General features: G+C 37.2%; 44 protein-coding genes (2 of these 44 cut by a window edge). 31 read left to right on the top strand and 13 right to left on the bottom strand.

The window, feature by feature from the left end:
• From MKY45_RS19960 to MKY45_RS19920, 9 genes are all read left to right on the top strand, one after another.
• On the top strand, positions 1-719 hold the 3' portion of the coding sequence (locus MKY45_RS19960; protein WP_256705130.1) for a hypothetical protein. Its footprint begins 361 nt before the window's first position; 719 of the gene's 1,080 nt are visible here — the last part of the coding sequence; its start codon lies beyond the left edge, outside the window; it ends in the stop codon at positions 717-719.
• A 256-nt stretch (positions 720-975) separates the two neighbouring features.
• Positions 976-3,591, top strand: coding sequence for a phosphoenolpyruvate synthase (gene ppsA, locus MKY45_RS19955; protein ID WP_341173309.1), 2,616 nt, complete (start codon positions 976-978; stop codon positions 3,589-3,591).
• 931 nt (positions 3,592-4,522) lie between these two features.
• Positions 4,523-5,497, top strand: a complete 975-nt coding sequence (locus MKY45_RS19950; protein ID WP_256705128.1) for a LacI family DNA-binding transcriptional regulator — start codon at positions 4,523-4,525, stop codon at positions 5,495-5,497.
• Between the two features lie 13 nt (positions 5,498-5,510).
• Positions 5,511-6,398 (top strand): ribokinase, encoded by an 888-nt coding sequence (gene rbsK / locus MKY45_RS19945; protein ID WP_332094429.1) that lies wholly within the window; start codon positions 5,511-5,513, stop codon positions 6,396-6,398.
• 156 nt (positions 6,399-6,554) lie between these two features.
• Complete coding sequence (gene rihC / locus MKY45_RS19940; RefSeq protein WP_341173308.1) at positions 6,555-7,475, top strand: ribonucleoside hydrolase RihC; 921 nt, start codon at positions 6,555-6,557, stop codon at positions 7,473-7,475.
• Between the two features lie 30 nt (positions 7,476-7,505).
• On the top strand, positions 7,506-8,927 hold the full coding sequence (gene dcuC / locus MKY45_RS19935) for a C4-dicarboxylate transporter DcuC (protein ID WP_256705125.1): 1,422 nt from the start codon (positions 7,506-7,508) through the stop codon (positions 8,925-8,927).
• Between the two features lie 924 nt (positions 8,928-9,851).
• Positions 9,852-10,316: a YehR family lipoprotein gene (locus MKY45_RS19930; protein ID WP_289585038.1), complete on the top strand. Its 465-nt coding sequence runs from the start codon at positions 9,852-9,854 to the stop codon at positions 10,314-10,316.
• Positions 10,317-10,367: 51 nt separating this feature from the next.
• Positions 10,368-10,517 (top strand): hypothetical protein, encoded by a 150-nt coding sequence (locus tag MKY45_RS19925; protein ID WP_341173307.1) that lies wholly within the window; start codon positions 10,368-10,370, stop codon positions 10,515-10,517.
• 104 nt (positions 10,518-10,621) lie between these two features.
• Positions 10,622-10,822, top strand: a complete 201-nt coding sequence (locus MKY45_RS19920; protein ID WP_341173306.1) for a hypothetical protein — start codon at positions 10,622-10,624, stop codon at positions 10,820-10,822.
• A 141-nt stretch (positions 10,823-10,963) separates the two neighbouring features.
• Here the strand turns inward: MKY45_RS19920 and MKY45_RS19915 are convergent, their stop codons facing one another.
• Entirely contained in the window at positions 10,964-11,539 is a 576-nt protein-coding gene (locus MKY45_RS19915) for a DUF4352 domain-containing protein (RefSeq protein ID WP_341173305.1), read from the bottom strand.
• A gap of 1,083 nt (positions 11,540-12,622) precedes the next feature.
• Here MKY45_RS19915 and MKY45_RS19910 point away from each other — a divergent pair.
• The 4 genes from MKY45_RS19910 to MKY45_RS19895 all read left to right on the top strand — a co-directional run bounded on the left by MKY45_RS19910 (position 12,623) and on the right by MKY45_RS19895 (position 19,029).
• Positions 12,623-15,022, top strand: coding sequence for an adhesive domain-containing protein (locus tag MKY45_RS19910; RefSeq protein ID WP_341173304.1), 2,400 nt, complete (start codon positions 12,623-12,625; stop codon positions 15,020-15,022).
• Between the two features lie 87 nt (positions 15,023-15,109).
• Entirely contained in the window at positions 15,110-16,807 is a 1,698-nt protein-coding gene (locus MKY45_RS19905) for a hypothetical protein (protein ID WP_341173303.1), read from the top strand.
• Positions 16,808-16,891: 84 nt separating this feature from the next.
• Entirely contained in the window at positions 16,892-18,382 is a 1,491-nt protein-coding gene (locus MKY45_RS19900; protein WP_341173302.1) for a glycosyltransferase, read from the top strand.
• A 56-nt stretch (positions 18,383-18,438) separates the two neighbouring features.
• Positions 18,439-19,029 carry a class D sortase gene (locus MKY45_RS19895; protein ID WP_256705118.1) on the top strand — a complete coding sequence of 197 codons (591 nt, stop codon included), beginning with the start codon at positions 18,439-18,441 and terminating at the stop codon, positions 19,027-19,029.
• A gap of 511 nt (positions 19,030-19,540) precedes the next feature.
• Here the strand turns inward: MKY45_RS19895 and MKY45_RS19890 are convergent.
• The 3 genes from MKY45_RS19890 to MKY45_RS19880 form a co-directional block, all read right to left on the bottom strand.
• Entirely contained in the window at positions 19,541-21,157 is a 1,617-nt protein-coding gene (locus tag MKY45_RS19890; RefSeq protein WP_341173301.1) for an amidohydrolase, read from the bottom strand.
• A gap of 30 nt (positions 21,158-21,187) precedes the next feature.
• The gene (locus MKY45_RS19885) at positions 21,188-22,585 is read right to left on the bottom strand and encodes a sodium/glutamate symporter (RefSeq protein ID WP_341173300.1); all 1,398 of its coding nucleotides are present in this window, start codon (positions 22,583-22,585) and stop codon (positions 21,188-21,190) included.
• 133 nt (positions 22,586-22,718) lie between these two features.
• Positions 22,719-23,441, bottom strand: coding sequence for a GntR family transcriptional regulator (locus MKY45_RS19880; protein ID WP_042529714.1), 723 nt, complete (start codon positions 23,439-23,441; stop codon positions 22,719-22,721).
• Between the two features lie 209 nt (positions 23,442-23,650).
• On the opposite strand from MKY45_RS19880, the gene MKY45_RS19875 reads away from it, so the two are divergent.
• Together MKY45_RS19875 and MKY45_RS19870 are read left to right on the top strand one after the other, a co-directional pair.
• Positions 23,651-24,346 (top strand): poly-gamma-glutamate hydrolase family protein, encoded by a 696-nt coding sequence (locus tag MKY45_RS19875; RefSeq protein ID WP_341173299.1) that lies wholly within the window; start codon positions 23,651-23,653, stop codon positions 24,344-24,346.
• 158 nt (positions 24,347-24,504) lie between these two features.
• Entirely contained in the window at positions 24,505-25,359 is an 855-nt protein-coding gene (locus tag MKY45_RS19870; protein ID WP_341173298.1) for a glycerophosphodiester phosphodiesterase, read from the top strand.
• 233 nt (positions 25,360-25,592) lie between these two features.
• Here MKY45_RS19870 and MKY45_RS19865 read toward each other — a convergent pair whose 3' ends face one another.
• Positions 25,593-26,642, bottom strand: a complete 1,050-nt coding sequence (locus MKY45_RS19865) for a M14 family zinc carboxypeptidase (protein ID WP_341173297.1) — start codon at positions 26,640-26,642, stop codon at positions 25,593-25,595.
• 586 nt (positions 26,643-27,228) lie between these two features.
• Here MKY45_RS19865 and MKY45_RS19860 point away from each other — a divergent pair.
• The 6 genes from MKY45_RS19860 to MKY45_RS19835 all read left to right on the top strand — a co-directional run bounded on the left by MKY45_RS19860 (position 27,229) and on the right by MKY45_RS19835 (position 33,653).
• On the top strand, positions 27,229-28,479 hold the full coding sequence (locus MKY45_RS19860; RefSeq protein ID WP_341173296.1) for an NAD(P)/FAD-dependent oxidoreductase: 1,251 nt from the start codon (positions 27,229-27,231) through the stop codon (positions 28,477-28,479).
• A gap of 17 nt (positions 28,480-28,496) precedes the next feature.
• Complete coding sequence (locus tag MKY45_RS19855; RefSeq protein WP_341173295.1) at positions 28,497-29,945, top strand: sodium:solute symporter family protein; 1,449 nt, start codon at positions 28,497-28,499, stop codon at positions 29,943-29,945.
• 16 nt (positions 29,946-29,961) lie between these two features.
• Positions 29,962-30,087 (top strand): hypothetical protein, encoded by a 126-nt coding sequence (locus tag MKY45_RS19850; RefSeq protein ID WP_256705104.1) that lies wholly within the window; start codon positions 29,962-29,964, stop codon positions 30,085-30,087.
• Positions 30,088-30,477: 390 nt separating this feature from the next.
• Entirely contained in the window at positions 30,478-31,875 is a 1,398-nt protein-coding gene (locus tag MKY45_RS19845; protein ID WP_256705103.1) for a PTS transporter subunit EIIC, read from the top strand.
• A gap of 25 nt (positions 31,876-31,900) precedes the next feature.
• Positions 31,901-32,959, top strand: a complete 1,059-nt coding sequence (locus tag MKY45_RS19840; protein ID WP_256705102.1) for an ADP-ribosylglycohydrolase family protein — start codon at positions 31,901-31,903, stop codon at positions 32,957-32,959.
• On the top strand, positions 32,940-33,653 hold the full coding sequence (locus tag MKY45_RS19835) for a GntR family transcriptional regulator (RefSeq protein ID WP_256705101.1): 714 nt from the start codon (positions 32,940-32,942) through the stop codon (positions 33,651-33,653). The genes MKY45_RS19840 and MKY45_RS19835 overlap by 20 nt, the downstream gene beginning before the upstream one ends.
• Before the next feature lie 662 nt (positions 33,654-34,315).
• Here the strand turns inward: MKY45_RS19835 and MKY45_RS19830 are convergent.
• The 5 genes from MKY45_RS19830 to xylA all read right to left on the bottom strand — a co-directional run bounded on the left by MKY45_RS19830 (position 34,316) and on the right by xylA (position 41,820).
• Positions 34,316-35,353, bottom strand: a complete 1,038-nt coding sequence (locus tag MKY45_RS19830; protein ID WP_341173294.1) for an aldose epimerase family protein — start codon at positions 35,351-35,353, stop codon at positions 34,316-34,318.
• A gap of 86 nt (positions 35,354-35,439) precedes the next feature.
• Positions 35,440-37,362 carry a right-handed parallel beta-helix repeat-containing protein gene (locus tag MKY45_RS19825; RefSeq protein WP_341173293.1) on the bottom strand — a complete coding sequence of 641 codons (1,923 nt, stop codon included), beginning with the start codon at positions 37,360-37,362 and terminating at the stop codon, positions 35,440-35,442.
• A 22-nt stretch (positions 37,363-37,384) separates the two neighbouring features.
• Positions 37,385-38,809, bottom strand: a complete 1,425-nt coding sequence (locus MKY45_RS19820; RefSeq protein WP_341173292.1) for an MFS transporter — start codon at positions 38,807-38,809, stop codon at positions 37,385-37,387.
• A 160-nt stretch (positions 38,810-38,969) separates the two neighbouring features.
• Positions 38,970-40,469, bottom strand: coding sequence for a xylulokinase (xylB, locus tag MKY45_RS19815; protein WP_341173291.1), 1,500 nt, complete (start codon positions 40,467-40,469; stop codon positions 38,970-38,972).
• A 25-nt stretch (positions 40,470-40,494) separates the two neighbouring features.
• Positions 40,495-41,820 (bottom strand): xylose isomerase, encoded by a 1,326-nt coding sequence (gene xylA, locus MKY45_RS19810; protein WP_341173290.1) that lies wholly within the window; start codon positions 41,818-41,820, stop codon positions 40,495-40,497.
• Between the two features lie 263 nt (positions 41,821-42,083).
• On the opposite strand from xylA, the gene MKY45_RS19805 reads away from it, so the two are divergent.
• Both MKY45_RS19805 and MKY45_RS19800 read left to right on the top strand, forming a co-directional pair.
• A complete protein-coding gene (locus MKY45_RS19805; protein ID WP_341173289.1) occupies positions 42,084-43,277 on the top strand; it encodes an ROK family protein in 1,194 nt (397 codons plus the stop codon).
• 57 nt (positions 43,278-43,334) lie between these two features.
• Positions 43,335-43,949, top strand: coding sequence for a hypothetical protein (locus tag MKY45_RS19800; RefSeq protein ID WP_341173288.1), 615 nt, complete (start codon positions 43,335-43,337; stop codon positions 43,947-43,949).
• A 313-nt stretch (positions 43,950-44,262) separates the two neighbouring features.
• Here the strand turns inward: MKY45_RS19800 and MKY45_RS19795 are convergent, their stop codons facing one another.
• The 3 genes from MKY45_RS19795 to MKY45_RS19785 are packed head-to-tail and all read right to left on the bottom strand — an operon-like array spanning position 44,263 to position 47,652.
• Positions 44,263-45,468 (bottom strand): CaiB/BaiF CoA transferase family protein, encoded by a 1,206-nt coding sequence (locus tag MKY45_RS19795; protein WP_341173287.1) that lies wholly within the window; start codon positions 45,466-45,468, stop codon positions 44,263-44,265.
• 53 nt (positions 45,469-45,521) lie between these two features.
• Positions 45,522-46,322, bottom strand: a complete 801-nt coding sequence (locus tag MKY45_RS19790) for an enoyl-CoA hydratase/isomerase family protein (RefSeq protein ID WP_341173286.1) — start codon at positions 46,320-46,322, stop codon at positions 45,522-45,524.
• Between the two features lie 37 nt (positions 46,323-46,359).
• The gene (locus tag MKY45_RS19785; RefSeq protein ID WP_341173285.1) at positions 46,360-47,652 is read right to left on the bottom strand and encodes a CitMHS family transporter; all 1,293 of its coding nucleotides are present in this window, start codon (positions 47,650-47,652) and stop codon (positions 46,360-46,362) included.
• 254 nt (positions 47,653-47,906) lie between these two features.
• Here MKY45_RS19785 and MKY45_RS19780 point away from each other — a divergent pair, with 254 nt between their 5' ends.
• From MKY45_RS19780 to MKY45_RS19745, 8 genes are all read left to right on the top strand, one after another.
• Entirely contained in the window at positions 47,907-48,665 is a 759-nt protein-coding gene (locus MKY45_RS19780) for an IclR family transcriptional regulator (RefSeq protein ID WP_341173284.1), read from the top strand.
• 570 nt (positions 48,666-49,235) lie between these two features.
• Positions 49,236-49,733 carry a tripartite tricarboxylate transporter TctB family protein gene (locus MKY45_RS19775; protein WP_256705100.1) on the top strand — a complete coding sequence of 166 codons (498 nt, stop codon included), beginning with the start codon at positions 49,236-49,238 and terminating at the stop codon, positions 49,731-49,733.
• Positions 49,734-49,746: 13 nt separating this feature from the next.
• On the top strand, positions 49,747-51,240 hold the full coding sequence (locus MKY45_RS19770; protein WP_256705099.1) for a tripartite tricarboxylate transporter permease: 1,494 nt from the start codon (positions 49,747-49,749) through the stop codon (positions 51,238-51,240).
• Between the two features lie 30 nt (positions 51,241-51,270).
• The gene (locus MKY45_RS19765; protein ID WP_339180027.1) at positions 51,271-52,248 is read left to right on the top strand and encodes a tripartite tricarboxylate transporter substrate binding protein; all 978 of its coding nucleotides are present in this window, start codon (positions 51,271-51,273) and stop codon (positions 52,246-52,248) included.
• 21 nt (positions 52,249-52,269) lie between these two features.
• Positions 52,270-53,283: a mannonate dehydratase gene (locus MKY45_RS19760; RefSeq protein ID WP_341173283.1), complete on the top strand. Its 1,014-nt coding sequence runs from the start codon at positions 52,270-52,272 to the stop codon at positions 53,281-53,283.
• Positions 53,284-53,371: 88 nt separating this feature from the next.
• A complete protein-coding gene (garD, locus tag MKY45_RS19755) occupies positions 53,372-54,895 on the top strand; it encodes a galactarate dehydratase (protein WP_256705096.1) in 1,524 nt (507 codons plus the stop codon).
• A 377-nt stretch (positions 54,896-55,272) separates the two neighbouring features.
• Entirely contained in the window at positions 55,273-55,959 is a 687-nt protein-coding gene (locus MKY45_RS19750) for a FadR/GntR family transcriptional regulator (protein ID WP_256705095.1), read from the top strand.
• 313 nt (positions 55,960-56,272) lie between these two features.
• Positions 56,273-57,671, top strand: the 5' portion of a protein-coding gene (locus MKY45_RS19745) for a thiamine pyrophosphate-dependent enzyme (protein ID WP_256705094.1). It continues 269 nt past the right edge of the window; the window shows 1,399 of its 1,668 coding nt (coding positions 1-1,399); its start codon is at positions 56,273-56,275; the stop codon falls past the right edge of the window.

The following is a 57,671-nucleotide window of genomic DNA, read 5'->3' as shown; positions in this document are numbered from 1 at the left end:
CTGTAAAGGACGCCACTGCAATCAGTTTTAACACGATGAAAGAAATGCAAAAAAGTACAGTCAGCTTGGGGAATAAATTAAAGAAAGGCAGAAATTCCTTATCCCGGGAAAACCTAAATGAAATCATGGAGGATATTCCCAGGCACAGCTATACGAAATATTTAAATAAAAATACCTTAACCGATGCCTTCTTTGCGGAATGTCAGCGGAGTTTAGCTGATGAACATTTGTATATTGTCATTTCAAGTACCGGAAGTCCTGCAAGTGAACTGATCTCTGTCTTTACACAAAAAGTTTATAATCATGTTTCACTTAGCTTTGACAGAGACTTAAAAACGATTGTGAGTTATAACGGCGGAGAAAAAGTTTCCCCACCCGGCCTGAACCAAGAACAGTTAGTACAATTTCACAAAAAGGACGATGCGGAAATATTAGTCTACAGCCTGGAGGCTTCAAAGGCACAAAAAGAAATAATTATGGATAAAGTAAAGGAAATTAATGGAACAGGCAGTGCGTATAATTTTGTCGGGCTGGTTACCAAATTCTCTATCCGTCCAAATATTATGTTTTGTTCCCAGTTTGTCTATAATATGCTGAAAATAGCCGGCTTGGAGTATTTTCAGAGCCCTGCCACTAAAATAAAGCCGACCGACTTAGTGGAAAAAGATTATTATAGAAAATTGGCATTTTGTTATCGAATTAAATTTAATGAGTTGTGAAATGTTTGGTTGATTACTGAATCACAGGTTAGAAGAAAAAATGTATAACTATATGTATTGCAGATTAAAAAGGGTATGAGCTGCTGTACGTGGAGAAAATCAGGTGATTAGGTTAAGGTCTGGCTACCTTTCGAAAATGGAACGCTAGCTCTTTCTAGTTTAATTATAGCATATACAAAAAAGTAAATATAGACTGTTTATTCCCAGTTACTACTGCTAAAATCAATAGAACCATAGCGAATAGGAGAGATGTAGAATGCGTTCTTTGGTTATCGGTTTTCAGGAAATGGACAAAACACAGCTTATGAACGTTGGAGGCAAGGGGCTAAATTTAGGGGAATTATCAAAAATTCCAGGGATAAAGGTGCCGGAAGGATTTTGTATCACGACAGCTGGATATCAAAAAGCCATCCAAAAAAATGGTCGATTTAAAGAATTACTGCACCAGTTAGCAAGATTAAATGCAGCGGATCGAGACCAAATTGGTGAACTCTGCAAAAAGATACGGCAAACCATTATAGAAGCAGAAATCCCTTCTGATATGGTGCAGGAGGTTACCAGCAAACTCTCTAAATTTGGTGATAGACATGCTTATGCTGTTCGTTCCAGTGCCACTGCTGAGGATTTGCCTTATGCTTCCTTTGCCGGTCAGCAAGACACGTATTTAAATATCATCGGAAAAGAAGCTATCTTACAGCATATCCGAAAATGCTGGGCTTCCTTATTTACGGATCGTGCAGTGATCTACCGGATACAAAATGGATTTGCTCACAATCAAGTTTATTTATCTGTTATCATTCAAAGAATGGTGTTCCCGCAGGCTTCAGGTATTTTATTTACGGCAGATCCCATCTCCTCCAACCGAAAACTGCTATCGATTGATGCTGGTTTTGGGCTAGGAGAAGCGCTGGTTTCCGGCTTGACATCAGCTGATTGCTATAAAGTAGAAGAAGGGAAAATTATAGATAAGATGATAGCCGATAAAAAATTAGCTATCTATAGACGAAAAGATGGAGGGACAAATACACATCAGCTGAATCCGGAACAACAAAAGGCTCAAACACTTACAGATCAACAAATTTTACAGCTGGCCAGTATCGGACGTGAAATTGAAGCTTCCTTTGGAATGCCGCAAGATATTGAATGGTGTTTGGTTGATGATACATTTTATATTGTCCAGAGTCGTCCTATTACGACGTTATATCCCGTCCCTGAAGTGCATGATGCAGAAAAACATGTTTATGTATCTGTCGGCCATCAACAAATGATGACGGATCCTATGAAGCCATTAGGAATTTCCTTCTGGCTGTCAACAACTCCAGCACCAATGCATCAAGCTGGCGGGAGATTATTTGTTGATATTGCACCGCGACTAGCTACACCTGACAGCAGACAAACGCTGATAGAAACCCTTGGAGAGTCTGATCCGCTGATAAAAGATGCCTTAATGACTATTATTGATCGGGGAGATTTTAGCAAACCTTTGCCAAATGGCGATCATGAACCAACATTCACCAATCGTGATAAAGCGATGGATTCGATTGGTTTTCAATCACAAATTGAAAATGACTCCACGATTGTCTCTGACTTAATCAAAAGCAATCAAGCATCTGTAGATGAATTAAAACAGAATATCCAAGCCTATTCAGGAGCGGATTTGTTTGATTTTATTCTGGAAGACCTTCAGCGATTAAAGGAAATCTTATTTGATCCGCAAAGCTCGAAAGTAATCATGACTGCTTTAGAGGCTCCTGTATGGATTAATAAAAAAATGGAGAAATGGCTGGGAGAAAAGAACGTGGCAGATATACTGTCGCAATCTGCACCAAACAATATTACTTCAGAGATGGGACTGGAATTATTAGATGTGGCAGATGTCATTCGCCCTTACCCGGGAGTAATTGCGTATTTACAAGGCGTTAAAGAGGATGATTTTCTAGATAAATTGACCGAATTTGAAGGTGGCCCAGAGGCTCAACATGCCATTTATGCTTATCTGAACAAATATGGTATGCGCTGTGCCGGGGAAATCGATATTACAAAAACGCGTTGGAGTGAAAAACCGTCTATACTTGTCCCAATGATTCTCAATAATATTAAAAACTTTGAAGCTGGTGCCAGCAAAACAAAATTTGAGCAAGGACGGCAAAATGCTTTCAAAAAAGAACAAAAGCTTCTTGGACGCTTGGAGCAATTACCCGATGGGAGGCAAAAAGCGAAAGAAATGAAGCGGGTAATTCGTTTAATGCGGAATGTTATTGGTTATCGGGAATATCCGAAATATGGCTTTATTAGTCGTTATTTCATTTATAAACAAGCTTTGCTAAAAGAAGCTGAACGGCTCGTACAAGCGGATATTATTTATGAAAAAGAAGATATATACTACCTCACTTTGGAAGAACTTCATGAAGCTGTACGAACAAACAACTTGGATTATCAGATTATCAGTGAACGGAAAAAAGCATATAAATCATACGAAAAAATGACTCCGCCACGTGTGATGACATCAGATGGTGAGATCATTACAGGTGATTATAAAAGAAAAAATCTCCCTGCCGAGGCAATAGTAGGTTTGCCTGTTTCTTCAGGAGTTGTAGAAGGAAAAGCACGTGTTATTTTAAATATGGAAGAAGCCAACTTGGAAGAAGGAGATATTTTAGTTACGCCCTTTACCGATCCCAGCTGGACACCATTGTTTGTTTCCATTAAAGGACTCGTTACAGAAGTTGGCGGGCTGATGACACATGGAGCCGTTATTGCAAGAGAATACGGTCTTCCAGGAGTGGTTGGTGTAGAAAATGCAACGAAGCGGATTAAGAATGGGCAACGAATTCGTGTGCATGGAACAGAAGGGTATATTGAAATATTGTAATTGTTGAGGATGTTATAGTAGAGAGTTGTTTTAAGGATTTGTGCTCAACTTAACATTTTATGGTGGTTGGATACTGTTTGACAAAGTCGAAATTACTTTATGTAGCACTATGACGCAAAGTATAAAAGCATGAAAAGGGGTAGTAGTTATGTGAAAAAGCGGTTGATAAATGCCTTTTCTGTACAATACGAAGGGGGCAATTCTTTAATAAGGCGTATCCCATGTTTATTTTGCTAATCAGCAGTTTATTGAAAATCACTATTAATCCTATATACTAATAAAGTCTAGATTGAGCCCCTTTAGATATGATTATCTAAAAGGGGTTTTTATGTCTGTACTCTTTTGAACCTGGCAGGATTTTGAAGAATAAAATAAATCAAAAGAACAAAAAGCTAAAGCGAAAAAAAGGAAGTGTAAACTAAATTCCCCTTGCAGTTCTTTTTTGGGAGCGGGTTGGTTATTATTTGCACGAACGCTTACCGGACTTGCAACTGCAAGTTGAGTTGCCTTTACTGCCTTATATCCGATTTATTTTTCAGAGGATGAAGTCCATGTTGCAATGGGAAGCATTTCTTTTACTTTAATATTTGCTCAATTTCTTGGGATGCTCTTTAGTGGTTTGATTATAGAAGGTTGGGGATGAAGAGCTCCTTTTTGGATGGGGGGAACCTATCAATCTTTTTTCGATATTTATAATCATTTAATGAACCATCAGCAAGAGGAAACAGAATCGCTGGATAGTTTTGTTATTTGTGCGAGGCAGTAAGAAATTAGTTGTAATGGAGAGATATACCCAGTAAAATATTAAAAATAAAAATCATTGACATTGAAATGAAATCGTTTTACAATGTTATGTAACGGGTTACATAAATCCGTTTTAAATTTACATTAATATGTAACGGGTTACATATTTGATAGAAGGAGGAATGTTATGGCGACTATCCGAGAGGTTGCAAAGCTTGCCGGTGTATCTGTTGCTACTGTCTCCCGTGTTATGAATAAAAATGGATATATCAATGAAAAAACAAAAGAAAAAGTAGAAGCTGCAATTAAAGAATTAGATTATCGTCCAAATGATGTAGCCAGGACTCTTTTTAAAGGGACATCTAAAATGATTGCATTATTTGTACCGGATATTATGAACCCATTCTTTCCTGAGCTGGCGCGTGCGGTGGAGGATACTGCAAATAAGTCAGGCAATACTTTTATTCTTTGTAATACGGACAACAATCGGGAGAAGGAAATGAAATACCTGCATGCCCTGCTGCAAAAAACAATTGGCGGCGTGGTAATGGTTTCAAGCTCCATTCCTTTAGAAACGCTGAATAAAGTAAACGTTCCAATTGTTGCGTTAGACAGAGAAATTATGGATGTGATTTCTGTTACGGTTAATAACCGGACAGGTGCGGTAGAAGCAGTGCGGCATCTGCAGAAGTCAGGCTGTAAAAGGATTGCACATATAAGTGGACCGGAAGATACAACAAGTGCAGTAGAACGTAAAAAAGGGTATTTGGAAGCAGTGGAACAAGAGAATTGGTTTTCAGAAGATTTTATTACCTCGGGAGAATATACCTTCGAGGATGCCTATCATGCAGCAAAGAACTTAATAAAAAAACACCCTGAAATTGATGGTATTTTTGCTGCGAATGATTTAATGGGGGTAGGTGTTTTAAAGGCTGCTGAAGCTTTGAACCTGCGTGTTCCAGAAGATTTATCTGTTATTGGATTTGATGGGATTGAATTAGGAAAAATTACAACACCGGCACTGACAACAATGGGGCAGCCTATCTATGAAATTGGGCAGCGGGCTGCTGAAATAATTATTGACCGGATGGAAAATAAGCAGAAGGAAATTACTTCTGAACAATACACTGTTCAATTAATCAAAAGACAATCAACAAAGTAAGGGAATGAATTGTATGAAAAAAAATCCAAGTGTCTGTGTTGTTGGAAGTATCAATATGGATATGGTAACAACAACGAATAAAGTGCCTGAACAGGGAGAAACGGTTCTTGGTGAATCGTTTACAACCTATCCCGGCGGTAAGGGAGCAAATCAGGCAATTGCAGCAGCCAGGCTGGGAGCAGAGGTTGTTATGGTTGGAGCTGTTGGTGATGACTCATTCGGAAAAATTTTAAAAGAACGATTTCGTGATGAAGGCGCTAATGCGGAAGCAATTATAACAGTTCCTCATGAATCAACCGGTGCAGCAACTATTGTTCTTTCTGATGGGGATAATCGAATTATTGTTGCTCCAGGAGCAAATAAATATGTAACACCGGAACTGGTGAAAGATAAACAGGAAATTATTCTTTCCTGCGATATCATATTAATGCAATTTGAGATACCGAAGGAAACAATTGAGTACACGATAGAGCTTGCTTATAAACATGGAATTCCTGTTGTTATTAATCCAGCCCCATATAACAAGATTCTGGAGAACGTTGCAGAAAAAGCAGCGTTTATTACACCGAACGAATCAGAGCATTCGGCAATGAAGCAATCCATAGATACTTTATCTATAAAAAAGAAGATTATAGAGACAAAAGGAGAGCACGGTGTTGCCTTCACCTTCCCGGATGGGAAAGAGAAGACAATTTCTTCTTTTCAGACAAAGGTAAAGGATACTACTGGAGCAGGAGATACCTTTAACGGGGCCTTTGTAACGGAATATGCAAAAGAAAAAGATATAGAGAAAGCAATTGAATTTGCGAATGCCGCAGCCTCTTTAGCTGTAGAGAAAATTGGAGCTCAGGAAGGAATGCCGACAAGAGCAGAGGTTATCAAAAGAATGAAGAATCAATAAAGCAGCAAGGTTTTCTCTCAGGTAAGAACAGTATTTATACAGAAGAAAGATGCAGGCAGCTGTTAAGCCGAGAGAGAAGACGTCCTGCTTAATATAAAAATTTATTTATAAAATATTGAACAAAATTCAACTTAGAAAAATATTGGAGGAATTGTCATGAATAAGAAGCCAGTTATTATTGATACAGATCCAGGAATTGATGATGCAGTTGCACTAGGAATTGCTTTATACAGTGAAGAACTCGATGTCCGCTTAATTACAACGGTAAATGGAAACGTCAGCTTAGAAAAAGTTACGTATAACATGCTCCGGTTAATGAAATTCTTTAATAAGCAGATTCCTATTGCCAAAGGTGCTGCAATACCATTAATCGTTGATCCAGTTGATGCCAGTGATATTCACGGAGAGACAGGCATGGATGGTTATGATTTTGAAGAAGCAGATGAAAGCCTTCTTTTAGATGAACATGCTGTAACTGCAATGAAGAGAGAGATTCTAACAAGCGATGAACCAGTGACACTTGTACCGATTGGTCCATTAACAAATATTGCATTGTTATTTAGAACTTATCCGGAAGTGAAGCAGAACATTAAGGAAATTGTCATGATGGGAGGATCAACAGGCAGAGGGAATTCTTCGGTAATGGCAGAATTTAATATTTATGCAGATCCAGAAGCTGCTAAAATCGTTTTTGCAAGCGGTGTCCCTATTGCTATGGCTGGATTGGATGTTGGTCTAAAAGCACTTGTTTATCCGGAAGACAGCGAAGTTTTAAAAGATATGAATAAGACAGGAAATATGATTTATCATTTGTTTAAAAAATACCGGGGTGGAAGCTTCAATCATGGTTTGAAAATGTATGACAGCTGTGCAGTTGCTTATTTGCTAAAACCCGACCTGTTTGAAGTAGCACATTCTTATGTCGATGTTGAATTAGATGGTGCTTTAACAAAAGGAACAACCGTTGTCGATTTAAAAGGAAAAATGAATAAAACGCCAAATGTAAACGTTTGTGTTGATATTGATGCGAAAGAATTTAAAAAATGGTTTATGGAAAGCATTCAAAAATGTAATTAAGCATTAACCATTCTTCGGAGGGAAGACATCATGTTAGATAATCTTATTATGTACGGTTCCGCTGTTTTAGCCGTTGTCGTTATTGTCTATATGCTGATCAAGAAAATGGATATTAAAATTGCCTTATTTTTAATGGGGATTGTTCTGCTTTTGATTAGTTTAGCAATGGGAAAAGATATTGTATTTCAGGACTTTCAGTCAACCGGCTCAGCCCTGCTCGATCCATTACAGGTAATTGTTGAACAGTTCAAAGCAACACTGAGCTCAGCTGGATTAATTATTCTTATTCTTGGAGGATATACCGCTTATATGTCTTCCATTGGTGCGAATGATTTAACAGTTCAAGTATTGACAAAACCTATTAATAAAGTAAAGTCAGTTTATTTTCTAGTTCCACTTACATTTTTGCTTGGAAACGTTTTATCTTTGGTTATTCCTAGTGCGTCGACCTTAGCAATTCTGCTTCTTGCAACCTTGTATCCTGTTTTAAAACAAGCGGGGATGTCTACATTAAGTATTGGTGCTGTTATTGCCACCTCAGCAACGATTGTACCCACACCGCTGGGCAGTGATAACGTTGCTATTGCAGAGGAACTTGCTAAATATCCTATGTTTAATGATATGACAGTAACACAATATGTATTTAGCTATCACGCGCTTGTATCGATTCCTACCATTTTATTTATCGCATTGGTTCACTATTTCTGGCAAAAACGAATGGATAAAAAAATGACGGCAGCGGAGTCGGAGGAACAGGTGGAATTAAAAGATATTGAAAAGGTAGAGGGTAGTAAACTTTATAAAACAGTTTATTCAATTCTTCCAGTATTTCCGATTATTATTTTACTCGTTTCTTTTATTGTTGAAATGACAACTTCAGCTACGATAGCTGTTAATGTAGAAATTGCTGTGTTAATTTCATTTATCCTGGCAATTGTCTGTGAATTGATTCGTCATCGTAAGGCGAAAGAGGTCTTTGCAAGCACAGAGAAATTCTTTACAGGAATGGGTAATATGCTCCCAGTAGTAGCATTACTGGTTGCTGCTTCTGTCTTTGTTGCAGGTTTACAATCGATTGGTTTGATTGACACATTGCAGGAAACAATGCAAAGTACACATGGCGAAGGAAACGGATTTATTCTGCCGCTTATTTTAGTGGCTGTCACAGCGTTAATAGTCCTGTTGAGCGGAAGCGGCATTGCCTTATTCTTTGCAATGGTTCCGCTGGTTGTACCACTTGCCGAGGCAGCAGGTATCAGCCCAATTGCTATCAGTGTTCCAATGGGAATGGCAGGAAACTTATTCCGAGCCGTATCCCCTGTAGCTGCTGTTATCTTAATTGTAGCTGGAACGTTAAAATTAAATCCAATTCATATTATTAAGCGTACTTCTGTACCGATGATATCAGGTGTTATATTTATGTTTGTGCTATCTATGATTCTTTTCTTGTAAATGTATAAAATGAAGCTTGCTTCTGCTAGAGTTTTTACGGACGCTTATTTGTGATGAAATTTTAAAAGGAGCTGTTAGCAAATGCATAATATGCATTTTGCGACAGCTCCGATTTTTATGTCTGCACTCTTTTGAACTTGGTAGGCTTTTGAAGAATAAAATGTAAGTTTGTTCAGAAATTCATGCCTAAAAAGAGGGAAGAGTAAATTTATTAATGAAGAGATTTAAAAATGAGTTAATTGAACAAGTTAAAGTTCCAGTATAGTTAAGTACCTGGGGAGAACAATATGGTATTATTAAATTAAGATTCTATAAGAGGCCTCTCTACATAGACTCTTTTTATCATGTTTTCAAATCCTCCGTTATAAATAATCGCCATACAAGAATCCATAAACACGAAATCAAAACAAAAATAAATATTACAATTCCTTTACTTTCTTTTATGAAGTAGGTAAAAAGAGGTGAAAAGAGCACTTTTCAATGATAGCTAAGAAATGAATAAGATAAGGAAGTTTCTTAATTATTTTAAATATAGAACTCAAAATTAGGGAAAAGGTCATAACACAAAAAGGGGACAAGCCAGTTCGAATTAGGACTAAGTGATATTCGGCCTATTGTAAAATGATTTATAAATACATAATATTATGAAATAACATGAAAGCCTGTTATTTGAAAACTTCATAAGAAAGGAAGCGCACATATGAAAAAACGGTTATTCATCTATTTGGTTTTACTGAATTAGTATGACAAGAATTGCTTGTAATTCAGATGAAAAAAGCTCCGAACCAACTTGCCTTGTCTCTGCAGAGGAAGCTTCCCCTGAGATGCAAGTAATGCGGATCAGGGAAAAATATTGGACCGGATCTAAGTAAGGTAATGGAACCATGTAAAAAATATAAATTTGTGATGGATGGGAGAAAAAACATGATTAAACAAAAAACTTTTAGAATCATTGGAATGCTGGCTTTGCTTGTGGCATTAGCTGGACTCATGGCTTGTAACTCGGAAGAAACGGTCACACTCCAAAGTGAACAAAACGGAGTTATTATGAAAATTACATATGTAGCCGAGGGTGACGAAGTAATAGAACAATCTACCGAAAGTGAAATACCCTATTCTTCTTTAATGGTAACAACAAAAGAAGAGGCTCAAGCTATTCTCGACCCCATTGTTGCCGAAATCCAAGGAACAGAAGGACTTGAACATAATATTGATTATCAAGATGATAAAGCCATTGAAACAATGACAATCGATTACACGACAGCTGATCTTTCTGAAATATCAGCACTGCCTGGTTCTACCTTTGAAGGAGAAGAGGGTGCTGATACGGTCAGTTTGGAACAGTCTGTAGAAATGATGGAGAGCCAAGGCTTTGAAGTCGTAGAATAAAATTGCTTAATAGAGGAGGCCGTACCTGCGTTATGTGAGGGTGCGGTCGTTTTGTTTACATTACAAGAAGGTACCATTCTTAGACTTTATTTATTATGGACGATTCTGGAGTGGTTTTTTATTGCTCTTATCGCTCGTATGAGTAATAAAAGTTATGCAGGAAGAGAGAAGCTTCGGCATGATATGAATCAAGGCGCCTAAGCTGTAAACGAATTAAAGTAACAAAATTTGATGAAATATGTTGATATAACAAATTTATCAATAACCTATCAAAAATGAAATAATAAACAAAGGAGAAATCTATAATGACCAACATGATTGCCTATCTTTTTGGCAGACTTCTAGGAGCGTTTTTACTTTCTTTCATACTTACTGGGATTTGGGGTCTGCTTTACCGTATCATTAAGAAAAAATCTATGCCGAAGTTTTGGTTGAAGCTCTTTATTATTGCTGGCATTCTTACAATCATTTCGATGGTAGGGGCAATGAATCAACAGAATATGTAAGATATAGATACTCCAAATATGGACTTATTTCTGAATAGGGATCTTTCTCTATTTTTAAAAAGATGTCATTCACAAAAAATCCCTGGCACGATGCCTCACGCCAGGGTTTGGATTGATGATGGGTTTAATTGGTTATTTATCTTATTGATTAGGGTTAGGCAATTCGAAATGTGTTTCTTCATCTGACATCATTTCAAATTTTAATAAAAAGGTATCGGCATAATCTACTCTTTCTACGTACACTAACGGTCCTGTTATTTCTTCTCCCGGAGCTAATTCTTCATCTGCTTCCGGAAAAAATTCATTATAAGATATTTCCCCGCCATCTTCATCTATTGCTGATAAGTTGGCAGAATACATATCATGAGGCACATAAGCTTCATCACTTATATTTTTGAATGTAACGTCTGCCACGGCCAGCTTAAAATCATCATCAGAAGTAGACATGACATCTTCCATTGGCTTCCCATTTGCTTCTTCAGCAAAGTAAAAATCGTTTACCGTTACCTCATAATCAAATTCGTATAAATCGCTGGTAATTACTGCTGTATCACCGATGCTGTATACCTCTTTTTCTTCTTCTGAAGTATCTGTATCTTTTTCGCTCTCTGCTGTTTCGTTGTTTTCTTCTTCAGTATTTTCTCCAGTATCGCTGTCACTGGTGCATGCAGCCAATAATAAACTTAAAAATAATGCTGCCAGTAATAATTTTTTCAACGGGTTGTTCCTCCCAAATTTATTTTTTATAAAATTAATACTAGCAAAATAGTGTTCTATATTCCATTGTTATTTTTCAAATTTAGTCATTTTTTCTGTTGAAGAGGCTTTGCCACTTCCTTTCTATTTAAATGAAATAGAGAAATGAGGCAGGGGGTGCCTCTAGAAAGTTTCTATATTTTTATTTAATTTTTTTCTGAGGTTTAAGAAACAAATTGTTTGAACAAGGTAGGTAAATTTATTGTCGAAAAAACAATATAAGGGGTCGATTTAACTATTTTTCAAAGTTTAGAAACTCGAAGTTTTTAAGAGTTTTTATTTACATTGAAAAGAAGTTATCTAAACATAATAAAAATTATAGTTGCGCTATCCCTTTAAATACAAGGTTTAACAAATCAAAACAATTCAGGAGATGATTGTTCTCTGGTTAGGATACTATTTTTTAATATAAGAAAATTTAAGAATTAAATTAAGGTAATTTGAATTAATTTAAATGAATATATAATCATTATTAAGCCAATAAACTTATTTATAAAGAGATTTTTAAAAGGTAATTGAGGAAAAATTAACTATTTAAATATATTTATAAATATTTAATAAATCTATAAAAAGCTGATTTAAAGGATAAAAAGATAATTTAGAAATAAATTTTCTTCAATAAGTAAAAAAGAATTAAGAATTAAGGTCTAAAGTCCAGGGTTCACATGATTATGAGATTTAGATAGAATTGCCTTAATTAGCAGAATGTTTAGATACACTCTTCTGCTACATAGATTTTCGTTGATAGATTGGAATTTCTGAAATTATCTATTCATGGTTTTTATTTAAAAGACTAGAAAAGAAGTTACTTTTTTAGGCTAATGAAAATTTAGGTCCTTTGTTGGATTATTATCTATCAACGAGAATGTTCTGAAATTTTTAATTTTAGCTAATATACATAATTAATCGTTTGATTGACTCAGTCATCTTTAGAAATTAGCTAAAAGGCAAGGGGGAGTTTGATTAGATAAAGTACATATTAATCTTTTGTTGTTTTCGTCAAGTTAATGTTTATTAGATAAAACAGAATGGAAGGATGAGACTTTGAGTAAAAAGAATTTTGACTATAAGCGTAAGATGCAAGCAAAAAAAGTAAGTCGATCGAGTAAAATGAGAAAAGTCTTTGCTTCTTCAGCAGCAGCTTCTTTATTAGCTTTTAATACATTACCTGCTGTAGCAAGTGCGTCAACAGCCGGGGAAGCTTTGACAAACCCTAAAATCGCCAGCTCTTCTGCTATTTTAAATGTTGCTCCATTTGCTAGTTTGGCGGAAGTGCGGTTATTAGAGAATGTAAATGTTGATGCAACTTTAAATCAACCAGCAGATGGGGAAGACTATGATTTAGCATTAAATCTAAGTGGTACAGGTGTTGCTAATGTTGAAGCACTTAATCCAGACCGAGTAGTTGCTTTCAGCATTCCTGAATTAGCTGGTCAAATGTATCAAAAAGGTTCAGCTGATGTAAGTGTCGATCTTACAGCAATTACAATGGATGATATTCCTGCAGTAGGTGGGCTTGTAACTACCTTAACGGGGGAGTTAACTAGCACTGTGTCAGATGTTTTAGGCGTTGTAGATGACTTGCAAAGCAGTATTATTCCAGAACGTTTTCTTACCATCAATGGAGTAGATGAGTTAAGTGGCGCACTTGATGCACTTAATAACTTGGATAGTGCGTTAGCTGATTTACTACAGTACAATGATCAAGTTGATTATACAATAAATCCAGATGGTACAATTGTTGTCGAATTTACAGATGGTGTTGGCCAACATCTTGAAACAGCTGTTCAAGATGTTATTGTTGAAACACTGCAAAATGTTGTAGATGCTGCCAATGCTCTAGAAATTCAAATTTTACCTGGAGCTGAAAATATTCCTGGTGTTGGTCAAATTATCGGAGGATTGAATGAGGCTGTTAACGGAGTCCTAGGGGCGGTGACTGATGTAGCAGGTGAAGCAAATGGACTTATTGATCAAATCACTAATGGAACGATTGATTTATCCAATGATCTTGCCAGTGTACAAGCAATTGGTTCAATGTCCGTTAACTTAAACGTAGGTGTAGAAAACCCTGCTGGTGTATCAGGTGAAGTTCCTGTACGTGGTGCTGGTCTAACTACTACTGCTATTGACATAGACTTATTGAATGACTCAGAAGGTCAAGACACGATTGTCTTTGATGAAGAAGACGATTCCGACTCCGACAGCGACTCTGATTCCGATAGCGACTCTGATTCCGATAGCGATTCTGATTCGGACAGCGACTCTGATTCCGACAGTGACTCTGATTCCGATAGCGACTCTGATTCGGACAGCGACTCTGATTCCGATAGCGACTCTGATTCCGATAGCGACTCTGATTCCGATAGCGACTCTGATTCCGATAGCGATTCTGATTCCGATAGCGACTCTGATTCCGATAGCGACTCTGATTCGGACAGCGACTCTGATTCCGATAGCGATTCTGATTCGGACAGCGACTCCGACTCCGACAGTGACTCTGATTCGGACAGTGACTCTGATTCGGACAGTGATTCTGACTCAGATAGCGACTCTGATTCGGACAGTGACTCCGACTCAGATAGCGACTCTGATTCGGACAGTGACTCCGATTCCGATAGTGATTCCGACTCCGACAGCGACTCCGATTCGGACAGCGACTCCGATTCGGACAGCGATTCTGACTCAGACAGTGACTCCGATTCCGATAGTGACTCTGACTCAGACAGTGACTCTGATTCCGATAGTGACTCCGATTCGGACAGTGACTCTGATTCCGATAGTGACTCCGATTCGGACAGTGACTCTGATTCCGATAGTGACTCTGACTCCGACAGCGACTCTGACTCAGATAGTGACTCCGATTCAGACAGTGACTCGGATGCTGATGGAGATGCTGACACGGACGCACCAGAACTTAGCGATGTAGTAATTAGTGGAAATAGTGAAGATGGCTATGAAATTTCGTTCGTATCCGATGAAGAATTAGCTGATATAAAACTAATTGATGAAAATGGAAATGAAGTTGAAATTGAAGAAGTTATCTATGATGAAGAAACTGGCGAATACACCCTTGTTATTGCGGGAGACGAGGTTAATCAAGGAGATGTTCTGACATTAGTTGTTGCAGATGAAGCAGGCAATGTTAATGACGAGCATGAAGTAACTGTCCCTGCAGACGGCAGCTCTGGTTCAGGCGGAAATGATGGAGAAGGTGCAACTGCCACTCCTGGAAATGGATCAGGTTCTGGTTCTGGCTCTAACGGGACGCAAGGGCAATCTGGCCAAGGCTATAAAATTGAAAGTAGTCAAAACCAGCACGAAAGTCAGAAACTCCCAAGTACTGCAACATCCATGTGGACAATTGGGCTAGTTGGGTTAGTTGCTGTAGCTGCTGGAGTAGGAGTAACATTATTCTCCAGAAGAAATAAAACGAATGAATAAATAAGTAGTACCAAAACAAAAGCAAACGTCAAAAGATGTTTGCTTTTGTCTACATAAAATAATGCTGCTTTTTAAGTGTAGGAGGACATGATGATTACAGAGGAGAAAGTACCTTATCAACATTTTAAAGAACACCTTGAACCATTGAAAAATAATATAATAGAGGATGGAGAGACCTTTCAGCAAATCAACGGCCAGGCCTCGCTGACTATCTTTTTATCAATTGGATTTGCGGAAAAACGTGCTGCCGTCTTCACTGCAAATGGGAAAAGTTTTTATCAGGCATGGGAGAATATAGAGAATCAGGGTGATTCCTATTTGAAAAAAACAAAAGAATTATTTACCTCTATAAAGATTGATATTGTTACCAACGTTATTCCTGTAACTATTCCTGAATTTATCAACCGAATTACAAAAACCAAGAAAAATTATTTTCGTCAAGGTGTCAGCTTCAGTAAGGATTTCAAACATGCATTTTTAGAACAAGAACTAAATGGGAATGCTGTGATTCAAATTGATAGAGAAACAAAACGCGGCTTTATCCATGAACAAAATTTACAAAAGTATATTCAAAAACATAGACCAAATGGAAAACCAATTGATTTTAAGAAAGTAGAAAAAGTATATATTTTTGAGACACAAGGTTATTTTTATGAAAAAGGGAACTGCTATAAATTACATCAGGGCGAACGTGATAATGGACGGCGGGATACCCCATTAAATGCAGAAGAAGTTGACATATTAATAAAAGGCGGGCAAAAATATTTAGCCAGTTTAAGTAAACCCAATGGTAGGTTTGTATATGGTTTTTTCTCTTACTATGATAAAGAAATAAAGCACTATAATAGTCTTCGGCATAGCAGTACCATTTATTCCATGATTGAAGCCTATGAATTTCATCCCACAGAAGAAGCTGCAGACGCCATTGAAAGAGGGATTGATTATCTTATTCGTGAAAAACTATACGTCGATGAAGAGAAAGACATAGCTTATATCATTGATGGGGAACAAGCAGATAGGATGGAAGTGAAACTAGGCGCAATTGCTGCAGCAATATTAGCTATCACGAAATACACAGAGGTCTTTGAGAATGTAGAACATATTCCAATCGCTCAGAAATTAGCACGAGGTATTCTTCAATTGCAGCAGGAAAATGGTAAATTTGTTCATATACTAGATTATCCATCTCTTGCGTTAAAAGAGGAGTTCCGTATTGTTTATTATGATGGAGAAGCTTGTTTTGCGTTGATGCGTCTTTATAAAATTGACCGTGATGAACAGTGGTTACAAGCAGTTGAAAAAGCATTTGACTATTTTATTGAAAGCGATCACTGGAAACATCACGATCACTGGCTAAGCTACTGTACCAATGAGGTCACTCTCTATAAACCGGAACGTAAATATTATAAATTCGGCTTACAGAACGTACAAAATAGACTGGATTATATTTACAAACGAATCACCACATATCCTACCTTCCTTGAGTTGATGATTGCAGCATATCAGATGGTTAATCGTATGAAAGCAGACGGATACGGTGACTTAATTAACGAATTAGATTTTGATGAATTGAAATTAGAAGCAACGATTCACCGAAGGGCAGAGTATCAGCGTAATGGTTTTTTCTATCCGGAACTGGCCATGTATTTTAAAAATCCGAAAAGAATCACCGGCAGTTTCTTCATTCGGCATCACTCCTTCCGAACGCGAATTGATGATGTGGAACATTATTTATCTGGATATTGTGCGTACTATAATTTATTTTTAAAACAGAATAAACAGTAATAATTTACAGTCTAAGCAAAGCTCTGCTAATATGTCAAAAGGAGCTTTGCTGACATTGTTTTGGATAGGGAAAGGAGTTCGTCATTGGAGAAGAGAAAAGCTTATTTCTTACATTCAAATATTGGACAGCATCTTACTGGTATTGAAAAATCAGCAATGAAACGCGGGAATATGTTTGTGAAATATTTAGATGTGGAACCTGTATTTGTTACAGTGAATAAAAACGTAAATATACATACAAATTGGGAGCGCTATGTTGAAAATGGAATCGTTGACCCGGATATTTCCATGATTAATTTATTCGAGTTTTTTCAACGCAGTGAAGAGGGAAAGAACATGCCCCCTTTTCAAATAAAAAAAGAACAAACATATGGGTATGAAGATGAAAAATCAGCAGAAAAACGACATATTCGTATTTTTGATGCCAATAATAAACTCGTAAAGTATATGGTATTTAGATCAAATGAGCTTTTAGATTATATAAATTATTTTCATAATGGTAAAAAAATCGTCCGTGATCGATTTAACCGGTTTGGCCAATTATCCCACACCGAATATTTACACGATGATAACACGGTGTACATGACAGAATACTTCGATGTTTATGGCAAACGGGTGATTGTAAAGTACGATGACGGTCCTTATCTTATCAGTGATGGAAATGCTGTTTTTCAAACCGTGCTGCCAGATGAGCAGGCTCTTATTCTTTATTTTTTGAAAGAAATAATCGGACAGGAAGAACCTATTGTTATTATTGATCGTAATAAAAGATACAGCCCGATTTTTACGGGACAAAACCAATTAAACGTGAAAACAATATCTATGATTCATTCCACTTATTTTTCAAACACAGCATTTCGTTCCAAGATAAATAAGAATTATCTAGAAGTTTTTAATAGTCCGTATAGCTTCGATAATATAGTTGTGTTAACAAATAATCAGAAACAAGATATTGAAAAGCGATTTGGCTTTAATAATTTGGCTGTTATTCCGCACCCTTGCAAGATAACTGATAAATTAGATCAAAAGAAGCCTAAAACCAATAAGCTGGTTTCTGTCGGACGTTTAGCTCCCGAAAAAAATATCAATCACTTATTGGAAGTTCTTTCTTTAGTGAAGCAACATATTCCAGAAGTAATATTAGAAATTTACGGAAGTGGAAAAGAACTACAGAATTTAAAGAAATTAGTTCAAAAGCTTGATTTAAAAAATAATGTAACATTTAAAGGATATGTAGACAATGTAGAGGACGTATACGCCTCCAGCGACTTATTCTTATTTGCTGGACAAGCTGAAGGATTCACCATGAGTGTTTTAGAAAGCTTAGCATGCGGTTGTCCTGTTGGCAGCTACAATGTCCGCTACGGTGTTGATGAAATGGTTCAAGAAGAAAAAAATGGTTTTCTTGTTGATTTTGGAGATAAGGAAAGTTTTGCTGAGAAGATTGTTACGTATTTAAATCAAACGGACGAAGAAAAGCAATACTATCGGCAGGCAGCCATACGCACAGCTGCTCATTATACGGAAGAAAAAGTAGCAGATAAATGGCAACAATTGATCAGCAGTCTGAGTTAGTTCTATTTAGAAGGTAATGAAAATGATTAAGTTGATATGAAGAAGGGAGCATCACCATGAAACGTATCGGAATCCTCTTTATTATCATTGGCGTCGTCTGTCTAGGTGTTTTTGGTTATCAAATTATAGGACATGAGCAATCGCAAAAACAGTCTTTAGTTCAGGCGGAGGAAAGAATCGAGCAAGGAGTCAGCGAGCAGGATGACCCCGACCAGGATATAGAGAAAATCATAGAGGAGTTTAATTTAGAGACAGACGAAGCATTTGCCACCTTAGAAATCCCTAAACTGGGAAAAACATTGCCTATTGTCGAGGGAACTGACCCGGATTCATTAGAAAAAGGCGTTGGTCATCTATCCAATTCGGTGTTGCCAGGACAGGAGGAGCAAATTCTTCTATCAGGTCATCGCGATACCGTATTTCGTGATTTTGGAGAATTGGAGATAGGCGATACATTTGTCGTACAGATGCCTTATGGTGAGTATACGTACGAAATCAGGGAAACAGAAATTGTTCCTGAGGATGATACATCGGTTATCCGCGAGATGGGAGAAGAGGTATTAGTAGTAACGACCTGTTATCCATTCCACTTTGTAGGCAGTGCACCTGATCGGTTTGTTGCCTATGCTTACCCGGTTTCGGGGTAGGGTAGGAAGTTAGATAAAATAATCGATTTTATAGATGAAGGATAAAAGGAATATATTATATTGAGCGTGAGGCTGTTGCATAATTAATTATTTAATTGTGCAGCAGGTTTTTTTATGGTTTTGTCTATGTACTTTCACACCGCTAAACTATGTATTTTTATTATGTCATTCATATACAGTGATTGGCAGTGGATATTTAATTGAAAACTAAAAGCAACAGTCAGATAATAAAATCATTCTGTTGCTTTTACAATTTATAAAAAGAGATATGACTGGTGCTGTAATTGTCGTATTGAAGTAACAAACAAAACACAGCAATAGCTTAATGAAGCTATACTTGCCCCCATTTGCAATTAATCTAGATAGCAACGGCACTAATAAAGCTGTGATAAAGCTTCTTTAATCCTTAACAACTCAATAATTCATTCAATTATTTTATTTGCTTTGTTTCGTGATTTGTTTTCTGTAACAAGTTTTTAGTTATAGGGTTCGGAGCTTCTTTAAAATGCAATTACCTCACACGAACCTCACTCCGATAAATCGTCTCCCCATCCTTAATCGTCTCCAAAACTTGAATATCACGAATATCCATCGTATCCACCTTCATCGGATTCTGATCCAAAATCACCAAATCGGCAACTTTCCCATCTTCCAAGCTCCCTTTATCATCCTCTTCAAAATATTGATACGCGGCATTAATCGTGACAGCCTTCAACGCCTCATAGACACTGACACATTCCTCGGGCCCGATGCTCACACCATTTCTCGTTTGTCTATTCACCGCACACCAAATCGTATGCAGCATGTCCGGTTTGACGATAGGTGCATCCTGATGGAAGTTCACGCACAGACCGCGGTCATATGCGGATCTTGCCGGGCTAATACGACGTCCACGCCTGTCGCCAAGATTTTTTAGATGGACATCTCCCCAGTAATACGTGTGCGCGACGAAGATGGAAGGGACCATCGATAAGTCGGCCATGATGTCCAATTGGTCATTTCTTACGGTCTGGCAGTGTATCATCACAGGTCTCAGATTCTCTTTATCTGGATGATTCGATTCTTCCAGCGATGCTTGGTAGTTCCGTAACAGCTGATCAGAAGCGGCATCTCCATTACAGTGTGTTAATAGCTGCACGCCATCGTTGACTGCTGCGTCGGTATATTGTTTGACCTGCTCATCCTTGAACCATGGATATCCCAGGTAGGTTTCTTCGCCTTCATAAGGTTCTGTGAGCCAAGCTGTTTTCCCTTGAGGGGACCCGTCTAAAAACATTTTATATCCGCCGATTTTAAAGCGGTTCTGATATTTTTTGGCATAATCTTTATTTTCTTCCATCAGCTTTTTCGGCTCTGCATCAAATACGGGGTAGGCGACCACATCGATTTTCAGCTTTTGCTGCTGGGCCAAGGCTTTGAATAAGTCAATAATCTCTTTGGATGATGCGCCGTCCTGAACGGTTGCAATTCCATTTTTGATATATTCATTCTGGGCATACTCTGCCAGTTTGAACTCATCCCGTTTCACACCTTTAAAAAGGGTTTTCTGTAATCCCATCACGGCATTTTCTTCTAAATAGCCATTTGGCTCATTTGTACCTGCAACCCGGCCGATTGTACCGCCTTCCGGGTCGGAAGTGTGCTCGTTTATGCCTGCTGCCTGTAATCCCAAATCATTCGTGCAGCCTAAGTGGCCGGAAGCATGTAAAATCAAAATAGGATGCTCCGTGGATACTTGATTCAATATCTCTTTCGTTGGATGTCTGTTTTCTGCAAGAAAATTATGATCATACCCGCATCCGACGACAATATCGCCTTTTTTTAATTCTTTTTCCTGAATATATGCTTTTAGTGCTTGAATTACTTCATCAAAATTATCGCATTCACTTAAATCAGCCATCAATGAAAAATGACCAACCATCGAAACGTGACCATGCGGGTCGATAAAGGCAGGCATCAGGGTATTTCCTTGTAAATCAATGCTTTCTGCCTGAGGGCTGGCTGCTTGTTTCACTTCTGCTAGGCTGCCTTGCTTTTTGATAACCCCATTTTCTACTAACACTGCTTCGGCGCTGTCATTCTCTCCAGTCATCGTAATGATATCGCCGCCATAATATAATTTTTGCATTGCAGATTTCACTCCTTATTTCGCTGTAGATTATGCATAGGATTTTTTCTTACTTTTGATTGGTTCAGCTTCCTCTTTGAAATCGTATGTTTTTCTGCCCCATGCTTTAAATACCTTTAATAGAATCAAATAAATAGGGACAGGCGCCAGTAACCATAGAATTCCAGCTGTGACGGATAATGTCCCGGCCATAATCATCATAATCGTTGAAACGGTTATATAAGAGAACATCATCGGAATATTCATCATCCCTAATTCGATGGCTGTGGTGGAACGCAGGGAAGGCTCAATAATCCGTACAAGCGCGATTCCGCTTGGAACAGTACCCAGCGAGGTTCCCAGCAAACCGAGCGTCCGGGAAAAGTCGTTGTCGCCGCCTAAGCGCTTTCCAAAGTATAAAACGACTGCAATAGTAAGCGCAGCTATGACAACGGCTTCGATAATAATTGGAACAATCCACTGGCCGATGATACTGAATTGAACGGCCATAAAGGAACAGACAACTAAATAATCGGTGGACCAGCCGGTAATTTTCGTTTGAAAGGTATTATCCAGCAAATGGTCCAGCTGCAGCTTTTTCAATACCATTTTCACAAAATAGCCGGCAAGCATGCCGTAAATAAACAGCATTCCGCCAAGCGTCGGACCTATACCAGGAATCATGGAAATAAGAGATGCCATTCCTAAAGCCAGCACATAACAGATACCAATCATCGTAAAGTGGAACGTCATTGTATCCATATTTCCGCTGAATACCGTCTCTTGTCCGATTGATTCTCTTTTCTCATTCTTCGTGTAATAGCCTCGTTTGACATAATCTTTAATTTCGGATTCGCCATATTTCTTGGCTAACCCGCGTTTTAACCCATATTTTGCAAGTGGGACGCCAATTAAGAAGCAGGCGATAAAACCGATTGCCGCAAAGGTCAGGCCTACCATCGCTGCATTTTCTATTCCGTACTGCTGTTCAAAAATAGATCCGAATGTCGCCGCCTGCCCTGGTCCTTGTGTAAAGGCAAAGGGGATAAGCAGCCCATATAGGGCGTCCATTCCGAAATAACCGCCGACGAGTAAAATGACAACTGCGCCGACAGCAGGGGTGAGTGCATATAATAGATTCCAGAGCATGCCCATTCCGAGGGAGCCTCTGGCAATCTGCTTCCCGGCAGTATGGTCGTTATTCGCCTTGTTATTGCTTGTTAAGCCAATGGAGATGAACGTGATCGTAAATAACTGCGTAACAATTACAGTGAACATTTCGGCATTGGTTGCCTGGATAAGATTTGTATTCATGATAATCATGCCTAAAATACCAGCTATGACACTGGCAGGCACTAACATATTTCGAATAAAAGCTACTTTGGCCCGAATAATCATACCGGCACAAAGCAGGATACTTGCGATACTGAATGCAATCATAAAACTCATATGGATGACCTCCCTAAAAAAGCTGTCTAATTTTGACTGCAAAAATAGTATTTATATTTTATGCGATAGACACCAGTATTCTCAAGGAGGTCAGAATGTTCTAACCAGTTAAAAAACAATAACTATTCTATTTTTATTTGCTATTTCTCGACAAGGTTATTTTAAAGGAGTACATATCCGCACGATAATAGGCCCTCTCAAATTCCACGAAGTCTCCATGGACATCGGTAATTTTTCTTTCTGCAATAATGATGCTTGTCCCCTCAGGAATATTCAGTAACTCTGAATCATCCCGGGTGGAGATTCCGGCTCTGATTTCCTGCTCCGCCTGAAAGGTATTTACTTTTAATTCTCTTTCCAGCAGCTCATAGAATGCTTCTTCATCCAGGTTAAATTGAGACAGCTTTTTCCCTAATGCCACAGGGTAATAATGCCTTTCAATTCCCATCGGAATATCATTTGCATACCTTATTCTTTTAAAGTGATGTGCCTTATCTAAACCGGTCACTTCTTTTAATCTTCCAACTAACTCGATTTCCTGGGAGGCTACTAATCTGGCTCCCGGCGCCATCCCCATTTTCTCGATATTTTCCGAGGTGCTGTGAAGGCTGCCAAGCCAGTCATTAATCGTTCGAACGGCGATAAAGGTTCCTTTCCCCGGCTTTCTCACCAAGATTCCTTCCCGAACCAGCTGTTCGATACTTTGTCTCACCGTACTTCGGCTTACATAGTGTTCATCCATCAATTCTCTCTCGCTGGGAATCTTTTCTGCATAATCGCCGTTATATATTTTCTGTTCAATGATTTGTTTTAACTGCACATGAAGCGGGATGGAGTTTGTATAGTCTAAGGTCATGGTTGTTTTTCCTTTCGCTGCTGTTTGACTTGTTATTTCATCGGTATGCTTATTTTAGCATGTTTGACGCAGAGGAGTGGGTGGAGAAAGCAGAAAAGTTCGATAAATGACTGGTAGTATATTGATGACGTTTCAGATGTGATGCCTGATATAGTAGAATGAGAGAATGGTAAAGAGAATATGGCATACATGAAATAGAGGTAGCAGCGATGAAAAGAAATAACTTTATGATTGTGGGACTAGCACTGGCCGTTATAATGATAGCGCTGCTGCTAGTCAATGGAAGTAACGGGAACGATAAATATAAAAACTTTAACGAACTTCATCAACAGGAGGGGCAGGATGAAGATTATCGAATCAGTTCCGAAGAAAGAGATTCGGATGTTGCCAGCATAGCCATCCATGGCGGAGGGATAGAGCCTGGTACAACGGATTTAGCGGAACAATTAGCTTTCGCAGGCGACTATTCCTTCTATTCTTTTCAAGGAATCAAAGCAGCAAACAATACGGACCTGCATATTGATTCCACGAACTTCGATGAACCAGAGGCAGTAGCCCTTGTCTCAGACAGTTTCTATACCGTATCTTTCCATGGATACGAGGATGAACTGGAAAAACACACGTATTTGGGAGGATTGGATGAAGCATTAGCTCAATCTATCGAGATAGAGCTAAAAAAAGCTGGATTTTCCGTAAGTGATGCACCGAAGGAAATCAATGGGGAAGAAAAGGACAATATTGTTAATCAAAATAGGCAGAGCAAAGGAGTTCAATTAGAGATTAGCACTGCGCAGCGAAAGGCTTTTTTTGAGGAGGGGGATTTTTCGTCTGGGAATCGGGATAATCGGACGGAGGAATTTTATGATTATGTTGAGGCTGTTGGAAGGGGATTGAGTGGGGGTTAGGGTTTGGTAGTAAAGATGGAAGCCTCAATGTTGCAAACTTTTTGAACTATTAAGAATTTCTTAGTTTATCTTACATCTCTTTATCTTACAGTTTACATTTACTTAATAGATTACCTCTATAATAAAAAGTAAGACAGAAAAAGGGAGAGATTAAGATTATGATACGAAAGATTACTATTTTATCGTTAACAGTAATGATCTTCGCGTCTGTGTTCACAGTTCCTGTATTCGCATCCAAAGGTGGAGGCACTCAGACAGTTCAACAACAGAAAAAAATGGTTAATATTGCACATCGAGGGGCATCAGGTCATGCTCCGGAAAATACAATGGCTGCTTTTGAAAAAGCCTTTGAAATGAAAGCTGATTATATTGAAATTGATGTACAAATGACCAAGGATGGAGAGCTAATAGCCATTCACGATACAACTGTTAATCGTACAACAAATGGGGCAGGATCTGTTGGGGATTACACACTTGAAGAAATTCAACAATTGGACGCCGGAAGTTGGTTCGGACAAGAATTTGCGGGTGAACAAATTCCTACTTTTGAGGAAGTAATCGATACATATCGAGGAAAGATTGGGTTATTAATAGAATTAAAATCTCCTGAATTGTATCCAGGCGTAGAAGAAAAAGTCGCTGAAACCTTAATGGAGCGTAATATGCATAAGCCTAATAACGAAAAAATTATTATCCAGTCGTTTAATCATACATCTGTGCAACAATCAAAGGCACTCCTGCAGAATGTCCCTCACGGTGTCCTTGCGGGTACTTCTTGGGCAAATGTTACCGATGAACAGTTGGCACAATTTACAACTTTTGCTGATTTCTTCAACCCAAATATGAGCATTGTTACCGATGAGCTTGTTGACCGTGTTCATATTGCCGGGATGAAGATATATCCTTATACAGTGCGAACGCAGGAACAAGCAAATAACTTATTTGAACGCAACGTGGATGGTATTATTACCGACTTTCCCGAATATGTTTATAGACATCCAGTGAAAAACTAAGGGTCTTAAAAAAGCTAGACTGGAATTCAACACTCAGATAGAGTGCGCCAAAATCCAAACGGAGAAGGTGCTTTTCTTTTTAATAGAAAGTTAAAGATTCCACACCAAAGTAAAGGATTCTAAGAAAGTAATAATCGCTTTCTTAGAATCCCTTAAATGCTCCGTTTTCTAAAACTGCCTAGAGAAGTTCAAGGTATAGTACGAGTTATCATGATTTATGGGGAAATAACTATTTACTCCGTTGTCCTCGTAGATTGTGTTGGTAAAGTATCCCAAAAAGAAACATCTTTATTGTTGATAGATCCATCTGAAATGGCCCTAACAGCAGCATCCAACGTATTTACTGTTTGTTTTATTAAATAGCCATTACTTTTTTGTCCTAAAATGGCGGATTCATTGGAATGATCCGACATGCCGCGCATTTCAAATAACAGGGTAGAGATTCCGTATTCGACAGAAATTCCATTTCGGGAAATTGTCTCGGCAGAACCGCCATTATATTTACCAAGATGTCCCCAACCAGTTGAATCTATTTTATCAAACACCACAGCACCTAATTGTTTGGATTTATGAACAACTTCAGGGTCTGCATTTTCCGTAGTCGGATAAAGGATGGAACCAGACACTAGCTCTCCATCACGTTCACTATTAGCTCCCTGATGATGCAGGTCTATCATATAATCAATATCGTAAGCACTTAATACATTATTATGCAGGGCTTGTGTTTCCGGGAAAACTTTATTCACATGATCACGATTTAAATCCTCGCCTGCCGCATTGTATCTTGTTAGATGACGATCTCCGCTAGCAATATAATCATCTAAATCAAAATCTACATCTCCCATTGCTCCATCAGGGTTCAACATCGGAACAATCAACACATTCACATTATCTAGCACACCTTTTGTTTTACCAGTTCCCAGGTGTTTAATGAACTCAAGCGTCCCTTCTGTTGTCAATTGCTCGTTACCATGCTGTTGTGTTAAAAAAAGAATAGTTGGGTTTTCAGGGTTGGAGATATATTTAACAAGATATAGGTCGCGACCTTTCATAGATTGGCCAATCACTTCCAATTCCATTTGACTTTGTTTTGAGTCCTGTTTCTTAAGATAATCAACCATTTCATCGTAGGTAGTAAGAATGGAAGTATTAACCGTTTCATTGCCATTGTAATTTGGCCCGTTTCCTACTGCATGGACAGCCGGTGAAGTAAGGGTTGATCCTCCCACAACAAATGCCCCGGCAAGACTGAACATTAAAAGCTTTTTGCTTATCTTTTTCATAGATACCCCTCCCATTTTGTTATACTATCAAATTCGCTAGGAATGAATACAAATCCTTCTAAAATTATAAAAATAGAGAATATTATCTATTATTGAATAAGTGTGAAGGTGTTTTGATAGGGAATACGGTCTTAGGATGTGTGAATGATAGAAACATGATTAGTTAAGAATAATGTAAATGAGATTGTTGTAGCTTATGTGGGATGCTTTGGAATGTGCTATATTTTGGATAAGGTAGATTATAAGGCTAATAGGTTGTGCTGCTGTTGAGGGAAAAGTAAGAGTTTTTAATGATAAGCTAAAGATTAACCTATTTATTAGAAGTTGATATTACTGCCATATATTAAATAAATTAAAACAAAATAAAGCAATATTCTGTCTAATCTTGTATAATAGAAATTAGAAAATTGTAAAATATCAAGAGGGTGCTAACTAAGCCTGTCAGAAAACAAGCTTTATGTGTTGCCAGGCAATAATTCGAGATAGAACAATCCATCGAATAAAGCATCTATTTAATTAACGAAAAATTTAATAATTACTGATTAATCTTACTGTTTCACAAATGCTTAACAAAGGAGTCCTTATCTTGAAAAAAGTAATCATAATTGGTGGAGGCGTTATCGGCCTTACCAGCGCCTATTTTTTAAGAAAATCCGGTGCAGAGGTGACGATTATTGAAAAAGGAGAATTTGGCATGGCGTGCTCCAGGGGCAACCAAGGATGGGTCTGTCCTGCAATCCATGAGCCGGTGCCGACACCCGGGCTGGTAACGGAATCCATCCAAATGCTAATGAAAAAAGACAGCCCGCTTTATATCAAGCCTTCTGCCATGCCGCAGCTGTCCGGCTGGTTGACGCAATTTATGAAACATTGTAATGAAGCGGCTTTTAAAAAAGGGGAAGAGGCTTTATTAACGACGAGCAAGCATACCTTATCTCTATTTAATGAGATTCAAAAGGATGGCGTTGATTTCGAATTGCATAAAAAAGGAATGCTGTTTGTATTTCTCTATGAGGCGAACCTTAAGAAGAAATTAGAGCGCCTGAAAGCTGTCTCGCATCAGTATGGACATCAAAAGCCGGAGTACAAAAATCAGCAGGAGGTTAAAGCATTAGAGCCTGCACTTTCTGATGATGTAAAGGGCGGCATTTTTTTAGAGAATCAATACCATATTCGCCCGGAATCCTTTTCCAAAGGGATGGTAGAAAAATTAAAAGCATTGGGAGTTAAGCTGTATTCAAATACAGAAGTGATAGATATTGAAAAGAAGGAGAATCAGATTACTTCGGTAAAGACCAAGCAGGAAGTTTTTGAAGCGGATGCGTTCCTGCTGGCCGCCGGAGCGTGGTCTGATGATATAGGAAAAAAGCTGAATTATAAGCTGCCGCTGACTGCAGGGAAAGGCTACAGTATTACAATCACGAATCCTAAAACAGAAATCGATCATCCGCTTTATCTCGGTGATTTAAAGGGAGGAATTACTCCTTTTGACCATGCTATCCGCATCGGAGGAACCATGGAGCTGTCTGGAAAAAATGTAAACATCGATAAGAAACGTGTGCAGGGGATTCGGTCGGCTGCATCTCAATATCTAAAGGAAGAAATCAAAGGAGATACCGAAGAAGAATGGGGAGGGATGAGACCAATGACTCCTGATGGCATGCCGGTTATTGGGGCGATACCTCATCTGGACAATATGTATATTTGTACCGGTCATGCCATGGTAGGCTTGGCTATGGCACCCGTAAGCGGGAAAATGATTTCCGAAATCATCCTAACCGGGCAAACAGACTTGAATATAGAAGCTTTCTCACCAGCACGATTTGAAAAATCATAAAATGAGGGGGAAGATATATGCCAGTAAATACCTTTGATGTTATTATCGTATTATTTTATTTAGCGCTCGTCTTATACATTGGTTACTATTCCATGAGAAGAATTTCCGGTTTTAAAGACTATACCGTTGCCGGCCGTTCCATGCCAATGGCTCTTATTTTTGCGACGCTTGCAGCAACATTAGCCGGCGGCGGAGCAACCATTGGCAGGGTGGCGTTCGTTTACGAGACTGGTGTGGTTATCTTTCTTGCCGTTTTTGGTGTTGTTTTCAGCCAAATTTTAATCGGACAATTTGTCGCGCCGCGGGTTAGAAATCTGGGGAATGTCTACACCGTAGGAGATGTTTTTGGATATTTCTATGGACGCTCTGGGAAATTGGTGTCCGGTATCTTTTCTTTCTTATATAGCGTAGGAATGTTTGGGGTACAGGTGCTGGCAATGGGAAGAATTCTGGAAACCTTGACGGGATTTGATTATATTCCAATGACTATTTTGGGTTCTGTTATTACGGTAATTTACACTTGGGGAGGCGGCATGCTGGCCGTTATTTATACGGATGCCATTCAATTTATTATCTTAACCGTCGGCGTTGCAACAACATTGACATTGGCACTAAATAATATCGGCGGCGTACCAGCCATCGTTGAAAAAGTCAGCCCCATCGATGCCGGCATTTTAGATTTTACCGGCGGCTGGACCGTTGCTGCCATGATTGCTTTCTTCTTAACCTTCTTACTGGGGGAAGCATTAGCTCCTTTTTACATTCAGAGGTATGTTTCATCCAGAAATGCATTAGATAGTAAGCGCTCGGTGACCTACCTTGGCATCTTTTACTTTTTCATGACAACTGCTGTCGTTTTTATCGGACTAGCGGGTGTTGTTCTTCTTCCAGGCACCGATCCGGATCTTGTATTTACCACATTAATTTTAGAGCATATGCCAACCGGCGCTGTCGGATTGATTTTCGGAGGGCTTATTGCAGCCGTTATGTCCACTGGAGATTCTATCTTAAATACTGCTTCCACCATCTTCACGAGGGATATCTATCAAGAATTTATTAATCCGAAAGCAACAGATAAGCAAATGCTTACCCTTGCCAAATGGTCCACACTTATCGTAGGAATTGGCGGAATTCTTGTTGCCCTTTTAATTCCAAATGTTTTCGACTTAATGGTATTCATTTTTGACCTTTGGGCGCCGTCCATTGTTCCCGTTATTATTATTGCATTATTATGGGGGAAAGCGAGAGACAGGAAAGTATCGCCATACGCTGCGATACCAGCTATCCTGGCGGGGATTATCTCTTCTCTCCTATGGAATTACGGCCTTAACGAACCATTCCAAATCCCTACATTAATTGTTGGAATCTGCATAAACCTGTTTACATTCTTTATTGCACATCAATTGACGAAGAATAAACAGCCAACTCGCGCATTTATGCAAGAGGATCTTGATCCTGAGGGATAAAGGAGGAGAATCACACATGATATTTTGGGAGATTTTAGCTTATTTATCTATTGGTGTTTGTTATTTTGGAGCGGTTGCGGTGATTTATGGATGGATTAAGTTTGGGATGGAGCGGAAGAAGGGAAAGATGGGAGATGAATAGGGGGGTGGAAAATGATGGGGATAGAAAGTAATAGATTTCGTTGATGGAAGTAATAATTGATAGGGTTGGAGTGTACCGAATTATAAACTTAAGGCGACAATTAATAAATAAAAACTCCTTAGAGATTTTATATTCTCTAGGGAGTTTTTGTATTGGATAGAATCTCTAGTTATCAATTAAAAATCTGTTAGAGAATTGTTACTGTTACTTGTCGAATCTAAGTATATAAAGAAATTTAGAAATAAAAAGGTGTTAATTTTCAATAGAAGATATTTTTTGTTACCGTTTACATTTTTGAAAAAATATTATATTATAGATTTAACGATAAGACGTCATAACGTCTTGTTGTCTTGTAGTGTTTATACTATAATTAGAAGGGAGTAAGAAGTTATGGGAACATCAAGATTTCTGGCGGATCAATTATTATCGTTGATGGGAGGTTCAGATAATGTAGTGTCAATAACGCATTGTGCAACTCGTTTACGCCCTACATTGAAAGATCGTACATTGGTAGAAACTAAAAAAATAGAATCATTGGATGGTGTGACAGGTATTGTTGATAGGGATTCAGGGATTCAAATAATAATTGGCACACATGTTGGCGATGTCTATAAGGAGTTTATAAAACTATGGAAGTCGGACGATGAGGCTGTTCCTGATGATTCGGAAAATACTCATTTTAACGATAATAAAAAAGGTAATTGGTTTAATGAATTTGTTGCGTTAGTTGTTAGTATTTTTTCTCCTTTACTTCCATTATTAGCTGGGGCTGGTTTACTTCGAGGTTTTACAATTTTAGCAAATGAATTAGGGTGGTTATCAACTGAAAGCACAACGAATTTAATCTTAACACTGGCTGCGACTTCCGTATTCTATTTCTTACCTATTTTAGTAGCAATTACAACTGCTAAACGATTTGATACAAGTCCATATATTGCGATTGCGGTATTAGGAGCTTTGATTATGCCTGAGTTTATTGACTTGATAGAAGGAGATGGCGGAAATACAGTAGTTTTTCTAGGGATATCTATTCCTGTTTTTAATTATACAAGTCAAATCATTCCAGCTATTTTAACTACTTGGTTACAATCAAAAATGGAACACTATATGAAAAAGAAATTGCCAAATAGTTTACACATGATTGTGATACCTACGATATTGTTATTGGTATTGGTTCCGGTTGCTGCAGGGATATTCGGACCGCTAGGGAATTATTTAAGTATTGGGGTTGCCAATGTTATTGATTGGTTTACAGGTGCTAACCAAATTATTACTGGAGCATTTATTGGTGGGATATGGAATATTTTAATATTATTTGGAGTGCATTGGGCGCCGAATACAATGGTAATTATTCCGGAGATTGCAAGTAACGGATATTCTGCTTTTATTGCTTATGGTGCAAATGCTAATTTTGGGATGGCAGGAGCAGCACTAGCTATTTTCTTACGCACTAGAAGTAAAAAGTTAAAGGGATTCTCACTAACTGCGATGACTTCTGTGTTTTTATCAGGGATTGTAGAGCCGGCGATTTATGGGTTAGGTGTGAAATTTAAGAGTCCATTAGTAGCTGGATGTATAGGAGCAGCACTGGGAGGAGCATTTATGGGAGCATTTAATGTAGTTGGTTATGCTTTTATATTTGGAGGTCTGACTACAATTCCTGCATTCGCAGGTCCAACGTTATGGGCGTATATTGTCGGTTTGGCCATTTCATTCTTTGGTGGTATGATCTTAACGCTTATTTTCGGTGTGAAAGATCCAGAGGCAGAAATGTCTAAATCGAGGTAAGTATATCAAATGAATCAATGAAAGGATGATAGAAGTGAATTTAAATACAAAAATACAAGGAATTTTAGGATTGGCAGCAATTGGTGATGCAATGGGAGCGGTTACGGAGAACATGTCATTTGATCAAATTCGCACACATTTTGGCCAACCAGTGACGACAATGGAAAAACCTGGTAAAACAGCTTTTGCATTAGGAAATGAGGCTGGGCAGGTAACGGATGATTTTTCACAAATCTATTTTCTTAGCAAAGCAATTTTACGGAATAAAGGTGTGATTGATAGGGATATTGTGGTTAAAGCAATTTTAGATTGGTCAGAGGTTCCGTGGTATTTTGATCGCTTTGCAGGTCCAACTACAAGAAGTGCAGTAGCAATGTATAAAGACCCTTCGTTGAAAATGAAGCCATTGCCTGGAGCAGCAACGGTAGATTATGCTTCCAAAGCAACTAATGGTGCGGCGATGAAGATTGCGCCAGCAGGTATTTTGAATCCGGATAATTTGAAACAGGCAATTGATTCTGCCATTACTATTACGCAAGTGACGCATGATAATTCCTTGGCGATTTCTGGAGCATGTGCAGTAGCTGCTGCAACAAGTGCTTCTTTAGCACCTCATGCAACGGTTGATGAAGCATTAAGCGCAGGTCTTTATGGTGCTATCCGAGGTGAAACTAAGGCGCAGTTCATTTCTCGGGAAGTTGCAGGACCAAGTGTTGTGGAGCGTATCCAATTAGCGTATAATATAGTTGATGGCTTTGGTACAAAAGATGAGAAATTACGTCGCTTATCACAAGTGGTAGGCAGTGGCTTGCATATATCAGAAGCAGTACCTTGTGCGTTTGGAATTATTGCTTTAAACAAAGAGGATGCTTTACAAGCAGTCATTGATGCCGTAAATATAGGATATGATACGGATACCATTGCAACAATTGTCGGGTCGATGGTTGGAGCTTTTATAGATTTATCTGATAAGCGTTTTATCTCTTTATTCGATACTGTACAAGCCGCCAATGATTATAATTTAGTAGAGTTAGCAAATTCATTAGCAAATGTGGTGGAAGATAATGAAGGGAACCAGCGTTAAATATATAGCTATATATGAAGAATTAAAAAAGCAAATCATCAACGGCGAATTCGTCGTTGGTGATTTGCTGCCTGCTGAACCAGAGTTGCAGAAAAGGTATAATGTAAGTCGGATTACTGTGAGGAATTCAGTACAATTATTGGTTGATGAAGGGTATGTCCAACGAATTCATGGTGTTGGTACAATTGTATTAAGTAAAAAAGAATCATTACAACTGCAAACATTATTGAGTTTTTCTGAAGAAAATAACGGACGGGCGATAGAATCATTGTTAATCTCATTCAAAGAGAATATTCAAGCTTCTCCATTAGTGTGTTCTCAGCTTGAATTGCCTAAAGGTGCCATGGTGAGTTGTCATGAAAGATTACGATTGATTGATGATGTTCCGATTGGTTTCCAGCGAGTATATTGTCCCGATTTTATTCAATTGTCATCAGAAGAACTAAATGCACCAGATGTTTCTTTATATCAATTATTTCGTCAAAAAGGATATGTTATAAATAAAGCGAAAGAAACTATTGAGTCTGTTATAGCTGATAAATATTTAGCAGACTATTTAAAAGTTCCAGAAAATAGCCCTTTGTTATATGTGCAAAGAATGACAGAAGATCAGCAGGGGCGACTGATTGAATACGCTGAGATTTTTTATCGCGGTGATCGATATCGATACAACGTTCAACTACAAGCTACGTGATTAATTGAAAGTAAACTTATTCTGAAATCGTTATGATTAAAAAGGAAGCAATTAATTAAAGTGATCTTCTTTGTAATGAAAATAAAAGAAATCCGAATATGCAATTAATATTCTAGCTATCTCATTAACGCCGACGTTTGTGACGTTATTTGGGATGGTTTTTTGCATCTTTTATAGGATGGTATAAAAAGTTTTAATCTGTATTAAAGAAGTAATTAAAACGAACAATTAGGTAATGCTTCATACTGTAAACTTTTCTCAAGGATGTATTAATGCTTTATTGACGCTGATAAGAATTGAAGTGTAAGAAGAATCTGGATGGGATTACTATAGAAAAGATTAATCGAAACTTAGAAATAGATTCTGTATAAATTGTAGCATCATTATTTTCTTGAAATTTATCTTCAAGATTACTGAATGAAGTATCCTTAAGGATGCCGTTATCATGGTACTCATATTATGAGAATTTGTTTTTGGAACATATGAAGGAATACCAAAAGTAATAATTTCTTAAAACGCCTAAATCGAATTACCTTTCGATTTAGGCGTTTTTTTTCGAGATAATTTAAATATTTAAATAAAAATATCAGGTCAGCATCAAAAGCCTTACGTATAAATTTATAGCATTTAATACTCATAATTGTTTAGGAGAGCATTATAACTTACTTTTCCACCCCAAATCGAAACGCCGTTCGTTTCCGGTACACCTCCCCAGCCCCCAAAATAATACTAGGCAAACCATCATCATGCAATGAACCAGTAAATCCCTGTGTTTCAAAACACACACCCAAATACTTTTGAGTTGTCCCTTCCAACAACGCCGCCCCATCATCTAAACTATTTGAAGTGTACATCACCATTCCTGGCTGATTCGTTTCAATAGCAAGCGTGCGTCCACTCGTCTTCTCGCTGACAAATACATTTTCCTTTTTATCGTGATCGAATATAAAATAATGGTCAAAACCATTTCCTACAATCTTATTCTGTTCGAAATTTGATACTATACCTTCCTTGAGCGTCCGACCTTGAGTAAAATCAAAGGGGGTGTTCTTTACATCAAGTAATCTTCCAGTGGGTAACAAGGCACCATCCAGCTCTGTAAATTGATGGCTATCTATCGTAACATGATGATCATGTATTGAATCACGTAAATTGCCTGTTAAATTAAAATAGGAATGATTTGTTAAAGTAAGCGGTGTTGTTTCGTCTGTCTGTGCCCAATAGTCCAATATTAATTCATTGTCTTTGGTTAATGTGTATGTAACGTCTGTCTTCACATTTCCGGGGAAACCATTTTCGCCATCACTGCTAATATAATGCAAGATGACGCCTGCGTACGCATCTGATTCAAATGTTTCTCCTTCCCAAAGGACTTGGTGAAATCCATTGGAGCCGCCGTGCAAATGATTTACTCCATCATTTGCTTCTAGTTCATATTGTTTTCCATTTAATGAAAAGTGCGCATTTTTGATTCGTCCAGCTACTCGGCCAATAATAGCGCCCAAAAAATAAGAGTCTGTCTCATAATTTTCGTAGTTATCATATCCCAAAACAACATTTTCAACTTTTCCATTTTTATCTGGAGTACTAATTTTCGTGATAATTCCGCCGAAATTTAATATATTTACCTCCATACCAAAATCATTTTTTAAGACGAAAAGCTTCCACGTTTCATTTAAGTATTTTGTGTTTACTTTCATAAGATCAACTCCAATATGAGTAAGTGAAAAAAGGACTTGATAATCCAAGCCCTTTTTATTTAATTTTATCTCGTTTAGACTAACATTTATCCCCAGACTTTCACATAGTTTTCTCCATTTTTTAAATCAACAATTGGTCCCAAAACACTTTTTTCTTTTCTTTGTTTACCCAGATAATCTGTATCTAAAGTAACTTCACTTCCATCTGGGTTTTCAAAATCTGCATCAACAATTCGTACTCGAGGTAGCGTTCCGGTAGATTGGATTTCTCCGAGGATGTTTTCAAAATCATCCGGAAGTTCACAAGAGAGATACACTTCATTGCCTTCTTCAATAATACGTAGTTTAGGGTCAAAACGATTTACTTCAAGCTTATCTTTTTCCCTTTCAAAAGAAGCTGCTCCGTTGAAATAGGCATTATGATTGATATATACAGGCTGATTCACCTTATGGAATGCTTCATGGTCGCCGGGCTCTTGTTTTACAGTCTCAATATACTCCTCTAATGACGCTGTATAGCCGTTGTAATGAGCTGTGCCAACTCCTTCAAAGTTGGAATCGCCGATGAATATATTATTATAAAAACGGTCATCTCCGCCATAAGTAGCTGCAAAACCAGCTACCTTTGTGCTGTGTGGATAATGGTAAGGAGTTGGACGATCCAACATTTTGCGATGAACCATTTTGCCGCGAATGATATTATTTACGTAAGCACCGCCCTGTGCATGATTATCTAAAGCATAGTCTGCAGTTAGTATATTATGATCAACTAAATAAGGACCACTGCTAACCTCAACAAACAAGTCGCGATTATTTCTATAAAATAGATTTTTGCTTATTCTCGTACCTTGTGTTTGCCAATCTGACCATATGCCTAGAGAACAGTCATGGAAACGGTTATTGTGAATTTGCGTATCAATCGCGGCATGTAATTTAATACCTGCTATCTCATGCCCGAAAAATTCTCTCTTTAATGCAATGTTATAAATATGATTATTATAGATTTCGCTAAATACACAGCCAAGATGACCTACGATGCCATTCTGGCCGCAATCATAGATTGTGTTATTTCGGATAATATGGGAACCGACTTTTTCTTTGTTCCAACCTGCTTGGTGAGCGTGGAACACAGATTCTAATTGATATTGGTAACCCGGCTTATCTTTTCGTTTGCTGCTAAAGTTATTTCCAGTGCTGGCTTCTTTTCCAATACTGATTGCGCTGCATTTCGCATCATGAATGATATTATCCTCGATTATCCAGCCTTTACTCCAATGAGGACCAATCAGTCCAGGTTGATCAGCGGTAGGCGGTGCCCAAGGAGTAGCTGCTTGTGCTAATTCAAATCCTTTAACTGTAATATAATCAATACCTGTATTTTCTGGATAAAACACAGATTTTCTAACGTTTATTTCTACTAATTCTTTATTTGGATCAAACTCATGAAAATTAGCGTAAATTGTTGTGTAGTATTCATCGACCTCTGCAAACCAAACAAATTTTGTTTGCTCTTGATTATGAACAGGGACGACTTCGTTTGTCCAATGATCTAATACTTCTGTTTGTATCTCGGGATCCAGTAGTTGTTCATAGCTTTCTGTTTCGTAAAAGGACATACCATTTAAATAAACGTCTCCTAAATGTCTTCCGGGGTTATAAACGACCCAGTCACCAAAAATTTCTTCGGTATAGGGATTGTACTCTCCAAAAAATGAATTAGGTAATTGAACTTTCCATACATTATTTTCTACTTCCTGCCAATCTTGGATATGCTCTGAACCTTTAATAATTACTTTTTCACCTTCTGCTGCTTCGTAAGTGATTCTTCTGAGATTGCTTAATCCGGAATTTTGAGGGTTTACTCGTTCTCTGTATTCTCCTTCATGTACAATAACTTTATCACCTGCCACTACAATAGAAGCTGCTTTGTTAATTGTTAAAAAAGGATTTTGTTTTGTTCCTTCGGCCATATCAGACCCGTTTTTCGCTACATGATATTCAAAAGTCATTTTTTATTTCCTCCCAATATAATTAAAGTTTCACTAAGTTTTTAGTACGATTCTCGCCAACTTTTCCTTCTTGAATTTCTTTCTTAACAGATGGAATAAATTTTTCGTAATTTAATGTGAATGTGACTAGCATAATAATGATGATACATGCAAAAGGAAAATAAATTTGCATGGATTTCATTGCTAAAATCGAGCTGTCCGGTTGAATGGAAGAACCAGCAACGTATCCGCCAATAGTAAGTGTCCAACCGACGATAGCCCCTTGTAACCCAGATCCAATCTTCATGCCAGCGCTTGTTAAACTAAACACAGATCCTTGTACAGGAACTCCTGATTTCCAATAAATCAAATCTCCTACGTCTGCTACAATAGCGCTAAGTGCACCTGTGAAAGGAACAACACCGATAGCGTTTACAATAAGACCTATAGTCAGTAACGTTAAATTCTCAGAGAATACGGTCATAATCAAATAAGAGATAATGGAAATAATTAACCCTATGACGATACTTCTTCGAATTCCGAACTTTTCTACAAATTTAGGTGTGTACATTAATCCTATTATTGTTGGAACAGTAGTTGCTAAGCTTAATATAGCCATGATGTCAGCGTTGTTAAATACGTAAGTAGCATAATAAACTCTGATACCGTTATCAGTCTGCCTTAAATACCAAAGCAAGTACAAAACAATTGTGATAATAAAGTATTTATTTGTTAACAATACTTTCATTATGAGAAAAAAGGGAACTCTTTGTGTTGTATTATTTTCAGTCTTTCGCTTAGCAATATTTCTTTCTTTTACAAACCACCCGGTAATCATCAAAGGGACCGCGCATAAAAAAGCATAAATTATTGTAGTAATCGTCCATCCCTGTTGACCGCCGCCGAATCCGCTTACAAAAAAAGTCGTAAATGTTGTAATGGATAAAACAGCCAGCTGTGAAAAAATAAAGCGGATGCTTCCTAATGAAACGCGATCATTCTTATCATTTGTCATAAGAGAAGTCAGAGAAGAATAAGCGACGTTATTAGCGGTATAAAAAACTGCAGAGATTAACAAATAGATGATAAAAATATATATGATTTTTCCAGTTTGGTCTAATGCCCCTGGCACATTGAATAATAAAAATGTCAATAAACCGAGAATGGGAGCTGTCCAAAACACCCATGGTTTGGCTTTGCCCATCTTTGAATTCGTGTTATCGATTAAGGTCCCCATAAATAAATCAGTGAACCCATCTGTAACACGGGAGATTAGAATAATCGTTCCAATTATTCCAGCTGAAATCCCCACTGTATCCGTCATATATATAGTGAGAAAAGAGGCAATAAAGGTCCAGCTATAATTTGCTCCAAAATCTCCTATACCAAATGTTAGTTTTTCACTCATTTTTAGCTTTTGCGTTTTTACTATTTGTGTTTCACTTTGCTCCGATTGTGCAGCATGCATTTTCATACCTCCATTTTTAATGAAAAGATAACGTCAACCTGCCATAAAGAGAACCCTTACATATTAAAATGAAATTTTTTTGATTGTTTCTACTAGCTTCTTCTATGATAACTGCGTGGAGCAGTTATCTTTTAAATTATCAATCTCATGACTCCATGTATTACTGCCGGTGCTGCATCAACTTTTTATTTAGTGATTGTGTTGAAGTATAGACTTGTTGGTAGAGTTTAAATAAAGTTTGATAAACTACTACATTTTCTTCTATCGGTTTATATATTTTTTCTGCATGTAAAAAAGTATCTGCGCAATCTTCAAGTGTTCTAAACCACCTGCAACCATAAGCTGCTAACATTGCTGCTCCCATTCCTGGACCTTGCTCATTGGATAATTTGACAACCTCTGTATTAAAGATATCTGCTTGCATTTGCAGCCATATCTCATTTTTTGAACCACCACCTACGGAAATAATTTGATCGATTTTCTTCCCTTGGTCCCGGAATAACTGGACAGACTCATTTAACGAAAATGTAACTCCTTCCATAACAGACCGTACAAAATGTTTCATCTTGTGAGAACTGTCTATTCCAATGAAACTTCCACGAATAGATGCATCAACATAGGGGGTGCGTTCACCTGCAATATAAGGTGTGAATAGTAAACCATTTGCACCCGGTGGAACTTTATCAACATCGTTAAGCAATTGGTCAAACGTTTTTTCTTCTGCGAAAGTATCTTTAAACCACGTAAGGCTTTGACCAGCCGCTAGTGTCACTCCCATAGTATAATAAGCATTTGGTACGCCATGATTAAAATAGTGAACTTTTCCCTGAAAGTTGCGATCTCTACGGTCTTCATGAGCGAGAACTACCCCGGATGTCCCGATGCTGGCCATTGTTTTACCTTCTGTTAAGACTCCTGATCCAATTGCGCCGCATACATTGTCAGCACCGCCAGTAAAGATGCGAGTTGATTTGGACAGACCAGTTTTTTCAATGATCTCAGGGGTCAATATTCCAATTTCTTCAGAAGATTCTACCAAGGGTGGACATATATCCAAATTGATATCTAATAAATCACAAATACTCTTGCTCCATTCTTTTTCTGCTACATTTAGCAATAAGGTACCAGCTGCATCGGAATATTCCGTATGCAAACTTTTAGTAAGCTTCAAACGGACATAATCTTTTGGTAACAAAAACGTTTTTACTTTATTATAAAGCTCAGGCTCATGATTTTTTACCCATAATAATTTAGGTAATGTAAATCCTTCTAATGCTAAATTTTTCGTGATACGAAGCAGTCTTTCTTTTCCCACTTTTTCATAAATCTCCTGACACTCCGCTGTAGTTCGTGTATCATTCCATAAAATTGCATTACGAAGAACATTTTGATTTTCATCGAGCAGAACCAGTCCATGCATTTGTCCAGAAAAGCTGATACCTTCAATGTCATCTGGTTTACCTTCGAATTGTTGAATTAGTTCAGAAAGCCCGGCGACAGTTTGGTCTACCCAATCTTTAGGGTTCTGTTCGCTATAGCCTGTTTTTTCTTGTAAGAGGGGATATGTTTTTGAAACTTCTTTTACAACATCTCCTTGTTGATTAACTAATAAAAGCTTCACAGCACTTGTCCCCAAATCAACACCGATAACATGCTTCATTATTCAGCCTCCTTATGTCCAGTTCTTATTGATCTGAATAAATTGTCAGCAGATATTGATTGATTACTGCCTTGATTCTTTCCAATTGTCCGGATTGTTGATTTATTTCTTTTAAATCAAGTGCATGCTCTTCTAATTTATGGAAATTCGTTTTTTCTTCCACGATGTTCAAACCAATACCGTGTGTATAGCTGCTATATCTGTTATTTACAACATTTTCAATAATTTGATCATCTAATAATTTCTGAGCCACTTTTAACCCGATTGCGAAACTATCCATTCCAGCTATATGTGCGTGAAAAAGATCTTCTGGCTCAAATGAACCTCTTCTTACTTTTGCATCAAAGTTTAATCCGCCGCGGCCCAGTCCGCCATTTTTGATTATTTCATACATAGCAAGTGTAGTAGCGTATAAGTCAGTTGGGAATTCATCTGTATCCCAGCCTAAAAGTGGGTGTCCTTGATTGGCGTCTACTGATCCTAAAATATTATTGACACGTGCGTAGTGCAGTTCATGCTCAAATGTATGACCTGCAAGTGTGGCGTGATTGGCTTCAATATTAAATTTAAAGTGATCTTGTAAATCATAATGCTGCAAAAAGGCGTAACTGCTAGCAACATCAAAATCATATTGGTGAGTTGTTGGTTCTTTAGGTTTTGGCTCAATTAGGAACTGTCCATCAAAATCAATTTCTTTAGCATAATCTACAGCCATATGGAAGAAGCGTCCGAGATTGTCTAATTCGAGTTTCATATCTGTGTTAAGGAGCGTTTCATAACCTTCTCGGCCTCCCCAAAATACGTAGTTTTCTCCACCAAGTTCTTTTCCGATTTCTAACCCTTTTTTTACTTTGGCTGCAGCGTAGGCGAATACATCTGCATTGTTAGAAGAAGCCGCCCCATGAATAAATCTTGGTTGAGTAAAATTATTAGCAGTATTCCAAAGCAGTTTCGTTTTGCTGTCTTTCATATAATCTTTGATCATGGAGACGATTGTATCTAAGTTTTTATTTGTTTCTCTTAAAGTTTCTCTTTCTGGTGCGATATCCACATCATGAAAACAGAAATAGGGAACATTTAGCTTCTCAAAGAATTCAAAAGCTGCCTCTACACGAGCTTTTGCTAAGTCCATTCCTGAGAATTTATCCCAAGGGCGGACAGCTGTTCCAGAGCCGAATGGGTCTGATAAATCTTCAGTAAATGTATGCCAGTATGCTACTGCAAAACGTAGATAATCCTCCATATTTGCGCCGCCAATGGTTTCCTCCGGATTATAGAACTTAAATGCATAAGGATTCGTTGACTTCGGCCCTTCATAAATTATCTGATTTACGTTTGGAAAATAACTCATTCTATAAATACCTCCTATTTCATTGAGTTAGTTAAAATAAGTTTATATAACTTTGTTTAACCTTAAAACTAAGTTTAGTATTTGTTGGAAGCGTTGTCAACAATAAAATTAAAGAAAAAAAGGTATTGATATGATAGATGAATTGATTTAAATATGATTGATTTAAGATTTGTTAATATAATGGTTAAACAAAGTGAGGATGAATGTTAAGCGATTTCTATGATAGAATAAAGATAAAGAATTATATAAAAAGGAGAAAAAAGATGCAAAAAATTCAAACCGGTGACCAAAATTTTGTAAAACAAATGAATAAGTCAATTGTTTTTCGTTCAATTAAAAAAAACGAACCACTATCCCGTTCGCAGATTTCTAAAATAACTGGACTCAATAAAGCAACTGTTTCTACAATGGTTTCGGAAATGCTTGAAGAGTCATTTGTATATGAAATAGAGTCTAACCAATCCAGTGGGGGAAGGAAGCCTGTGCTATTATATTTTAATAACCTTGCAGGCTTTTCGGTTGGAATTGACTTGGGCGTTAATTACATTCTCGGTGTTTTAACGGATTTGAATGGTCATATTGTAGAAGAAGTTACCCAGACTTTAACTAGCATTGAATATGAAGATGTGAAGAACAATTTAGTGAATATCATAAAAAAATTAATTAAAAAGGCTCCGGAAAGCACGTATGGCATAGTAGGAATTGGTGTAGGTGTTCCAGGTAATGTCGATCTCGATGAGAATATTTTATTTGCCCCAAATCTAAAATGGAAAAATGTTGATTTAAAAGCAGAGTTACAAAATGAACTTCACATTCCGGTTAAAATTCAAAATGAAGCTAATTGTGGAGTTCATGGTGAACATCTTTATGGGAGAGGGAAGAATGCATCTGATTTAGTGTATATTAGCATTGGAGTTGGTATAGGTACAGGCATCATTATAAAAAACAATCTTTACACTGGTACATCTGGTATTTCTGGAGAAATGGGACATGTTACTCTTAATGCAAACGGCCCTAAATGCCGTTGCGGAAATCACGGTTGCTGGGAACTTTATGCATCGGAACAGGCTCTTTTGGAGCATGTAAAAAAGCAAAAAGTATTAAGCAGTTCGAATGATATAAGTCTGGAAAAACTAGTAGCAGAAGCAAAAACAGGGAATAAAGAAGTTCTGCAGATTTTAAACACATTAGGGGAGTATATCGGAATTGGATTAACAACTGTTATTAATACGTTTAATCCAGAAATGGTTATCATAGGAAATAGAATCTCACAATTTAGCCGATGGTTAACCAACCCTGTTAATCATGTTCTACAGGATAGGCTATCTTATTATCATAATGAGAATACGGAGATTAAATTTTCTGCTCTGGGTCGTTATTCAAGTGCGCTCGGTGCTACTTCGATAGCGATTTCTCATTTTTTATCAGAACAAAAATTAGAGAAAATGACATTGTAACTACAAAAAACGTTTTACCTTTATTTTTCAAAGTAACATAAAACAAGGAGGCTCATAATGGACGTATGGTATGTAAGCTACGGCTCCAACATTAGCGAAAATCGCTTTTCCTGCTATATTGAAGGAGGTATTCCTGAAGGATCTGAAAAAGAGGAAAAGGGATGTGAAAATACGACCCCGCCAAAGAAAGTAAAAAAAGCCGAGCTCCCTTATCCTCTCTATTTTACAAAGGAAAAAAGCAAATGGGGCAAGGGCGGAGTTGCCTTCATTGGACATAAATCCAATAAAGATACCAAAACATATGCAAGAAAGTACCTGATCACCGATGAGCAATTTGGAGAAGTCGTGGAGCAGGAAAATAATGTGGATGCCTTAAATATCAAAGTGCAGGATATTATGGATAAAGGCTATGTTGACTTGAAAGCAGGCTGGTACGGCAGGGTTATTTATCTGGGAAAAGAGGAAGGGGCGCCAATGTTTACATTTACCAATCCGGATGTAATGGGAACGCACGAATTTACCACTCCCCCTCAATCCTATTTATCCATGATTTCCCGCGGGTTAAAGGAGATTGGTCTTGCGAAAGAAGAAATTGTGGAATACTTTTTAACGAAACCTGGAATTGAAGGGAAGTTTACGAAGGATTCGCTTTTTCGGTATATTTACGGTTGATTATTGTTTTTTCATAATATGAATTAAAATAATTATTCTTATTGGGAAATCCTATTTAAACTATATGAATTGCGTGGTCTAAGTTCCTTGTCTATAGACGGCATTTGTTTTCTAAGCGGAGTTGTAAAAATGATATAAACACCTGAATCGAAAGGTTGATGATTCAGGTGTTTTTGTGTGTTTATTCTGTTTTCTTAGATGATATTTTATGTGGCCAATAAATAACCAAATATATAGAAATATACCCCACTCGCGGATAACTAGATTTAAGAAAGGTTAAATGGTGTGTTGGGTATTGAATTAACCTGTTTCATTATATAGATTTATTCATTGTATTTAACACTTCATTCATTTTATCATTGGAATAGCCTAAGACATCTCTTAGTATTTCTTCTGTGTTTTCTCCTAATGTTGGTGGAGCAGCATTATTATTTAATGGAGCATTACTATAATGAATAGGAGTTCCAACATGAGAAAATTTCCCGTAGGAAGGATGATCAATCTTTTTAATGAGATCTTTCTCTTTTATCTGCGGATGATTTAATGCATCTTCAATATTCAACACTGGAGCGTGAGGTATATCGTAAGCTTCGAATACTTCTATCCATTCATTTATTTTTTTTCTGTCTAATTCTGCTTGAATAATATCGATTAAGATTTCCCTGTTTTTTACGCGTAAATCATTTGTTTTAAATCTTTCATCCGTTAACCATTCTTTTTTATTCATTGCCTTTATAAATTTTTTCCAAAAACCTTCCGTGTAGATAGCTAAAACTAAATAACCATCTGATGCTTTATAAGTTCCGTATGGGACAATGAAAGGGTGATGTGACCCTACAGGAGAAGACGATTCTCCAGTCATGTAATACTTTCCAGCATAATAGCCTAACAACGAAACAAGATTATCAAGCAAACTTAAATCAATATGAAGTCCTTTTTTCGATTTTCCTTTTTCTATTATAGCGCCCAATACAGAGATTGCTCCAAATAGTCCGCCAATAATATCGCCAATAGGAAGTCCAGATCGCTGCGGGACACCATCACCTGTAACACTCATTACACCGCTTAATGCCTGAACAATAATATCATAACCCGCTCTTTCTCCAAGTGGGCCAGTACTTCCGAAAGCAGAAATGGAGCAGACTATCATACCAGGATTAATTAACTGTATTGCTTCCTTGCTGAATCCTAGTTTATCTAAAACCCCAGGACGAAAATTTTCAACTAGAATATCACATTCTTTTATTAAATCTTTCAATGTTTGCATCCCAATATCGCTTTTTAAATTAACTTCTATACTTTTTTTATTTCGATTAACACTTAGAAAATAGTGACTTTCCCCATTTTGATATGGAGCAAAATGGCGCGTCTGGTCTCCGAATCCAGGACGTTCTATTTTTATAACTTCAGCACCTAAATCACTTAAAATAGTAGTTGCTAAAGGGCCGGCTAATGTTTGACTTAAGTCTAATATTCGGATATGAGATAGTGGACCTTTATATTCTTCATTTTCCACCATTATTCACATTCCTCCTCTTCGAATTAGTTGATTGTTTTTATATTCGGGACTAATTATTTTTTCATTAGTTTTTCTAACGCATTTTTGTGATTTGGATGATGTACTGATATTGCCATTAATGATGAAGCCATATCCAACGATTGCTTTAAATTCATTGACAAGCCTTGATAAACGATACGTTTCATCATTTGAATAACCTCTTGAGGTTCATTACATAGATTATTTGCATACTCTTTAACAGTCTGTAGCAAAGAATTATTTGGAATCACGTGGGTAACCAATCCAATCTCTTTTGCTTCAGCAGCTGTGAGCTTTTTTCCAGTCCAAAGCATTTCTAGTGAATTATCGATGCCGATAATTCTAGGAAGATAATATCCTCCACCGTCTCCAGGCACAATTCCAGCTTTTATATACCCTTCACCTAATTTTGCTTCATCAGAACAGAATCGAATATCGCACATTAATGCCATGTCTAATCCAGCTCCGATAGCTGCTCCGTTAATCGCAGCTATCATTGGTTTATCAATTTCTTCCATTAACAAGGGTATTTTTTGTATATTTTTCCATAAACTATTCTTTACCTCTAACGGTAAACTAGTGTAATTCTCTTGTTCTTGTTTAGTCTTAGCCATAAAGCCATCACCGTTTATCATTGCTTTAATATCTCCGCCTGCGCAAAATGCTTTTCCATTTCCTGTTAGAATACCAACATAAATATCGTCATTATTTTTAATTTCTTCTAATGCGTCAATCCATAGCTGGATCATATCCACACTAAAAGCATTTAACGATTCAGGTCTATTTAATCGAATAACTCCAATATGATTATCCTTTTCAAAAATTAAATCTTCCATTACATAACAACTCCCTTTAATGTGAATTTTGAATGATTTAGAAAGGAATAACGCCTATCAATACACAAACAATAGTCATTACGATCGTTGTACCGAACGCCCATTTAAATGTGAATTTTTGATGATCAGCCAAATCAACCCCAGCTAAACCAATAAGCAGAAATGTAGAAGGTGTTAATGGACTAATTGGAAACCCTGTTGTAATCTGACCTAGGATTGCCGCACGTGCCATTTCAGCCCCACTTATTCCGTAAGTAGCTGCTGCTTCGCTTAGAATAGGTAAGACACCAAAATAAAAAGCATCTGGAGTAAATACAAGACTTAGAGGCATACTTGCAATAGCTAATATAATTGCCATTTGCGTTCCAAGCCCCTCTGGAATAATGGATACAAGACTATTCGCCATTGCTTCGACCATTCCAGTCCCCGATAAAACACCTGTAAATATACCTGCAGCAAAAATAATTGTCACAATGGTTACAACACCAACAGCCAATGAATCTATTCTTTCCTGTTGAACTTTTGCATTAGGATAATTAACTATTAAAGCTATAACAAATCCAACCATAAATACTACTGGCAGTGGAAACCATACTTGAATAAGAAAAACAATTAGAACGATGGTTAAAAGTAAATTAAACCAAAAGAGTTTTGGCCGTTTTAATTCTTGTTCCTCTTTAGAAATTTCCATCGTATATTCGAACGAGGAATCTTCAATACCAAGCCTTTTACGTTCTCGTTTACCTAATAGATATGCAACAAAAAACACCCATAAAAGTCCAACTAACATTGCCGGGATAACAGGATTAAATATGTCAGTTGTATCAATATTGAGGGAAGCGGAAGCTCTTGCTGTAGGTCCGCCCCAAGGAAGTAAGTTCATTGTTCCTGCACTTAATGCAACAACACAGGCTAATACTAATTTACTCATTTTTAACCTATTATATAGTGGGAGCAGTGCAGGTATCGTAATGAGAAAAGTAGAAGCCCCGGAGCCGTCTAAATGGGCAAACATACCAATAACTGCAGTTCCTATAACTATTTTTAAAGGATCTCCTTTTACTAAAATTAGAACTCGTTTAATAATTGGATCGAATAGACCTGCTTGGTTCATGATTCCAAAATACAATATCGCGAAGGCAAGCATGATTGCAGTAGGTGCTACTTCTATAATTCCATCGAGCATCATTGGACCCAAATCAATTGTGTGCCCTGTAAATAATCCAAAAAGAAGCGGAACAATAATTAAAGCAACAATCACAGACGTTTTCTTAGTTAAAATGAGATACAGAAATACAAAAATGGTTAAAAAACCAAGTAAGGCTAACATTTCTTCACTTCCTTCCTAGGTAATGATATCGGTTAGCTTTCATATTGTTTTCTATAGGGAATAGAGGGGGCTGAAGGTACACTGTTTTAAAACAAATTTTCATTTAGGACATTTATATTCTAATCTTGTTTAGAATATTACCGTTAAACGGTAAGGGTTTTCATTTAACGGTACATGATAATTAATTATGGAAATATTGCACTATTAGACACATATAATCTGATATACATACTGTTGGATTGGAGGAGATTTTTTTGCAGAAAAAAGAATCAATGCAGACGATTAATCGTGCGGTTCAAGTTTTAAAAGTATTTTCATTCAACGAAAAAGAGTTATCTTTAACAGAGATAAGTGAGAGATTGGGGATTTCAAAATCAAGTATTCAAAGGATCTTATATACCCTTACAGAAGAAGGGTTTTTAGAAAAAAATGAACGAAGCAAGACGTATAAACTAGGGATGGAATTATACTTCTTAGGAAATTTGGTGGAGAGTAATTCACACTTACTGTCTATCACAAAAAAATTCATGCAAGAATTAAATACAAAAACGGGAGAAACGATTACATTAAATATTATCCATAATAATAAACGTAAATGTATTGCTTATGAACATGCAAAACATGAATTAACCACACTTTCCTATATAAGTAAAGAATCTCCTTTATATGCTGGCGCATCGGCAAAAGTATTGTTAGCGAATTTACCAGAAATTCAGAGAGAAAATATTATTGAGCACTTGAAATTAAAACAACTTACGGATTATACGGTAATAAATAAGGACTGTTTAAGAAAACAATTAAGTACAATAAGGGAACAAGGATATGCAATAACAAAGAATGAAAGAATTCTAGGTGTTTATGCAATTAGCGCTCCGATAAAAAATCGCTTAAACGACGTTATTGCGAGTATGACTATAACGATTCCTTTGATTAGGGTGGATAAATCTAGGATTGAACAGTACGTTGAGTTTATATTGGAGTCTGCTGCTAGTATCTCTAGGAAGATGGGATAGAGGTTATTGGTTACATTTCATATTTTGCGATTGATATTATATCTTCTGGTACGTCAGAGATTTCTAAGCGATATGGATTACTTTGGGAATAAAACACCAAATCGATATAGGGAGGATAATTTTCATTAATATAAAAAAAGTTATTGAGACGAGCGGGCAAGAATTTTAATAAGATAATAGTTTTGACAGAAGCAGTCCATACAAGATATGGACTGTATTTTATTGGTTTTAACACCAATTCTTTATAAAATGAGTCAAGAGGTAGCACTTGAAAGTGGAAATAAAACAAAAACTACATTAATTATCGAGACCTTTAATCCAAATCTAGTTTGGAGTTTCTTTTTTTAGCAGGACAAATTAAGTCACGAAACCAAACTGAACGGATTCATATAAAATAAATTATCTAATTTATAGTGAGGATTTTTTTGATAATTTGGCATACCTCAATACATATAAAAACCTTAGAGAAGTAATATTTAAAAAACCTAAAAATTTTATTGACATATAAATATATTTGTCATACAATTACGAAAAGTAATAAAAAATAGGATGGATTGGAGGGGAAGTCTAATGGAAAGGAATTACGGTGATTTAATTACAGGAATTATTTTGTTGGCGATTTCAATAGTTATGTTTATAGGCTCTCTTAATATGGAAGCGCTAACAGAAGGGGCGGTCGGGTCAGATTTTATGCCTAAAGTAATTGCAATATTAATTGCAGTAATGAGTATTCCTGTAATTGTAAGCGGTTTTAAAAGTGGGGAGATAGACAAAACAGATGAAGAAGCACCTGCTGCAGAAGTTAAAGAAGGAACAGATAATAAAAATAGCTTTATTTATCTGATACTTACGATAATTTTGTTATTTGTTTATTTATTTCTAATTCCTATCTTAGGCTTTTTAATTACCACTGCTGCTTATCTCATTATACAAATGCTACTTTTCTCAAAATGGACAATCAAAAATGCCCTCTTATATGGGGTTATTTCAATTGTCACATCGTCCGTTATTTATTTCGTGTTTCGCAATGTGTTCTATGTCATGCTTCCAGCGGGAATTTTTGGGTAAGGAGGGTTAGAAAATGTTTGATATGTTATTAGAAGGTTTTAATTCGGTTTTCACTTTTCAAATAATCCTGTTAATTGTTGTTGGTGTAATCTTAGGACTTATATTTGGTTCTATACCAGGTTTAACAGCTACGATGGCAATTGCGATTTGTTTGCCGATTACATATGGGATGGATCCAGTCGCAGGAATGTCTCTTTTGATGGGATTGTATATTGGAGGGGTTTCAGGAGGTTTAATTCCAGCAATTTTATTGAAGCTGCCAGGAACCCCATCCTCCATTGCAACGACATTTGATGGATATCCGCTGGCTCAAAAAGGAGAGCCGGGAAAAGCATTCTCCTTTGCGATTGTCTCTTCTTTCTTTGGAGGATTAATAAGTATCGTCGCATTAATTATTATTTCTCCGCCATTAGGCAAAGTTGCTTTAGAATTCGGACCTTTTGAGTTTTTTGCTATTGTGATTTTTTCCCTGACGTTAATCTCAAGTCTTTCTGGAGATTCGATCGTCAAAGGTGTTCTATCAGGAGCACTTGGTATTGCATTTGCATTGGTTGGTTCAGCACCAATTGATGCGTTTCCAAGATTTACGTTTGGTTTCAGTTCCTTAGATGCTGGGTTTGACTTATTACCAGTGTTAATTGGGCTATTTGCAGTGTCGGAAATATTGATTACTGCTGAAAAGAAAGTCAAAAATAATAAATCTACACGTCTGAAAAAAATTAGTTACCGAGTAAAAATGAAGGAATATTTTGAACAAAAATGGAACTTTCTTCGGTCGACATTGTTAGGTTTGAGCATTGGGGTATTACCTGGTATTGGAGGTGGAACCGCAAATATTATCGCATATGCAACAACAAAAAATCTTTCAAAAAAACCTGAAGAATTTGGTAAAGGGAATCCCAGTGGTATTGTAGCGTCTGAATCATCAAATAATGCTGCTATTGGAGGAGCGTTAGTTCCGCTTATTTCTTTAGGAATACCGGGAGATACAGTTACAGCTATGTTACTCGGGGGCCTTGTCTTGCATGGGTTGCAGCCTGGACCAATGCTGATTCAAAATAGTGGCGAAATAGTATATGGCATATTTGCTGCTTTAATCATTGCAAACATTTTAATGGCAGTGTTTTTATTCTTAGGAATGAGAGGATTTGTAAGATTGCTTAGCATTCCTCAGGCTATTCTTTTACCTATTATTCTAGCGTTGTGTGTTGTTGGTGCATTTGGTGTGAATAATCGTTTATTTGATGTAGGTGCATTATTTTTCTTTGGGATTATCGGTTACCTGATGATCAAAGCTAAAATGCCATTAACACCGCTTGTTCTAGGATTTATCCTGGGACCAATTCTAGAAACAAACCTACGCAGAGGTTTAATGTTATCTGAAGGAAACTTTATGCCTTTTTTAACAGAACCAATAGCTGCAGGATTCTTACTTTTAACAGTCGTTTCTATTGCCATGAAAATATACAGTAATAGAAAGAAACAAAAGCTTCAAAAAGTAAATTAACTAAATAAATCAAAAAAGGGAGGAATTATATTGAAGAAAATTGTGGATATTTTTACGAAAAGTTTAGCTGTTGTTTGTCTAGTTTTTATTTTAAGTGCATGTTCAGATGGGGAAAGTTCAAATGCGGAAGATGCATACCCGTCTAAACCAATTGAGGTAGTTGTTCCAGTTGGAGCGGGTGGGGATACAGACTTGAATACACGTATTACTGCTAAATATCTGGAACAGGAACTTGGTGAATCAATTGTCATTACGAACGTGGAAGGGGCTGGGGGTTCAACAGGTATCAAGGAAGTATTATCTAAGGAACCAGATGGACATGCTGTATTGGCTTACCATAATGCAATGTTAGTTAATAATATTTATGGATTAGCTGACTATACATCTGAAGATTTTAAATATGCAGGTGTAGGAATCGTTGATCAATCGAATACATTTCTTGCTTCTAAAGATGCTGCATTTGATGATATCGAATCCTTGATTGATTATGCCAAAGAAAATCCTGGCGAAGTTAAGGTGGCTACAGAAGTTGGAGCGATGACACATTTGCAAGTGTTAGAGTTTGAACAAAAAACAGGAGTTGAATTTAATATAGTTGATGCCGGTGGTGCTTCTGATAAAATTACCGCTTTATTAGGAGGAAGAGTTGACATTGTACCAACTTCTCTTGGATTAGTGCAGGATTATCTTGAATCTGGCGATTTTGTTTCCCTCGGTGTAATTGCTGAGGAGCGTCTGGAAGGAGCCCCAGATGTTGAAACGTTTACCGAGCAAGGTGTAGATATGTCAGTAGATAAAGTTTTTTATTGGGCTTTTAACCCGGAAACACCGGATGAGGTCGTAGAAAGATTTTCAGAAGCGTTAGAAAATGTAGTTGAAGATGAATCCTTTCAAGAGGAGATTAAGAACAGTTGGTTAACCCCAAGTTATCTAGATTCAGAAGAAACAGCTGAGAAGTTAAAAGAAATTACTGAGAATGACCAGGCAGTTTATGACGCGGCTAATTAATAATATAGAAGGAGGCTGTAAATGATGAAAGTGTCCGTAACCGTTAACACCACTGAATTAACAGATTTGGATTTACAACAAATGTCCCAGCTAGGTGTGGACAGGATTGATTTTGGGAACGGGAACTCTTTTGCAGGTGTGAAGGAACAAGGGTTTCCAGATTTGGATAGTTTATTAAAACTTCAAAGAAGAATCCGCTCATGGGGGATGGATATTAATAGAGTTACCTTGCCAAATATAACCGATTCATTTATGGATAATCAAGATGGCAGTGAGGTGCAATTGGAAAACTCCGTAAATGCCATTAAAGTCTTTGGAGAAGCAAATATAAAAATCGTCAGACAACGATTTGAAGGCGATGTATTTTATGGTCGTTCACAGACTTATCAAGCGATTCAAAGAGGCGGAGCCATCTCTAGAGGAGAGAGCGTTGGTTTATTGAAGGATAAAGCAGAAAGTCCGACTTTAGAAGAACTGGAAAAGTGGTGGCGTTCTTTTCAAAGGGCCTATAAAGAATTAGTGCCGACTGCTCAAGAAAATGGTGTGAATATAGCTATGCATCCATCTGATACACCACATCCAGATTCTCCCTTCGGAGGACTTGGTTTACACAGGATAATTGATGACTTTCCGAATGAAAACGTAGGTTTTGTTTACTGCATCGGTACGCGTGCGGAAGAAGGTGGATCCTCATTAGTCATTGATGAAATAAATCATTTTGGTAGAAAAAACAGAATTTTCTTAGTGCATTTTAGAAATGTACGCGGAAGTTTACCGACAGCTGGAGCATTTGAAGAAGCTTTACTAGATGATGGGGACTTGAATATGTTTAAGATATTGCTGGAATTAAAGAAAGTAGGTTTTAACGGTTGTCTAAACCCTGATCATGTACCTATCCTTGCAGGTGACATTGCAGACCAAGATAAAAAATGGGCAAATTCGAATATTGGCTGGAAATCATCTAACCTGGGATTTGCTTATTCCATTGGATATATTAAAGCCTTACTTACTGCATTAAACGAAGTTACAGGGTAATGAAATATACAATAGAATGTGATGATATGTTTAGTGTAAGTGTATTTCATACATTTACTGAAAAACAACAGAGAGGTGGTGTGAGAAAATGCAAGAAGATATGGAACCACTCTATATTAAAGTGAAAGAAATAGATAATACCGCGATTATTGTTAATAATGGAGGTTTAAAGCAAGGAACTGTTTTTAAGTGTGGTCTCGAATTAAAAAATATGATTCCTCAAGGGCATAAAGTAGCTTTAGAGGACATAGAAAAAGATGGAGAAATTATCCGATACGGAGAAATTATTGGATATGCTAAAGGTCGAATTGAAAAAGGATCCTGGATAAGAGACGCTGTAATGAATTTACCAGTACCTCCAGAACTAAATACATTAAAGACCTACGGGAAAGCAGAACCGAAGGAACCCTTAGATGAAGAATACACTTTTTTAGGATACAGAAACTCTGATGGTACAGCTGGGGTGAAGAATATACTCGGGATAACGACAAGTGTTCAATGTGTCGTTGGGGTTTTAGAGTTTGCTGTACAAAAGATAAAGGAAGAACTTCTTCCAAAGTACCCAAATGTTGAAGATGTTATTGCTATTAATCATAACTATGGTTGTGGTGTTGCAATAAACGCTGGCGATGCAAAAATTCCTATCCGCACCATTCAAAATCTAGCGAAACATCCTAGTTTTGGCGGGGAAATCATGGTTGTCGGTTTAGGATGCGAAAAGCTCCAACCAACGCGATTAAATGATGGAAAAGATAATGATAATATTGTAATGTTACAAGATCAAAATGGCTTCACAAATATGATTCAAACTATTATGGAGATGGCTGAAGAAAGGTTAGAAAGGCTAAACCAAAGAGAGCGAGAAGAATTTCCAATCTCTGAATTAGTAGTAGGTGTTCAGTGTGGGGGAAGTGATGCATTTTCAGGCGTTACAGCAAATCCAGCTGTAGGGTATGCGGCAGATTTGCTGGTTAAAGCTGGTGCAACTGTCTTGTTTTCTGAAGTAACAGAGGTCAGGGATGCGGTCCATCTATTAACACCAAGAGCAGATAGTCGAGAAGTAGCGGACGCTCTTGTTAGAGAAATGGATTGGTATGATAAATATTTGAATAAAGGTGATGTTGACCGGTCAGCAAATCCGTCGCCAGGAAATAAAAAAGGCGGATTATCTAATGTCGTTGAAAAGTCTCTTGGTTCAGTAATTAAATCTGGAACATCTCCAATTACAGATGTTTTATCTCCAGGAGAAAAGGTTCGAAAAAAAGGATTAAATTTTGCTGCTACGCCCGCAAGCGATTTTGTTTGTGGAACTTTGCAGCTCGCTGCTGGTATGCATTTACAGGTGTTCACAACGGGCAGAGGAACACCTTATAATCTGTCAATGGCACCTGTATTAAAGGTTTCAACAAGAAATGAATTAAAAAATCAATGGAACGATTTAATCGATATCAATGCGGGAACGATTGCTACAGGAAAAGCGACTATTGAAGATGTAGGATGGGAAATTTTTCATGATATTATTGCTACTGCTAGTGGTAAGAAAACAACTTGTGCAGATAAATGTGGTATTCGAAACGATTTAGCCTTATTTAATCCTGCACCAGTTACGTAACTAATCGGATGTCTATAAATAATGGGTAGCTTTTATGGTGTTAAGAAGGAGAGGGATATAATCTCTATCCTTCTTTTTATATCGACTTTAAATCAATGGAAAGAACTTTAGAAATAAAAATTCCAGTTGATAAAGATAGCAGGGAGTAAATATACAACTATGATATAGGGGAAGTTTATATGATATATTCTTTGGAAATTTATTGAAATTGACAAACTTATATATTTGTCATACAATTACGGGCGGTAATTATAATAATAAACCTTGATGTAATTTATCCGCAGGTTATTTACATAATTCACTAAATAATCAAATGTGCTATATGACATGTGATTTCTTTAACATACTGATTGCTAAGTACAAGGAGAGTGAAGGTAATGGAAGTATTTAAAACAGGAACAATACAAAGAAATACATTATCACAACAAGTGTTAAACCAAATAATTTCCATGTTGATGGATGGGCAGCTTCATCCGGGAGATAAGCTTCCGTCTGAATTAAAATTAATGGAGGATTTTGATGTAAGCCGCCCTGTATTAAGAGAAGCGCTTAGTTCTTTAGAAACATTAGAAATTGTCAAAAGAAGACCGCGTGGAGGAACGTATATTAATGAAAAAGTAGGAAATAGTCCATTTAGAGCAATGTTAGCATTAACAATCAATAATGTGTCAGCTGTTATTGAAGCAAGAATGTCCTTAGAATTAGGACTAGTTACTTTAGCAGCAGAAAAAATAACTGACGAACAATTAGATCTGTTAAAGGAAATAAACAGTGATATTGAAAAAAGCGTGAATAATAATTATGGGGCGTTAGATATCGAATTTCATAGAATCATTGCCCAAAGCGCAAATAACCCAGTAGTGGAAGGGATGATTGATTCATTATTGATTGCGCATGAAAAGACTGATAGCTTGATACCCTTCCGTGAGCGAGAAATAACGGTTGCATACCACGAAGCGATTTACAGAGCTTTAAAAAAAAGAGACCCAATTATGTCATTCACAGAAATGTATCGACATCTCCGTTATGTACGAGAAAAAATCATGTCTAGAATAGATGTATAACTTTTCGTACGGAACTTTTTACTATCTAAAATTTAAATAAGTGTTAGATGACTTCTGTATTAATTTAGGAGTCATTTTTTGTGCGGTTATAGACTTTCATTTAATGAAAGAAGCTATTGAAAATAATAATCAGAAGATTAAATAATGATTATTGACAAACAATTATTAATGTCTTACAATTAAAATCAAATCATTAAAAAGCTTATATTGCAACCTTCAAATATTGCTAATCAGGAGGAGGCAGTACATGGAGTTAATATTAGAAAGAAATTTTATGTGATGAATTAAAAATAATAGCAAAGGTGGAAAAGAAATGACACAAGTTAGTCAGAGCGATACTAAAGTAGAGAAAAGAACTGGTGGTCAAGCGATTGTTGATGTTTTGAAAAAAGAAGGTGTAACGAAAGTTTTTGGCGTTCCTGGAGAAAGTTATTTGAATGTACTGGATGCTTTTTACGAAGAAAATGAAATCGATTTCATTTCTGCGAGACAAGAGGGTGGCGCCTCATTTATGGCTGAAGGTTATGCGAAAGCTGCAGGTGATGTAGGTGTTTGTACAGCAACAAGAGGCCCGGGTGCAACGAATTTGTCGATTGGGCTACATACTGCGCAGCAAGATTCTACTCCTCTTGTAGCATTGATTGGACAGGTTGAACGTCCGTATAGAGGCCGTGAGGCATTTCAAGAAGTAGATTTTGTTTCATTCTTTAAAGATTTATGTAAATGGACAGTAGAAATCGATGATGCTGACCGTATCCCGGAAATTCTGCACCGTGCTTTTCATGTAGCACGTTCAGGAAGGCCTGGGCCAGTGCTGGTTTCATTGCCAGAGGATATGCAAGATGACATTGTAACTAGAGATACACATGAACCAATAAAGGTAACTATGATTCGTCCTGATGCAGATGCAGTACAAGAAGTTGCCGAAGAACTAAAAAATGCTGAAAAACCAGTTATTATTGCTGGCGGAGGCGTAATTCTATCAGAAGCTACTCAAGAGCTTGTTGCATTAGCAGAAGCCATGCAAATTCCCGTAGCTACAGCGTTTAGACGCTTCCATGCGTTCCCGAATTCGCACCCAAATTATATTGGTGCATTAGGGTTGGGAGCTAGAAAGTCTCTGAGTGAATATATTCAAGATAGTGATCTTGTTTTAGCGCTTGGAACTAAATTCTCGCAAATGACAACAGATGATTATTCTTTAATAAATGAACAAAATAGCCGTTTGATTCATGTAGATATTTCACCAGATACTTTGGGGAGGGTTTATACACCGTCATTACCTATTGTTTCCGATGTAAAGGAATTTTTAAAAGAGCTTCTTAACGTGATTAAACCGGAAGAAAATGTGGAGCGTCAAAAGAAAGTAACAGAAGCAAACGAAAAGTATACACAATTTTCAACACCTGAATTAACGGATAATAAAGAATACGCAAATATGAAATCAGTCATCCATTATATTCAAAATGAACTGCCAAAGAATACGGTTATTACAAGTGACGCAGGTAACTTCTTTTCGTGGATTTCCCGTTATTTCAAATATGATGAAGGGGGGACGTATTTTGGACCTACATCAGGAGCGATGGGTTACGGGATGCCATCGGCTATTGGAGTGAAAGTAGCTCATCCAGATAAAACAGTCATTTCTATTTCAGGTGACGGCGGATTTATGATGACTCCGCAAGAATTTGAAACAGCTGTACGCTATGATA

Origin of the sequence: Oceanobacillus sp. FSL K6-0251 (assembly GCF_038004725.1) — a bacterium.
Taxonomy (GTDB): domain Bacteria; phylum Bacillota; class Bacilli; order Bacillales; family Amphibacillaceae; genus Oceanobacillus; species Oceanobacillus oncorhynchi.
Note: the sequence above shows the minus strand (reverse complement) of the source record. Positions and strands in the feature narration are given on the sequence as shown.

Excerpts from the sequence above, each read along its gene's own strand:
- ppsA (WP_341173309.1), top strand. The coding sequence starts at position 976 with ATGCGTTCTTTGGTTATCGGTTTTCAGGAAATGGACAAAACACAGCTT.
- MKY45_RS19950 (WP_256705128.1), top strand. The coding sequence starts at position 4,523 with ATGGCGACTATCCGAGAGGTTGCAAAGCTTGCCGGTGTATCTGTTGCT.
- rbsK (WP_332094429.1), top strand. The coding sequence starts at position 5,511 with ATGAAAAAAAATCCAAGTGTCTGTGTTGTTGGAAGTATCAATATGGAT.
- rihC (WP_341173308.1), top strand. The coding sequence starts at position 6,555 with ATGAATAAGAAGCCAGTTATTATTGATACAGATCCAGGAATTGATGAT.
- dcuC (WP_256705125.1), top strand. The coding sequence starts at position 7,506 with ATGTTAGATAATCTTATTATGTACGGTTCCGCTGTTTTAGCCGTTGTC.
- MKY45_RS19930 (WP_289585038.1), top strand. The coding sequence starts at position 9,852 with ATGATTAAACAAAAAACTTTTAGAATCATTGGAATGCTGGCTTTGCTT.
- MKY45_RS19920 (WP_341173306.1), top strand. The coding sequence starts at position 10,622 with ATGACCAACATGATTGCCTATCTTTTTGGCAGACTTCTAGGAGCGTTT.
- MKY45_RS19905 (WP_341173303.1), top strand. The coding sequence starts at position 15,110 with ATGATGATTACAGAGGAGAAAGTACCTTATCAACATTTTAAAGAACAC.
- MKY45_RS19895 (WP_256705118.1), top strand. The coding sequence starts at position 18,439 with ATGAAACGTATCGGAATCCTCTTTATTATCATTGGCGTCGTCTGTCTA.
- MKY45_RS19890 (WP_341173301.1), bottom strand. The coding sequence starts at position 21,157 with ATGCAAAAATTATATTATGGCGGCGATATCATTACGATGACTGGAGAG.
- MKY45_RS19885 (WP_341173300.1), bottom strand. The coding sequence starts at position 22,585 with ATGAGTTTTATGATTGCATTCAGTATCGCAAGTATCCTGCTTTGTGCC.
- MKY45_RS19880 (WP_042529714.1), bottom strand. The coding sequence starts at position 23,441 with ATGACCTTAGACTATACAAACTCCATCCCGCTTCATGTGCAGTTAAAA.
- MKY45_RS19875 (WP_341173299.1), top strand. The coding sequence starts at position 23,651 with ATGAAAAGAAATAACTTTATGATTGTGGGACTAGCACTGGCCGTTATA.
- MKY45_RS19870 (WP_341173298.1), top strand. The coding sequence starts at position 24,505 with ATGATACGAAAGATTACTATTTTATCGTTAACAGTAATGATCTTCGCG.
- MKY45_RS19865 (WP_341173297.1), bottom strand. The coding sequence starts at position 26,642 with ATGAAAAAGATAAGCAAAAAGCTTTTAATGTTCAGTCTTGCCGGGGCA.
- MKY45_RS19855 (WP_341173295.1), top strand. The coding sequence starts at position 28,497 with ATGCCAGTAAATACCTTTGATGTTATTATCGTATTATTTTATTTAGCG.
- MKY45_RS19850 (WP_256705104.1), top strand. The coding sequence starts at position 29,962 with ATGATATTTTGGGAGATTTTAGCTTATTTATCTATTGGTGTTTGTTAT.
- MKY45_RS19845 (WP_256705103.1), top strand. The coding sequence starts at position 30,478 with ATGGGAACATCAAGATTTCTGGCGGATCAATTATTATCGTTGATGGGA.
- MKY45_RS19840 (WP_256705102.1), top strand. The coding sequence starts at position 31,901 with ATGATAGAAGTGAATTTAAATACAAAAATACAAGGAATTTTAGGATTG.
- MKY45_RS19835 (WP_256705101.1), top strand. The coding sequence starts at position 32,940 with ATGAAGGGAACCAGCGTTAAATATATAGCTATATATGAAGAATTAAAA.
- MKY45_RS19830 (WP_341173294.1), bottom strand. The coding sequence starts at position 35,353 with ATGAAAGTAAACACAAAATACTTAAATGAAACGTGGAAGCTTTTCGTC.
- MKY45_RS19825 (WP_341173293.1), bottom strand. The coding sequence starts at position 37,362 with ATGACTTTTGAATATCATGTAGCGAAAAACGGGTCTGATATGGCCGAA.
- MKY45_RS19820 (WP_341173292.1), bottom strand. The coding sequence starts at position 38,809 with ATGCATGCTGCACAATCGGAGCAAAGTGAAACACAAATAGTAAAAACG.
- xylB (WP_341173291.1), bottom strand. The coding sequence starts at position 40,469 with ATGAAGCATGTTATCGGTGTTGATTTGGGGACAAGTGCTGTGAAGCTT.
- xylA (WP_341173290.1), bottom strand. The coding sequence starts at position 41,820 with ATGAGTTATTTTCCAAACGTAAATCAGATAATTTATGAAGGGCCGAAG.
- MKY45_RS19805 (WP_341173289.1), top strand. The coding sequence starts at position 42,084 with ATGCAAAAAATTCAAACCGGTGACCAAAATTTTGTAAAACAAATGAAT.
- MKY45_RS19800 (WP_341173288.1), top strand. The coding sequence starts at position 43,335 with ATGGACGTATGGTATGTAAGCTACGGCTCCAACATTAGCGAAAATCGC.
- MKY45_RS19795 (WP_341173287.1), bottom strand. The coding sequence starts at position 45,468 with ATGGTGGAAAATGAAGAATATAAAGGTCCACTATCTCATATCCGAATA.
- MKY45_RS19790 (WP_341173286.1), bottom strand. The coding sequence starts at position 46,322 with ATGGAAGATTTAATTTTTGAAAAGGATAATCATATTGGAGTTATTCGA.
- MKY45_RS19785 (WP_341173285.1), bottom strand. The coding sequence starts at position 47,652 with ATGTTAGCCTTACTTGGTTTTTTAACCATTTTTGTATTTCTGTATCTC.
- MKY45_RS19775 (WP_256705100.1), top strand. The coding sequence starts at position 49,236 with ATGGAAAGGAATTACGGTGATTTAATTACAGGAATTATTTTGTTGGCG.
- MKY45_RS19770 (WP_256705099.1), top strand. The coding sequence starts at position 49,747 with ATGTTTGATATGTTATTAGAAGGTTTTAATTCGGTTTTCACTTTTCAA.
- MKY45_RS19760 (WP_341173283.1), top strand. The coding sequence starts at position 52,270 with ATGATGAAAGTGTCCGTAACCGTTAACACCACTGAATTAACAGATTTG.
- garD (WP_256705096.1), top strand. The coding sequence starts at position 53,372 with ATGCAAGAAGATATGGAACCACTCTATATTAAAGTGAAAGAAATAGAT.
- MKY45_RS19750 (WP_256705095.1), top strand. The coding sequence starts at position 55,273 with ATGGAAGTATTTAAAACAGGAACAATACAAAGAAATACATTATCACAA.